Origin of the sequence: Nocardiopsis alborubida (genome assembly GCF_012396365.1) — a bacterium.
Classification (GTDB): Bacteria; Actinomycetota; Actinomycetes; order Streptosporangiales; family Streptosporangiaceae; genus Nocardiopsis; species Nocardiopsis alborubida.
Window position 1 is genome coordinate 1 of sequence record NZ_JAAXPG010000001.1, and the last position, 57,151, is coordinate 57,151.

Sequence of the window (57,151 nt, forward strand, 5' to 3'; positions counted from 1 at the left end):
TGCGGCGGGCGTCCACAGCCATCCGGATCGCTCGTTCGCGCAGCTCAGGCGGGTACTTCCTCGGTGCCGGCATGACTCTCATCCTTCCCAAGTTTGAGAGCCTCCATCACACCCGGAACGAGACAGATCGAGAGCTAATGCGCCCATCGGGGCGGCGGTAGCGACGCGGTCACCAGCGACAGCCTTCTCCGTGTCCGTGAGCGGCTGTCGGGGTGCCAGGCCGAGCAGGACACGTGAGGGGTCGGGCATGTCGAGCCCGTCGGCGATCCGCTCGATCAACCGCAGTGAACTGACCGTGCGCCTGCCGCTCAGGATCTCGCTCACCCGTCCCTGGGCGATGCCGGTCACTGACGCGATCCGTGTCTGGCTCGCACCGTGTGCCTGGGCGAGCCGGATCAGGCCGGCGATGTCGCGCTCACGCAGGACCCGCTGTGTCTCCTGACGCCCCCAGGCCCACGCCGGGATCGTGATCTGTTCCCAGGAACGACCAGGCATGGATCCCCTTCGGCCGACGCGCACACGGCCCCGATTATCTCCGAGGGGGATATCCATCAGGAATGGGAGGAGCGGTACCCGCAACGGAATCGTCGCCTGTGACACAACCTCCCCGCTCCATCGCGAGCGCCGTCACAGGAGCCTGCCCATGGACGTTCCCCCGATCCCCGAGCCCGTGCCGACCTACATCGGCAACGACACCACCCTGCGAGTGAAGATCCTCGACGCCTGCGGTATGACCTGTACCTTCTGCCACAACGAGGGCACACCGGTCGTGGTCGACAACCGCAACCGCGGCCCCGGACCTTTCACCACTTCCGGTACCTCGGGGCGGATGTCGATCTACGCAGCCACCAACGGAGCCGCCTTCCTGCCCGCCACCATTGCGCCCGATGAGAACTTTTCTCATGTCCTGCGGCAGCTACATCGGAGCATGGGGTTCACCGAACTCCACCTCACCGGAGGAGAACCCACGCTCCACCCGCGCCTGCCCGAGCTGGTTCGCCTCGCCACAGCCCAGGGCTACCAGGTGTGCATGACCTCCAACGGCGAGAACGGGGTCCGACAGATCTCCGCCTGCGCCGGGGCGGGGCTCGACCGTGTCAACTTCTCCGTCTTCGGCACCACCCCCCAAGAACTCGCCCAAGTCCAGCACGCCCGCTTCCGCGACCCGGCCAAGGCCGCCACCAAGATCGAGGCCCTGCACGCCTCCATTCAGGCCTGCGTCGACCACGGGGTCCGGGCCAGTGCCAACATCGTCGTCCTCGACCACACGCACATCGACCGCGTCCACCGGCTCCTGGACACCTACGCCCCCGAACTTTCCGTGCGCCTACTCAACTCCCTTGATCACGGCCAGGAGTCCATCGACGCCATCCACGAGCTCTTGGCCCAACGCGGTGCCGTCGCCGAGGCCCACCACCTCACCGCCGGAGCCTCCGGAGCACGCACCGCCTACCGCATCGACGGCGGGCAACGCCGTATCCACGTCAAGTGGATCCGTCCGGTACGCCTGCCCACCACCTGCCAGGGGTGCCGGTTCAACAACGACACCGACTGCCAGGAAGGCTTCTACGGCCTGCGCCTGTACCGCGACCGCCACGGGCGCTATCTGGTGGGTGTATGCCTGCAACGCATGGACCTGTGTCAGCCGATCGAGGACTTCCTCCGCTCCCCCGTCAAGAACGAGATCCTTCGCCTTCGCCAGACCGACCGTGACAGGCTGGAAGCCGCCCACCGGGCCCCCGCGTCCTTTCCCACTACGACACACAGCACGGAAGGAAACCCGACGCCATGAGCGCGATCGAGTACGAGGCCAAGGTTCTGGACATCGACGTCGACCAGGTGGCCCAGCGCATTCTCGACAAGGGCGGCGCGGACCTGGGCGAGGTACTCCAGCGCCGCTACGTCTACGACATCGAACCTGGCGACGCCTCCCGCTGGGTGCGCCTGCGCGACACCGGAAACCAGGTCACGCTCACGGTCAAGGAGATCGACTCCGACGCCATCGGCGGCACCCGCGAGACCGAGACCGAGGTCGGTGACTTCGCCACCGCCAACGCCCTGCTGGGCAAGCTCGGCTACACCCCCAAGGCCTACCAGGAGAACCGCCGCCACAGCTTCACCCTGGACGGCGCCCAGCTGGAGATCGACACCTGGCCTCGCATCCCCGCCTACCTGGAGATCGAGGCCGACAGCCGAGCCGAGGTGGTGCGAGTCGCGGCCCTGCTCGGCTACGCCGAAGCGGACCTGACGGGCGAGAACACCACCAAGGTCTACGCCCGCTACGGCATCGACCTGGCCACCATCATCGACTTGCGCTTCGGCGTGGAGTGAGTTCACGGCTGTGGTGTGCCTGAACTTCCGGGATGGGTGTCTCCACATAAAGGTGCGAGGGCATCGATCGCCATGAGGAGAGGTCTGAGGTCGGCGTCCGCGCGTGTGGCACGGCGACCGGGACCAGGCCCCGGAAAGCAGTTCGGCCAGGTGTTCGGAAAACCCCGAACGACCTGGCCGTCTGTGTGTCTGGAGCGGATGACGGGAATCGAACCCGCGTTATCAGCTTGGGAATTCGAGGCCGTGGAATCCGGCTGATCTGCGAACCCCTGACCTGCCACTTCGTGGACGGTTGCCGTCTGAGTGACCGTGAATCCCCGTCTGTCGCCATCCGAACGGGCACGCAACGGGCACGGGGTTTCGGTGGTTAGAGCTTCATGTGGTGGGCAGGCCCTGAGGTCTTTGGGGACCACCCGTGTGCGAGAGCGCTTCGTATGGCGGTGGAGACGACGCCCGGTGTCACGGCAACGGGAGGGGCGTCCGACAGCCAGGATCCGGGATGCGGGTGTTGGGTGGCGACTACGAGGGTCTGCCCTGGCTCCTCCGCCAGTTCCACGGCGAAGGTCATGGGGAACTCGCAGAGGGCCTGTGCGTAGGTCGGCCTACGTCGTACGCGCCACCGGTAGTTGGTGCCGTCCACGGTGATGTGGCGGGACCCTTTGCGAACCAGTGCCATACGCGTCGCCTCCTGCGGTTGGAAGGGAATCGTACCCACTGCGAGGTAGAGCGTTCGCGCGCTCGGGGCGCTGCCCTGAGTAACCACAACAGTGGGTTGCGATTCAGCCGGTCCGAGGTGCCCGGTAGCGCTGGTGTCAGCCACCCAAGACAGTCGCATTCCGCTACCGGGTGCCTCGGGATCTGAGCACGTCAGAAGCCGATTTCTCTCGAACGGCAACCGTTCGTCCCTGGGTCGCGTCATGATGCCAAGTAGTACGGCCATCGGCCGCGCTCGGGACCGGGCGGCAGCCCGCAGCCCGAGCAGTGGCCGGAGGCCGCTGCGACGGCGCTTGCGCCGTCGCCTTGATTTCATACAGCATAGTTCGGCAATTTTATGGGATGGTGTGTCTGTGGCTGAGGCAGGAAAAGCGGAGCCTTGGGGGGATGGGGTAAATGCTGAATTTGAAGTCAACATTTCCTTGATTAAAGGATGGGGTCTTGCTGAGGCTAGAAAAATTCTGATAGGCAGGGCTGTTGATTCCTATTGGAAAAAACCCCCGGGGGTTGAAAATTACCAGGTGGCGCTTGCTGAAGGTGAGCCTCTGGCGACTTTGGTATTTTCCGAGTATTTGGTTGACCCTGTTTCGGGGCTGACGGGATCAGCATTTGTGGACTTTACTGCGGACGCGCATGGTTTCTTGCTTGTGATGGCTATCCCGCTGCCTCGGAAAACTTCATATGAAGAGGTAGAGGAGAGGCTGGTGGACCTGGCGAGGAGCTTTGACTTTGAGGTCCTGAATATTCGTCGAACGAGGGGCGTTCTCGGTGACCATGATAATGGATTCGAGATAAAATTTTATGCTCCGATTTTGGGTGCAACCTTGGAAGGAGTTGCAAGTAAGGCTAAGCAAATTTTCACCATGGCGATCTCTTACGATGGCTCGATTCCAAATATTGCTGCAATAATGCGTCTTTTTCGCAATAATTCTCCTGATGTATTTTTGGGCATGTCTGAGAGTGAGTACCTGGAATTCAAGGGGCCCCCGTATGAGCTCCGGAAAGATTCGCCATGGAAGCATCTTTTGTGTGACGATATAGCTAGGTTTGCAAATTCAGAGCATGGTGGCTTGATTGCTATTGGGTTCGCTACAAAGAAAATATCTGGAACTGATGTTGCGATCAAGGTGGCCCCAGTTCCCGTCAATGCGAAGCGCCATCAATCCTATCAGCAGGTCGCCGACCAGTATATTTACCCACCAGTTGAGGGTTTGAGGTTTGAATCATTTTCAGTGAGTGATGGGGAAGTCTGCTGCATAATTGTCCCAACTCAAAGGGAAATGAATAAGCCTTACATGGTCCAAGGTGCCCTGGCTGATGGTGAGTATCGAGGTGGAATGATAAGTATTCCGCGTAGAAGGGGTGAGGATTCTATACCAATCACGGCCAGGGAGATACATCGAATGATTTCTGCTGGAAGAAGTTTTCTGATGAATTCATCGTTTTCTGGCTTTGAGGACACGGGCGGCTAGATGTCCCGACTGTGCTTAACTTCCACCCCGATGCTCCATGTCGATTCAAAGCTTTTTTGATAGATGGAGTACATGTCTCCCGGTGGCAACCTCTCTACTTCTAATGCGGGGGCTTGGGAGGCGGGGATTCCATAAATATGGTGATTAACAATTAACTTTTTTTCCGTTAGGTAGATGGAGTTGTACAGGATGGTCGAATGCGTCCGGATCTCGACGCCATCGACATCCAAGAATGTTCGGAAGAGCAGCAGGGCGTTATTTGTCCTGGCTGCCAGGGTCTCTCCGATCTGCTCATCTTGACCGCGCTGCTTCACCTGTTCGGACTCCGGGTCTCCCAGGAGAATGCGAATTTTTATGCCCTCCCTGGCTCGTGTGCCAAGGAGTTGCAGGATTCCCGTGTCATCGGCGAGGAAGAGGCCGCTGTAGACCAGAATGCCGATCTCCTGCTCCGCTGAGCTGAACAGGTCCCACCACACTTCCCGAGGCACCTGCCAGCGATGTGCGTAGACACGTTGAACGTGCTCGGATACGGGAGCATGTGCTTCGGTCTTCTGGCTGTTCTGTGGCCAAAGGGTGTCCTCCTCGACCTGGAGGAGATCAGCCAATGCCCAGCGATGCCGGGGGTAGGGCCGTTGGCCGGAGAGCCAGCGGCGGACGGTCTTAGGGTCTACGCCGAGGTGTGCGGCCACGTCGATCTCGGTGAGTCGGGACGCGGCCAGTGCCTTGCGCAGTGCAGCGTTCACGTCGGTGCCCTCCGGGGTGCGGGGAACCGACGATAACAGAAGACGTCCCTAGACGTCCCTCAAGTTGTCCGATACGTGGTACACATGTCCGCTCACGCAGAGCATCGTTTCCGCATGTAAGAGGACTCCGGCGCTTCCCGCCGTCTCGCCGTGAGTCTCACCCGAACTCACCAGGGGTGACCATGCGGAACCTGATCCCACACCTTCGGACACGCGGACCCACACGGCCCCGGGCAGCCAAGCCTTCGCCGTGCGCGAGACTTCCGTTCACTCCGCCACCTCCGGCGCATCCGGTTGCGCCGCTGGCGAGACTGGTCCGTCCCTACGTCGTGGACGGCACTAGGCATCGTCCGGTGGAGCTGCCCGACCGGTCCCAACTCGGCCTGGAACTGCTCCTGGAGATCTCCCAGTTGGAGGCTGTCGCCGCATGAGGACCGGGGATGTCCCGAACACGCTCCTCCATGTCCTGCAACGCCACTACGCGCAGCAGTGGTCGATCCGCCGCCACGGGGGCCTGTGGATCGCTACCGCCACCCGACAGCAGATCACGCACGCGCCAACGCTGATCGAGGAGGACGTGGAGGTCTTCGTTCACCAGTTGGAGTATCCACCTCCCGGGATCGGCAACTCCGAGCTGTCCAGTGAACGCCTCCGCACAAGCGAGTCCTGTGCCGAGACTGGCTTGCAGCAGAGATAAAAGCCGACCGTAGGCCGGTGCCACCGCCTTCGTTGGTTGGCGCTGGCTCTGCGGTTGGGGCGTCTGCTGGTGCCGACCGGGGGGAAGACTCTCGGGTCGGGTCGGCACCGGCGGGCGCCTGTTTTGGCTTCGGCTAGCAAAGTTAACTTGCTAGCTTGCTGACAAGATCTGGTCAGATCTGAAGGTCCGCTTTGGCGTAAGAGATGCTGGAGGAAGCTGCTTGAGTCCGCGCACCCCGTGGGGGACGTACCACCAGATCGCGGAGGCCCTGCGTTCGCGGATCACTGCGGGGGATCCCGCGCCGGGTGACGAGCTTCCCTCCGAGGCGGCCTTGCGCCAGGAGTTCAGCGTCTCCCGCACCACCGTGCGCCGTGCCCTGGCCGAACTGGAAGCAGAGCGGCTGATCAAGGCTCTTCCGGGGACCGGCCGTGTCGTGTGCACCGTTGAGGAACGCGAGAGTGCACCTGCGGACGGAACACCTCCTGCCCAGTACCGGCGCATCGCCGCCGAACTGCGAGAACGCATCACCAGCGGGGACCTCGCCCCCGGTGACGCCCTGCCCAGTGAGGCCGCGTTGGTCCGCCAGTACTCGGTGTCGCGTGGGACGGCTCGCCAGGCTCTCTCGGAGTTGGAGGGGACCGGGCTCGTCGTCGCCGTCCACGGCAAGGGCCGGTTCGTCAAAGGGGCCGAAACGACTGCGGGTTAGCCTGGTACATGTGGGACATGTTCACTGGGCGCGGGATCTCGCGCGAGAACTGCTCGAACAGCCGCTTCCCCGACGCTGGGCGCATTCCCAGGGGGTAGCCGAACAGGCGCGGTCCCTGCGAGGCGTGCTCGGCGCACATGCCGATCTGGTGGAAGCCTCCGCCTGGCTGCACGACATCGGGTACTCCCCGGACCTGGCGACCACGGGCTTCCATCCCCTCGACGGAGCCCGGTACCTGCGCGAGGTACAGAAGGCTGACGAGGCTCTGGTCTCCCTGGTGGCCTACCACTCCTGCGCCGTGGTGGAGGCCGAGGAACGGGGCCTGCTCGCTCCACTCAAGGACGAGTTCGACGCCCCGCCGGACGACCTGCTGGACGCGCTCACCTACGCGGACATGACCACCGGCCCGGACGGGACACACCTGCCCGTGGAACGACGGCTGTCAGAGATCCTGGAGCGCTACGCCCCCGAGGACCTGGTCCACCGCTCCATCACCCGTTCCTCGCCGTTGCTGACGGCGTCGGTGCGGGCCGTGGAACGCCGCCTGGCCGAGGCTGGCTGACCGTTCACCCGATGTGGGTGGGGCCTCCGCTGAGGAACTGGTCCACGCGCATGCGCATGGACCGGTCCATCCGGTACCCGGCCAACTCGGCCTTGGGCACCCAGACGACTTCCTTAGACTCGTCGCTCGGGGTCGGCTCACCCGCCAGCGGCCTGGCGGAGAAGACCAACGAGAACTCCTGCCGGGCCTCGCCGTCGCTGGTGTAGTAGATGATGTGCCTCGGGTCGCTGTAGATGCCCACGACCCCGGTGATCTCGCACGTCACGCCGGTCTCTTCCAGCGTCTCGCGAACTGCGGCCTGGGGGGCGGACTCGCCCAGGTCCACCGCGCCCCCGGGCACGGCCCAGTTGTCGTTGTCGGTGCGGCGGATCATCAACACTTCGTCGCGGTGGTTGACCACGAACACGTTCACGGACGGGACGAGGCTGTTCGCGGTCGGGGCCCCGGGGTCGTCGTAGTAGTCAATTCGCTTGCCCATGAGCCTTCTCTCCGGTGTGGTTCTCGTGATCGTCCAGTGCTCGGTGTACCTGCTGAGTGACGGCCTCGGGAAGAACGCCGAGGCTGCGCAGTGTGCGGGCCGCTGAGTTGCGGTCATCACGGAGCAAGCCGAGTAGCAGGTGCTCCGTCCCGATGTAGCTGTGCTGCCGCTGGGTGGACGCTTCGAGGGCGTTCTCAAGGGTTGCCCTGGCGTCCGGGCTGAGGGGCGGCTTTCGGCGGAAGGACCACCGTCCCTCACCTACTGTCCTGACCACTTCGTTGAGAACCATGTCGTGGTCGATCTGAAGGGAACCCAGGACACGGGCGGCGATGCCCTCACCCTCATAGAGCAAACCGAGCAAGAGGTGTTCGGGGGCGACACGCTTGTGCCTGAGCAGCTTCGATTCCTCGATCGCCACACCCATCACGTACCGAGCCCGCTCGGTGAACAGCTCGAACATGGTCGTCACTCCTGGGTCAGTCGAGCGGGGTCGCCTCGATCCAGACCTTCTCGTAGCTCTCCAGGTAGGTGCCGACCAGGGTCCCGCCCGGGATCTTGCGCAGGTGGAAGACGGGGGCCTCCGAGGCCATAGCGCCGTACACGTGCGTGTTCACGATCAACTGGTCGTCGGCGCGGTAGATCGAGTTGTACAGCGTCGTCCCGTGGAGACGGAACTCCACCCCCGGCACCTGGCGCAACGACCGGTACAGCACGATGACGTTGCGGATCTTCGCGGCGAACAGCTCGTTCAAGCCCTCGTCCCGGCCGCGCTGGGCAACCGCCTCGCTGTCGGGGTCTCCCAGCAGGACGCGCACGCGGACCCCGGCCTTGGCCTTGTCCGCCAGCAGCTTGATCATGCTCGGGTCGTCGGCCAGGAAGAACCCGCTGAAGACCAGGATTGAGATCTCCTGCTGCGCGCTCTCGAAGACGCGGCGCCACAGCTCGGTCGGCACGCTCCACCGGTGCGGGTAGATCTCCACGATCTCGCTCTGTGAGGCGGCCTGGCTCTGCTCGGGGGACAGGGCCTTGGGCCAGAGGTAGGTCTCCTCCACACCGAGGTAGGCCGCTGCCGCGAAGCGGTGACGGCGGTAGGGGGTGCGCCCCTGGGTGATCCAGCGCTCCACGCTCTTGGCGTCCACGCCGATCTCCTCGGCCAGATCGGCCGGGGTGGCCCCGCGCTGGAGCAGCGCGGCTCGCAACCTCTCGTTCGGCATGTACCTCGGGGGTTCGCTGGATGTCTGGGGACGCGCTCACATTATCGAGACGTCCTGAACACGTCCAGCCATGTAGTGATCCCGTCCTGCTCCTGCCAGGGATGGTGGAACCCTCGCCGACACCCGAGAGCAGCGGCGGACACAAGAACGACGAACAGGAGCGTGCGGCTACCGCTGGTCGCTAGCTTCGATACATGCTATACATGTATCGATTCTCGGCTGAGGCGATCGCTTGTCGGTCGTGCCGAGGGTCGTGAACAGGACGAACAACGAGAAGAGGACTGCCCTATGGCTATTCAGGGTGCGTTGCCGGTGGCGTTCGGGACGGTGTTCCCGCACGGTGCGTTCGCGTTGGGGGTGGAGGCGATCACCGACTTCGAGACCAAGCGGCCTCAGCTCGACAAGGACAGCGGGTTGCCGTTGTGGGCGGTGGACGTGATCGACGCCGACCCCGAAGCGCGGGGCAAGGCCAAGTCGGTCAAGGTCAAGGTCGCCGCCGAGGTGTGCCCGACTCTGCCGGACGAGGTCCCGGGGCTGCCGTTCCGGCCGATCGAGTTCGAGGCGATGGCGGTCATGCCCTACGTGGACGACTCCGGCCGTCGTCCCCGGGTGGCGTACTCGCTGCGCGCCCGTGGCGTGAAGGCTCCTGGTGCTGGTGGTCGCCGTGCCCCGGCTGCGAAGGATGCCGCCTGACCCCCATGTAAGCGGGGCGGCCTGGTGCTGGAACACCTCGGCCGCCCCTGAATCCCTCCTGCGACTGCGAAATCTCAGAAGAGGTGTCTTCAGTATGTCCGATTACCCCCGTGACCTGTCCGGGCACAGCGGCCCGGAACTGGTCCGTCTGCTGCTGGACGCGACCAACCCCCCGCCCACCACCGACACCGAGCGCGCGGAGTTCTTCGACTTCAAGGCCCGGGTGTTCGCCACCCTCGCCGACCGGGAGGAGAACCCCACCGCCGCGACCTTCGCCGCCCGCGCCCGCTCCGACCGTGACCGGCTCCTGGCCCAGATCGAGAAGCAGAAGCGGGGTGGCCAGCGATGATGCGCCAACCCAGGATCGGTTCCGCTCAGTCCTCCCCGACCCTGCCCACTCCGGCCCAGGGGGTGCGGTGGACGACGCCGATCGTGGAAACCCCCGGGATTGTCGTGCTGGCGTCCTGGATCTGGCGACTGGTCCGCTTCCTTCTCACGCTGCCGTTCCGGTTCCCGGTCATGGTCGCCTGCCTGGCCGCGTCGGCGGGGGCCTGGTGGTGGCTGGACTGGCCCGGCCTCGTCTGCCTGTGGGGCGCGGCTGCCGTGGTGTCCCTCATCTGGTGGCGGACCTGGCCCGACTCCTACCGCACCTGCGTCACCCTGCGTCTGCTGGCCTGGTGGCGGCACCTGTTCGTGTACAAGAGGCACTGGCAGCCGGTGTTGGTGATCTCGGGGCTGGCCGAGTCCTACCAGGAACGCCGCTACCTGCCCCGTATCCGCCGGGTCCGGTGCAACTCCTGGGCCGACTACGTCCGCGTCTCCCTGGTCGCCGGAACCTCCCCGGCCGACTTCGAACACCGCGTCACCGAGCTGGCGCACGGCTTCGCCGCACCCTCCTGCCGCGTGGTCGTCAACGGCCCGCGTGACATCACCTTGGAGTTCCCCCGCCACGACACCTTGGCCGAGGCGATCGACGCCTTCCCGATGACCCACCACGTGGACCTCGACGCCCTTCCCGTGGGACGACGCGAAGACGGCTCACCCTGGTTGCTGCGGTTGCACGGAACCCACGTGCTCGTGGTCGGGGTGACCGGGGCCGGCAAGGGATCGGTGATCTGGTCCACCATCCGCGCCATGCTCCCCGCCCTGGCCGATGGCACCGCGCAGGTGTGGGCGATCGACCCCAAGCGCATGGAGCTGGCCTACGGCCGCGACCTGTTCGCGCACTACGCCGACACCGGCGAATCCGCGGTGGCACTGCTGGAAAAGGCGGTGGCCTTGATGCAGGAACGCGCCGAACGCTACGCGGGCAAACAGCGCTCCCACGTCCCGACCACCGATGACCCGTTCGTGGTCGTGCTGCTCGATGAGGTGGCGTTCCTGACCGCCTACCACCCTGACCGGGACGTGCGCCGCCGCGCGGAGAACGCGATAGCCACGCTGACCTCGCAGGGGCGCTCGGTCGGCTTCGCGGTCCTGGCGGCGTTGCAGGACCCGCGCAAGGAAGTCATGAACCTGCGCAACCTCTTCCCGGACAAGGTCGCCCTGCGGCTGGACGAGGCATCCCAGGTGGACATGGTCCTCGGCGAGGGAGCGCGCGAACGGGGCGCGGAAGCCCACCTGATCGACCCCGCCCTTCCCGGTGTGGCCTACGTCCGTCTGGAAGGCTCCCCGGCCCCAGTGCGGGTGCGGGCCGCCTACGTCTCCGACACCGACATCACCGCCATGGCCGAGGGTTACGGGGCGGGTTCGTCTTCGGGTTCGGAGGTGGCCTGATGATCGTGCTCTTCGCTGTGGCGGCGTCGGTACTTCCCGATGATGAAGGGCAGCGCCACGGCGCTCAGGATGCCGCCCGACCACGAGGCCGCTCCCACGCCTTCCCAACCCTGGTGGTGGCTCAGGCTCACAGCGATGTCTGCGACCAACCACGCCAGGGCGAGAACACACAGGGCCGCGCCTACTGGAAGGGGAAGTTCCTGGGGGTTCCGGGCCATGGGGAATGCTCCTACCTGCGTCTGGGGGTGGGCTGATGCCGACGCCTACCGGTAAGTCCACCCGGGCCGAACGCCTCGCGCAACCGCTCGCGCGTGAGGTGGCCGAACAGGTCGCCGCCGACCACGGCGTGTGCATCCGCCCGGTGTCCCTTCGACGCACGAACCTCGCCACCGGTGCCACCGAGGTCATCGACGTTCCGTGCGGGTCCACCCTGGAGTCCCGGTGTCCGGCCTGTGCCAAGAGGAAGCGCAGCCTTCGCCGCTCCCAGTGTGAGGAGGGCTGGCACCTGGCCGCCGAACCCGTGGTGGAACCCGACCCGCCCACCGAACAGCAACGGGCCTGGGTGGAACAGCGCGCGATGGTCACCGCCGAACGGGACCGCCTTACCGCCACGGGATCGTCCTCGGATGAGGAACTGTCCGCGCTGGATGCGGCGATCGCGGACCTGGACGAGGAGATCACCGCCTCCGGCCTGCGAGGCTCTGTCACCCGCTCCGTAGACTCCTCGGGCTCGTCGGGGTCGCGTCGGGTGCGCTCGACCAAACGCCGTCAGGACGTGCCCGACCTGCCCAAGCGAACCATGACCCGCAAGACCGTGGGGCGGGCCTTCACCGACCCCAACACGGGCAAGGTGTTTCGACCCTCGCTGTTCATCACCCTGACGTTGGACTCCTACGGTCGGGTGCGCTCGGACGGAACCCCGGTCGATCCCTCAACGTACGACTACCGCCGTGCGGCTCGGGACACGCTCCATTTCTCCAAGCTCATCGACCGGTTCGTGCAGAACCTTCGCCGCGTGGCGGGGTTCGATGTCCAGTACTTCGCGGCCGTGGAACCCCAACGCCGCCTGGCCCCGCATCTGCACATGGCCACACGCGGCACCATTCCCCGGGCGGAGCTGCGCCAGATCGCCGCCGCGACCTACCACCAGGTGTGGTGGCCTGCCGCCGACACGGTCCGTTTCGATGGCGATCACCTGCCCGTGTGGGACGAGGACAACAACACCTACCTCGATCCCACCACCGGGGAAGTCCTGCCCACCTGGGATGAGGCGCTGGATGCTCTGGACGAGGAACCGGACGCGGAGCCTCATCACGTGGTGCGGTTCGGCCGACAGGTCGACGCCAAAGGGGTCGTGGCCGGGTCCGAGGACGCCGCCCGATGTGTGCGCTACCTGGCCAAGTACCTGACCAAGGACATCGCGGACTGTCACCAGGTGGAGACCACCCGGCAGGAACAGCACGTGGACCGGCTGTTGGAAGCGCTGCGCTTCGAGCCGTGCTCGCCCCGGTGCTCGAACTGGCTGCGCTACGGCATCCAACCCGACGACGCGAAAGCGGGGATGCGCCCCGGGTTCTGCCGGTCCAAGGCTCATCGTCGCGAACACCTGGGCTACGCGGGCCGCCGCGTCCTGGTCTCGCGCAAGTGGTCCGGCAAGACCCTCGCTGACCACAAGGCGGACCGCTTGGCCTGGGTCCTCAATGCCCTCGGCGTCGATCCGACCAACGGGGACCAGGGCGAGGAGGACAACCCGCGTCCCCCGGTGCTGTCCTCGGTCGCCTCGGGCTCCTTCGCATGGGAACTGGCCCGACCCACTGACCCCGACGTTGCCCCTCGGGAGCAACGCCTTCTCCGCGCGGTGGGCGAAGCACTCAAACGCCGCGCACAGCTCGACGCCGCTCGAACCCCCGTCCCCTCGGCAACGGAAAGGGCTGCCTGATGACCAGCAAGAAGACCCGTCCGACCGGCCGTCTCCTGACCGTCGCGCAGGCGGCCGAACGCCTCAACACCTCCGAGCGCTACCCCCGCCGCCTGATCGAGGAGCGGCGCATCACCTTCGTCAGGGTCGGTCGCCACGTGCGCATCCCGGAATCGGCGCTGGACGACTTCATCACCGCCGGTGTCGTGGAGCCGCTGAGGTCGCACACGAGGAGGGCCGCGTAGTGGCCGCGAAGAAGCGCCGGTTCGGCCGTATCCGCAGGCTCGCCTCCGGGCGCTACCAGGTCCGCTATCCGGGACCGGACGGGATCGACCACCCCGCCCCGCACACCTTCGCGACGAAGAAGGAGGCGGACCGCTGGTTGGCCCTGCGGGAGGCCGAGATCAACCGTGACGGCTGGTGGGACCCCAACGCGGGCGAAGACCTCTTCTCCGAGTACGCGGCGGAGTGGGTGGACAACCGCGAACTCACCCCCAAGAGCCGCCGGACCTATGAGGACCTGCTCCGCCTCCACCTCAACCCCACGTTCGGCAACATGGGCCTGAAGGACATCCAGGAGGCCGACATTCGCAAGTGGCGGGCGGCCAAGCGCAGGAAGGCCCGGGGGAGGGGGCAGGTCCCCAAGGCGTACCGGCTCATGCGGGCCGTGCTCAACACCGCCGTCAAGGACAAGCTGATCCGGGAGAACCCCTGCCAGATCGACGGCGCGGGCCAGGAGGACAGCGAGGAACGCCCGGTGCTGTCGGTGTCCCAGGTCTTCGAGCTGGCCGAGGCGATCAACCCCCGGTACCGGGCGCTGGTGCTGCTGGCGACGTTCGGCAGTCTGCGATGGGGCGAACTGGCGGGCCTGCGCCGCCGACACCTCGACCTGGACAGACGGACCGTGACCGTGCGGGAGACCGTCTACGACATCGGGACCCTGGAGAAGGGCAAACCCAAGTCCCGGGCGGGCGCCCGTACGGTGCGCCTCCCGTCGCTGATCCTCCCGGACCTGCGCTGCCACCTGGACGAGTACTCGGCTCCGGGGCCGAACGGGTTCGTGTTCGTCGGGGTGCGCGGCAACCAGCTCCGCCGGAGCAACTTCACGAAGTACTGGGCCGACGCCTGCGCGGCCGTGGGCCTGGAGGACGTCCACCTCCACGACCTTCGGCACACCGGCAACACCTACGCGGCCGAGGCCGGGGCGTCCCTGAGGGAGCTGATGAACCGGATGGGGCACTCCAGTCCCCGGGCGGCGATGGTCTACCTCCACGCGCGCGACGAACGCGCTCAGGAGTTGGCGGACCGACTGGGGGAGAGGGCCGCCGAGGAGCTGCGCCGGACCCGTGCGGGCGACGGTGAGGGCTCACTCTCTGCGGGAGCTCCGGTCCGAGCATCGGGCACGTAACGGGCACGCGGCCCGTACGGACCCCCAGAAACGCGTTAGGCCAGGTGTTCGGTTTTCACCGATCTACCTGGCCTTGCGCTGCGTGGAGCGGATGACGGGAATCGAACCCGCGTTATCAGCTTGGGAAGCTGAAGTTCTACCATTGAACTACATCCGCGCGGCGCCGCCGGAAAGTTCCGGCTGGCAACGGATGCCATCCTAGCCCAACTCCGGGCCGGGTGGGCAACTCGGCGCGGACCGCCACCCGGCCGGGGATCGCCGCTACGCTGCGTTGCCCCAGGCGGTAGGTTCGGACCGTGCTGCTCTCCGATCGCGATATCAGGTCCGAAATCGACGCCGGGCGGGTCAGGATCGACCCCTTCGACCCCGGCCTCGTCCAACCCTCCAGCATCGACGTCCGGCTGGACCGCTTCTTCCGGGTGTTCGAGAACCACAAGTACCCGCACATCGACCCCTCGGCCGAGCAACCGGACCTCACCCGGCTGGTCGAGACCGACGGCGAGGACGCGTTCATCCTGCACCCGGGTGAGTTCGTGCTGGCGTCCACCTACGAGGTCGTCAGCCTCCCGGACGACATCGCGAGCCGCCTGGAGGGCAAGAGCTCCCTGGGGCGCCTGGGGCTGCTCACCCACTCCACGGCCGGGTTCATCGATCCCGGCTTCTCCGGCCACGTCACGCTGGAGCTGTCCAACGTGGCCACCCTGCCGATCAAGCTCTACCCGGGCATGAAGATCGGCCAGCTGTGCATGTTCCGCCTGTCCTCCCCGGCCGAGCACCCCTACGGCTCCGCGGGCTACGGATCGCGCTACCAGGGGCAACGGGGGCCGACCCCGTCCAGGTCCCACCAGAACTTCGTCCGCACCCGGATCAGCCCCGAGGGCGTCTAGGCGGGCCGGGGGCAGACAGGGCGGTTCGTTTACGGTACGGTCATGGCCGGACACGGACTGTCGTTTGACCCATCTGTCACTAGTATGTGACTAAGGTCACTATTTTTCCCCGTGTGGCGTAAATCACAAAGGAGCGTTCTGGAGCTCCGGCATCCGCTGCCACAGGTCGGCGGACGGTTTTTATGGCGTTTAAACATGTTATTTGCTGGTTACTTAGCGCCTGAACTGTGCCTACACACCTCGGTAAGGTTGCGCCCCGACGTGAACCAGGTAGCGGTTCCGCCCTGATGAGGGGGCGCGCAAGAGGGCTCCGCGCAGGCCGGCTACCTGTGGGAACCGCGGGTCGGCGATGGGGTGCAGGTGTTGCCCCGGCACGCCTCGCGGTCAGGACAGCCCTCTAGAGGAGACCGTGCCAGCAGTACGCGCAGACCACTTGTACAAGGTGTTCGGCAGACAGTCCAGAGCCGCCGTCGAGCGGCTCTCGGACGGCAGCCACCGGGACACCATCGCCGACCTCGACGTGACGGCCGCCGTCATCGACGTGTCCTTCGAGGTCGAACCGGGCGAGATCTTCGTCGTCATGGGCCTGTCCGGATCGGGGAAGTCCACCCTGATCCGGATGCTCAACGGCCTCCTGGAACCCACCGCGGGGACGGTCGAGGTCGACGGCGTGGACATCACCGCGCTCAGCAGGAAGAGCCTCCTGAAGCTGCGGGGCGAGAAGATCAGCATGGTCTTCCAGCACTTCGCGCTCCTGCCGCACCGCACGGTCCTGGAGAACGCCGCCTACGGCCTGGAGCTGCGGGGCCTGTCCCGCGCGGAGCGGAGCCGGAAGGCGGGGGAGACCCTCGAACTCGTGGGGCTCGGCGGCTGGGAGGACAAGCTCCCGCACCAGCTCTCCGGAGGCATGCAGCAGCGTGTGGGCCTGGCCAGGGCACTGGCCGCCGACACCGACATCATCCTCATGGACGAGGCGTTCAGCGCCCTCGACCCGCTCATCCGGCGGGACATGCAGACCCAGCTCCTGGAACTCCAGAAGAGCCTGGGCAAGACCATCGTCTTCATCACGCACGACCTCAACGAGGCCATGCGCCTCGGTGACCGGATCTGCGTGCTGCGCGACGGCCGCGTCGCCCAGATCGGCAGCGCGCAGGAGATCCTCAGCGAGCCCGCCAACGACTACGTCGAGCGCTTCATCGAGGACGTCGACCGCACCCGCGTGCTCACCGCCGCGTCGGTGCTCGACCCGAGCGCCCCCGCGGCCGACTCCTCCGCGCCCGAGGTCGGCGCCGACACCCTGGTCGCCGACCTGTACGCCAGCGCGGCCGCCTCCGACCGCCTCCGCGTGGTCGACGAGGACGGCACCGTGCTCGGCACGGTGACGCGCAACTCCGTACTGGCCGCTCTCGCGGGCGGGAAGGAGACCCCGTGACACCCGTCGACTTCCCGCCGTCCCTGCCCATCGGCGACGGCTTCGAGGCCCTCAACGCCTGGCTCAAGAGCACCTTCGGCCTCTTCTTCGACGCCGTCGGCGAGTTCATCCGCTGGGCCGTGAGCGCCCTGGCCGGCTTCTTCACCGAACCGGCGGCCGGGCAGCTCGCCTTCGTCGCCGCCGTGATCATCGCCGTCCCGCTGCTGCGCCGCCGACGGCTGCCGCTGGCGGTGATCGTCGCCGCGGTCTCGCTGCTCTACGTCCTGCACGCGCAGTTCGCGTTCGGCAACACCGTCGTCAACAGCCTGCCGCCGCAGCTCTTCCTGTGGGCGATGAACCTGTTCGACCAGCAGTACGTGGACGCCTACTTCTGCATCTCGCTGGTCTTCCTGGTCGCCGTCACCGTCCTCGGTGTGCTCGACCGGGGGACCCGCGTGCGCACCGGCGTCGTCGCGGGCGGCTGGCTCGTGCTGGTCCTGCTCGGCTGGCTCGTGCTCCCGATGCTGGTGACCCGGCCCGGGGCGCTGCTGATGATCCTGCTGCTGAGCCTTCTGGCGCTCTCGGTGGCCGGGTGGCGCATGGGCCTGTTCGGCCTGGTCGCCCTCACCGTGGTGGCGTCGGTCGGCCAGTGGACCAACGCCATGGACACGCTCGGCCTCGTCCTCGTGGCCAGCGCCATCGCCGTGGTCATCGCGATCCCGATCGGCGTCGTGGCCGCCTACAACGACCTGGTCAGCAAGATCGTCAAGCCGGTCCTGGACCTGATGCAGACGCTGCCCGCGTTCGTGTACCTGATCCCGGCGATCTTCTTCTTCTCCATCGGTGCCGTGCCCGGCGTGGTCGCCACCATCGTGTTCGCGATGCCGCCCGGCGTCCGCCTGACCGAGCTGGGCATCCGCCAGATCGACAAGGAGCTGGTGGAGGCCGGCGAGTCCTTCGGCGCCTCCCGGCGCAAGGTCCTCACCGGCATCCAGCTGCCGCTGGCCCTGCCCACCATCATGGCCGGGGTCAACCAGGTCATCATGCTCGGCCTGTCGATGGTCGTCATCGCGGGCATGGTCGGTGCCGGCGGCCTGGGCAGCGAGGTCTACCAGGGCATCACCCGCAACGACGGCGCCCTCGGCTTCGAGGCCGGTATCGCCGTGGTCATCCTGGCGATCTTCCTCGACCGCCTGACCGCGGCCGTCACCCGCAACAGCCCGCGCGCGGCCGCCTCGGCCGCCTGAGCGGAGTGCCTATCCCGCCCCACCCAAGCCCCGCACACCGAATTCCCCGAGGGAAGGAACCCCACGATGTACAGCCGTAAGCGCATGACGGCCCTCTCCGCCGCCGGCATGAGCGCCGCGCTCCTCCTGACCGCCTGCGGCGGCGGCGGTGGTGAGAGCCTGACCGGCCCGGAGGACGGTGGCGGTGAGGACGCCAAGGAGATCAACATCGCGCTGATCGCCTGGGAGGAGGGCATCGCCGTCACGCACATGTGGCAGGCCATCCTGGAGGAGAAGGGCTACGACGTCACGATCACCGACGTGGACGTCGCCCCGATGTACCAGGGCGCGGCCAACGGCGACGTCGACCTGTTCCTCGACACCTGGCTGCCGGTGACGCACGCCGACTACTGGGAGGAGTACGGGGACCAGCTGGAGGACCTCGGCGCCTGGTACGACAACGCCAAGCTGACCATCACCGTGCCCTCCTACATGGAGGACGTGAACAGCATCCCCGACCTGGCCGACCACGCCGAGGACCTGGGCGGCCGGATCGTGGGCATCGACCCGGGCGCCGGGCTGACCCGCGTCACCCAGGAGGAGGCCATGCCGGGCTACGGCCTGGACGAGGACTTCGAGCTGGTCACGTCCTCCACGGCCGCGATGCTCGCCGAGCTGGACTCGGCGATCACCGAGGAGGAGCCCATCGTGGTGACCCTGTGGCGTCCCCACCCGGCCTACGCCCAGTACGACCTGAAGGACCTGGAGGACCCCGAGGGTCTGATGGGCGACGCGGAGACCGTCCACGCCGTCGGCCGTGACGGCTTCGGCGAGGAGTACCCCGAGCTCGCCGGCTGGCTGGAGGACTTCCAGCTCAGCGATGACGAGCTGGCCACCCTGGAGGTCCTGACCGTGTCCGAGGACGGTGGGTACAAGGACGACCCGGAGGCGGGCGCCCGCGTCTGGCTCTCGGAGAACCCCGAGTTCCTGGAGCGCACCCTGGGCGAGGACGCCGAGGGCCTGGAGTTCTGAGGTTCTTCTCGAGCCGGCCTTGGACCGTGGGGGTTTGGTTCGGGCGTCCGCGGGGTTCTGGAGGTGGCGGAGGCGGGTCTCCGTGGGAGAACTGCGCCGTGGGCGTCCGTTGAGGGTGGCGGCGGGCGACGGGTGGGCACGAGCGAACCCGCCGTAGGCGCCACTGGGCCTGCTGCGACCCGATTCCCGCTCTTTGGGCGCCCGAACACGGACCGAAGCGGAGCGGAGGTCCCGGGAAACACTCTCTAGGTGCGCGCGGGGCCGTGTCCCCGCGCGCACCGGTCCCGGACAGCCCTCCGGGACCCCCGTGCGTACGAGAACGGGCCGCCCCCCTCGGGGCGGCCCGTCCGCGTTCGTCCGCGCTCCCGGGGGCCGCGCACGGCCCCCGGGAACGCCGTCAGGGGGCGTAGTAGCCGCCCTGGGCGCCTCCGTAGCCCTGGTCGAGCTGCCTGCGGCGCTCCCGTCTGGGCAGCAGGTAGGCCGCGAGCATGCCGCCGACGAAGCCGAAGAGGTGCGCCTGCCACGAGACGCCGGGGTACTGGGGCAGGACCCCCCAGATCATCGTCCCGTAGAAGAGGATCACGCAGATCATGATGACGATGTCGATGGTCTTGCGCTCGACGATCCCGCGCAGGACCGTGTAGCCGAAGTAGCCGAAGACCAGGCCGCTGGCGCCCACGGTGAGGGAGAACGGTGAGCTGAACAGCCACACGCCCACACCGCTGACCAGGATGACGATCAGCGTGGTGAGCAGGAACCGTCCCAGGCCGCTGAACGCGACGAGCGTGCCCAGCACGAGGAACGGCAGCGAGTTGCCGATGAGGTGTTCCAGGTTCCCGTGCATGAACGGCGCGGTGAACACGGTCCAGGGCCCCTGGAGGTCCCAGGCGCGCAGACCGTACTGCTGGTCGAGCCGTCCGAGGAGCACGAAGCTGTCGAGGATCTCGAAGACCCACATGGCCGCGAGCATCCCCGCTACGGTCAGGATGGCGGTGATTCTGGACTGCTTCACCCCATCGAGAGTAGAGGACACGGCCTTGCGGCGGTATGTCCGTGCGGGGCGTGGTGGGTAATTGCCCGATGTGTCGGGATATGTCGCGGCAGTCTGCGCGAGTGGCGCCGCTCCGCGCGGAGGAGGGGTCCCGGGCCTCAGCAGGGGGGCGCTGTCCCCCGGAGGGGCGGCCGCGCGTTCCGGAGGAGGGGACGCGCTACTTCAGGAGGTCAGCGAACGCCCGCGCGGCGGGATGCCCGCCACCGCCATGAACGACTCGACCCGGGCCGGACTGGTCATCCCGGTCAGGGGCAGGTAGGCGCGCGAGGTGCGGCGGCTCTGGAGCGAGGGGAAGCGCTTGGGGCGCCCGGCGTTGTCGTACAGCCCCAGGGAGCGGATACGGCCCGGCAGCACGTAGTAGGAGCCGATGTCGTGGAAGGGCACGCGCACGATGTAGCGGCCCCGCTGGTAGCGGAACTCGCCGTCGGAGACCTCCAGGACGGGCGCCTTGATCATGTGGCCGTGCGCGGCCAGGGCGGCGCCCATGAGGGCCAGGAGGACACCGAGGGTGATGTTGGCCCAGTGTGAGACGTCGACCGCGATCGCCAGGGCGCCGAGAGCCACCAGACCGTAGCCGCCCCACAGCTCCACGTGCTTGCGGCCTACGGGGCAGACCAGGCGAACTGTTTCGGACACGGCAGAGGCCCCTCTCACTGGGCACCGCGGGTGGGATGACGGCGATCGCCGTTCGAAACCCTATCGGCTCCGGAGATGTGCGGACGGTGGTTTCGGACAACCGGAGCTGTGGATTTCCGTACCTGCATGGCGCGGTCTGTCCTCGTGTGGGGTGTTTCTGCTCCCATGTCTTATTAACGTCATATCATCCTATGTTTGGCGCATTCTGTTTCTGTTGCGAGTCGCCAGGGGGGTGGCAGGGGGAGTGGCGCGAGCATTCGGGATTATATGTGTGCTTTGGGGGCTTTTGTCCGTTTTTCTCTGTGTAATCATGCGGGACGTTCGAGTAGTTAAACGACGTTTACTTTACCTTGGTCGTTGTTGAGTGGCGTAACTGGCCCGCAATGTATTTCTGGCTTGTCCGAATCCGGGGAGTGGATGAGTGCCCTAGGATCGGGCTCTGACCTGCGGTGACATTCGTGTTTCCGGGAGGTGGGAACTGTGTGACCGCGGTTCGGGGCGATGGGCGCGAACCGGTTGCGGATGGGTCACGAATCCGGCAGTAGGGCTATACAGACATTTCGCTCAATGGTCTTCTGATCGACTAATCGCCTAGTTCTGCGGGGCGTGTGCGAACCACACAACCCCGAGGTTCGGCTCGTATTAGTGATCAAGGGTGTAACTGATGCACAAACGAAGGAAGACGCTCGCGCTCGCCGCGGCGGGCACCTCCGCTTTGATGGTGCTGACCGCCTGCGGCGGCGGTGGTGGCGAAGGCCAGCAGGAGAAGGAGGTCACATGGGTGATCAACAGCCTTCCCGCTGCCTGGGGAGCCATCAGCAGCGCGGGAGGCAGCGTCTACGTCATCCAGATGCTCTCCGGTGTCATCCCCCACACCGGGCAGTGGCAGCCCGACGCGACCTACGAGTACAACCTGGACGTCCTCGCCGAGGAACCCACCCTCATCAACGACAACCTCGACGAGGGCCCCTTCCAGTACAGCTTCACCCTCGCCGAGGACGCCGTGTGGAGCGACGGCACCCCGATGACCGGTGAGGACCTGCGGGTCACCATGATGATGTCCGCGTCCCCCGACGAGGGCTACTGCGACACCTGCGACTCCCGCGGCACCACGAACGCCGACATGGTCGAGGAGGTCGAGGTCGACGGCAAGACCGCGACCTTCACCCTCGAAGAGGGGCTCGCCGACCCCGAGTGGATGAGCGTGTTCGACGCGCACAGCGTGGCGGGCGGCTTCTACCCGGCGCACCTGGCCGAGGAGCAGGGCTGGGACGTCGACGACCCCGCGCAGCTGGGCGAGTACTACGCCTGGCTGCACGAGACGCGCCCCGAGTGGTCCGGCGGCCCGTACCAGATCGTGGACGGAGACCTGCAGAACCAGGTCGTCAAGGAGCCCAACCCCGAGTGGTTCGGTGAGACGCAGCCCGCGCTCGACCGCATCATCATGCCGTACAACACCGACGAGGGCACCTTCATCCCCGCCTTCCAGAACGGCGAGATCGACGGTGCCAACCCCGCCCAGTACAGCGAGGACATCATCACCCAGCTCCAGGAGATGGAGGGCACCACCCTCACCGTCGGGGAAGGCAACATCTGGGAGCACATCGACATGAACGTCGAGAACGAGTGGCTCTCCGACGTCGAGCTGCGCAGGGCCATCTTCACCGCGATCAACCGCGACGAGATCGCCAGCCGCAACTTCGAGGCCGGCTACCCCGAGTACGAGCTGAAGAACAACCACATCTTCGGCAGCGCGAGCGAGTACTTCGAGGACCACATCTCCGAGACCGGCCAGGGCAGCGGTGACGTCGAGGCCGCCACCGAGATCCTGGAGGCGGCCGGTTACGAGCTCGACGGGGACACCCTCATGCTCGACGGCGAGCAGGTCGGCCCGCTGCAGCTGCGCAGCACCGACACCGTCATCCGCAACAACTCCGTGCAGCTGATCCAGGCCCAGCTCGCCGAGATCGGCATCGAGACCACCATCTCGATGACCGACGACCTGGGCACCATGCTGGCCGAGCAGGACTACGACATCGTCCAGTTCGGCTGGAGCGGTGACCCGTACTTCGCCTCCAACGCCGAGCAGTTCTGGCACTCCGAGAGCACCAGCAACTTCGGCGGATTCTCCAACGACGAGGTGGACGAGCACGCCGAGGCCTCGGGTACGGCCCTCAGCCTGGACGAGGCGGCCGAGCACGCCAACGCCGCCGTGGCCGCCGTGGTCCAGGAGGCCTACTCCCTGCCGATCGTGGCCGAGCCCAACTACTTCTTCGTGAACGACCGGCTCGTCAACGTCGAGGACAACCTGCAGTCCAGCTACCGCGCCACCTACAACATCGGTGAGTGGGACCTCGCCGAGTAGTTCGCGGCACAAGGCCCGTGGCCCGGGTCCGGGACATCCTCCCGGGTCCGGGCCGGTCCTCGTCCACCCCTGAAGGATCACACTCATGCTCGTTTACACGGTGCGGCGCGTCCTGGGCGCGATACCCATCCTGATCCTCGCGTCCGTGCTCACCTTCGTCCTGATCGACGTCTCCGGTGATCCCCTGACCGAGCTCAGGATGCAGCAGCCTCCCCCGGACCCCTCGGTCATCCAGCTCCAGGAGGAAAGGCTCTACCTCGACCGGTCCATGCCCGAGCGCTACTGGCTCTGGATCACGGGGATCGGCGGCAACGGGGACATCGGACTCCTCCAGGGCGAGTTCGGCCCCTCCACGCAGAGCAACAGCTACGACATCGGCGCCAACATCGCCGAGCGGCTGGGCACCACCCTGCGCCTGGTGGCCGCGTCCATGGTCTTCGCGCTGGGCCTGGCCGTCCTGGCCGGCGTCGTCAGCGCCATGCGCCAGTACTCCAAGCTCGACTACACGCTCACGTTCGTCGGCTTCCTGGCCCTGTCGATGCCCGTCTTCTGGTTCGCGGGCATCATGCAGCAGGCCGGTGTCAGCTTCAACGACCTGGTGGGCGACCAGGTCCTCGCCACGATCGGCGACGGCGTCTACCAGGCACAGGGCGAGGACCTGTGGGGCAGGATCACCAACGCCTTCGCCTACATGACCCTGCCCACGATCGTGCTGATGCTGACCAGCTTCGCCTCGTGGAGCCGGTACCAGCGGACCTCCATGCTCGAGGTGCTCAACAGCGACTACGTCCGTCTGGCCCGCGCCAAGGGCCTGCCCAACCGCGTCGTCATCCGGCGCCACGCGCTGCGCACGGCCCTCATCCCGCTGACCACGGTGGTCGCCGTCGGCATCGCCGGGATCATCGACGGCGCGGTCCTGACCGAACGCGTCTTCCAGTGGCGCGGCCTGGGCGAGTTCTTCATCACCGCGGTCGAGAAGAACGACTCGTACGCGCTGATGGCGTGGCTGCTGCTCAGCGGTGTCATGGTCATCGTGGCCAACCTCATCGCCGACCTCCTGTACGGCGTGCTCGACCCGAGGATTCGCTATGAGTGAGAAGAGGGCGCCCCAGGCGCCGCGGAGCGCCGACGCCGAGAGCGTCGGAGGCGCCGAACGCACCCAGTTCCAGATGATCCTGTCCCGGTTCCTGCGCCACCGGGCCGCCATGATCAGTCTGGTCGTCCTGGTGGCCGTCGTGCTGGCCGCCTTCGCGGGCCCGCTCTTCTGGCGGTGGGACCACACCGTCCACCTGGAGATCCCGCCGAGCGTGCCGCCGGGCGCGGACCACCCGCTGGGCACCACCACCGCCGGGCACGACGTCCTGGGCCAGCTCATGCGCGGCGCCCAGCAGACGCTCAAGGTGGCGTTCACGGTGTCGGTCATGGGCACCGTCATCGGCTCCCTGTGGGGCGCCACGGCCGGTTACTACGGCGGTCGGATCGACGCGCTCATGATGCGCGTCGCCGACGTGTTCATGATCGTGCCGCTGCTGGTGATGGTCGCCGCGATCGCGGGCAACGCCCGTGCCGGGACCACCTGGTACGCGGTGGCCCTCATCATCGGCTTCTTCTCGTGGGCGCAGATCGCCCGCGTGGTGCGCAGCGTGGTCCTGTCCCTGCGCGAGCAGGAGTTCGTGGAGGCGGCCAGGGCCGCGGGGGCCTCGCCCGGGTGGATCATCGTCCGCCACCTGCTGCCCAACGCGGCCGGACCGATCATCGTCGCGGCCACCCTGCTGATCGCGGTGGCGATCCTGCTGGAGGCGGGCATGTCCTTCCTCCAGTTCGGCATCCAGCCCCCTGACATCTCGCTCGGCCAGATGATCAGTGACGCGCGCACGGCCGTCTCCACCAGGCCCTGGCTGTTCTATCCGCCGGGCCTGCTGCTGCTGGTGATCTGCCTGACGATCAACTTCATCGGCGACGGGCTGCGCGACGCCCTCGACCCACGACAGACCATGGTGCGGCGATGACCACGACTGACCAGATGAGCAACGAGGGGACCGCCCCGTCGGGAACCGGCGACGTGGTCCTGGAGGTCAGCGACCTCAGCGTCACCTTCCCCTCCGACGACGGGCCGCTGCCCGCCGTGCGCGAGGTGTCCTACGTCCTGCGCCGGGGCGAGGCGCTGGGGATCGTGGGCGAGTCCGGATCGGGCAAGTCCGTGACCTCGATGGCGATCATGGGTCTGCTGCCCAAGAACGCCCGCGTCGAGGGCTCGGCCAAGGTGCTGGGCCAGGAGGTCATCGGCCTCAAGGACGCGCAGATCAGCAAGGTCCGCGGCAACAAGATCGCGATGATCTTCCAGGACCCGCTGACCTCGCTGAACCCCGTCTACACCGTCGGCTACCAGATCGCCGAGGCCGTCCTGGCCCACCGCAAGGTGGGCAAGAAGGCGGCGATGGCACGGGCGCTGGAGCTGCTGGAGCTGGTGGGCATCCCCAGCCCCGAGCAGCGGATCAAGCAGTACCCGCACGAGCTGTCGGGCGGCATGCGCCAGCGCGTGGTGATCGCCATCGCGATGGCCAACGAGCCGGACGTCATCATCGCCGACGAGCCGACCACGGCCCTGGACGTGACCGTCCAGGCCCAGGTCCTGGAGGCGCTGGAGGCGGCCCGCAAGGAGACCGGCGCCGCCCTGGTGCTGATCACCCACGACCTCGGCGTGGTGGCCGGGCACGTCGACAGGGTCGGCGTGATGTACGGCGGCCGCCTCGTGGAGACGGGCCCCGTGGAGGAGGTCTTCTACCGCCCGCGGATGCCCTACGCCCTCGGCCTGCTGGGGTCGCTGCCCCGCCTGGACGAGGACCGCCACGAGCGGCTCACCCCCATCGTGGGCACCCCGCCCTCCCTGCTCTCCCTGCCCACCGGGTGCGCGTTCTCGCCGCGCTGCCCGATGGCCCGGGACCTGTGCCGCGAACAGGAGCCCCGCCTGCTGGCGGTCGGCGGGGACGGGGAGCGGGTGCGCGTGCCGGTGACGGACACCTCCGCGCACACGGCGGCCTGCCACTTCAGCGAGGAGCTGGAGGGCGCCGTGCCCACCGACCTGTTCCGGGGGACGGCGGTGGAGGCCGACACCGTCACGGAGGTGCGGGAGGCCGAGGAGCAGGCCAGGGAGGCGCGCGCCGAGATCGGCGCGGAGATCGCCGCCCCCGTGGACGGGGAACGCCGCGAGGCCATCCTGACCGTCACGGACCTGGTCAAGAACTTCCCCATCCGCTCCAAGGGCCTCCTGCGGCGCAGGATCGGCGAGGTGCAGGCGGTCTCCGGGGTCTCCCTGGAGCTGCGCGAGCACGAGACCCTCGCCCTGGTCGGCGAGTCCGGGTGCGGCAAGTCCACCACCGCCCGCCTCATGCTCCAGCTGATCAAGCAGACCTCGGGCGAGGTCAGCTACATGGGGCAGCCGCTGCACACGCTGTCCCCGCGGCAGATGCGGCCGCTGCGCCGCGACCTCCAGCTGGTCTTCCAGGACCCGTTCGCCTCCCTGGACCCGCGCATGACGGTCTCGGACATCGTCGCCGAGCCGCTGCGGATCCACGGCCAGGGCAACGGCACCGCCAAGAAGCGGGTCAGGGAGCTGCTGGACCTGGTGGGGCTCAACGCCGAGCACGGCTCGCGCTACCCGCACGAGTTCTCGGGCGGCCAGCGCCAGCGCATCGGCATCGCCCGCGCGCTGGCGCTCAACCCCAAGGTGCTCATCCTGGACGAGCCGGTCTCGGCGCTGGACGTGTCCATCCAGGCGGGCGTGATCAACCTGCTGGAGGACCTCCAGGACGACCTGGGCCTGTCGTACCTGTTCGTCTCGCACGACCTGTCGGTGGTCAAGCACATCGCCGACCGGGTGGCCGTGATGTACCTCGGCAAGATCGTGGAGACGGGGACGACGGAGGAGCTGTTCGGGGCGCCCTCGCACCCGTACACGCAGGCGCTGATCTCGGCGATCCCCCTGCCGGACCCGGTCAAGGAGCGGACCCGGGAGCGGATCGTCGTCACCGGCGACGTGCCCAGCCCGGCCGACCCGCCGTCGGGCTGCCGGTTCCGGACCCGGTGCCCGAAGTTCGCGAACGAGCTGTCGGAGGGCGAGCGCGCCAAGTGCGTGGAGGAGCCCCCGGAACTGTTGGACCGGGGGGCGGGTCACCTGGACGCCTGCCACTACTCCCGGGCCGTGGACCTGTTCTGACCGGGGCGCCGCCCGGGTGATCCGGGCGCGGCGGCCGTGACGGGCCGGTGCCGGGGGGAGTGCCCCCGGCACCGGCCCGTCCGCTGTGCGAGCCACCCGCCGGGGCCGGGGCGGGGCGGAGGAAGCCCCCGGGGGCTGCCGTTCACAGGGGGAGGGGACGCGGAGGGCGTGCTCCCGCGCGCCGTGTGCGAAGGAATTTCTCCGGTACCGGATTCGGGTGCACATCCGTCACCTGCGTCTAGGCGTTCCCACGCGCCACTCACGTGTTCGACCCGCGCCCGGGGTGCTGGTGCCGGGGATCCGCAGCGGGTTAGGGTGCGGTGCCCCTTGGTGTCCGTGACCGCTAGGAGACACACCGTTGAGAACCCCCACCACCCCCAGTGAACCCCCGGTCGGGAGGCGCCGTGCCCCGGCCCGGCGACGCGCTGCCTGGACCGCGGCCCTCGCGGCCGTCCCCGTGCTCGTCGCGGCGCCGCTGGGCGCGCTCCCCGCCCACGCCGACACGGCGACCGCCGAGGAGCGCCTGACCGACCTGCGCGCGGACATCGACGCCCTCCTGGCGGACCCGTCCCTGGAGGGAGGGGTGTCGGGAGTGACCGTCACCGACCCCGGCACCGGCGCGGTGCTGTACTCGCGCGACAGCGGGGAGCAGTTGGTGCCCGCGTCCAACATGAAGCTGTTCACCGCGGCGGCCGCCCTGGACGTCCTGGGCGCCGACCACACCTTCTCCACCGAGGTCGTGGCCGAGGGCCACAGGCACCGGCGCTCCGTGGAGGACCTGTACCTGGTGGGCGGCGGCGACCCCACACTGTCCGAGCAGGACCTGGACGCGCTGGCCGCCGACGTGGCCGCCTCCGGGATCAGGACCGTGCGGGGCGACGTCCTCGCCGACGACACCTGGTTCGACTCCGAGCGCCTCGTGGACGACTGGTGGCCCGAGGACGAGCCCTACGCCTACTCCGCGCAGATCTCGGCCCTCACCGTCGCACACGGGGATCGCTACGACACCGGCGTGACCGAGGTCGTGGTCACCCCCGGTGCGGCGGGCGCGCCCGCCGCCGTGGACCTGGGCGCCGCCGAGGGCTACGCCGAACTCGACAACCAGGCCGTGACCGGCCCTCCCGGCGGCACCAGCAGCGTGGTCGTCGACCGCCCCGTGGGGACCAACACCATCACGGTGACCGGCACGATCCCGGCGGACGCCGCACCCGTGACCGCACTGCGCACGGTGGACGAGCCCGCGGGCCTGGCCGGGCACCTCTTCGCGCAGGCCCTGGAGAGGCACGGCGTCACCGTCGAGGGCGGCGTGGAGTCCGGCGAGGCGCCCGAGCGCGGACGCCACGGCGCCCGGACGGTGGCCGACCACGAGTCTCCCGAGCTGACGGAGATCATGGTCCCCTTCATGAAGTTCAGCAACAACGGCCACGCCGAGATGCTCGTCAAGAGCATCGGCCAGGAGGTCGCGGGTGAGGGCAGCTGGGACGCCGGGCTCGCCGGCGTCGAGCGGTCGCTGTCCGGGCTGGGGGTGGACACCTCCGACCTCGTCCTCAACGACGGCTCGGGCCTGTCCCGGGGCAACCTGGTCACCTCCGACACGGTCGTGGACCTGCTCGTGAGCACGCGCGACGCGTCCTGGCACGGGATCTGGGCGGACTCGCTGCCGGTGGCGGGCGAGAGCGACCCGTTCACCGGAGGAACCCTGAGGTTCCGCATGGGCGGCACCGCCGCCGCCGGCGCCGTCTCCGCCAAGACCGGCACCATGACGGGCATCAGCGCGCTGTCCGGGTACGTGGCCGGCCAGGACGGCGGCGACGGGCTGGCGTTCAGCGTCGTCAACAACGGCTACAGCGGCCCGGCCCCCACACCGGTGCAGGACGCGATCGCCGTCCGGCTGGCCGAGTACCTGGGCCACCAGACGCCGGTGAGCATCCGGTCGCAGAGCGCGCAGACCCAGCCCAGCGGTGAGCTGGAGTGCTCCTGGGAGCTGACCTGCTGATCCGCTGACGGCCGGACCGGGCGGCGGATCCGCCGCCCGGTCCGCGCACCGCCCGCGCCTGAGGAGTAGGGACGCGCGGTCGGTGTGACCGCGTCCAAGGGCGTTCGCGCGTGAGGCGCGGGGAACCGGTCCGGAGGGCCACGGGGAGCCTCCCTGTGGCCCTCCGGGTTTTCCACAGGTGTGGACGCGCCACGCCGCTTCGGCTCCGGAGGTGGCATCTTTGGAGAGGACGGCGCCGCCCCCTCCCGCCACACGATCCGCGTCGCACCCCTGATCGCCTCCTCCGCACGCGCGGAGCCCCCCGAAAGAGAGCGTTCCGACCGTGTCCTACATCAGCGAGGGGATCGGCCAGATCCTGTCCCTGCTCGTGTTCGTCGGCCTGCTGGTCGGCCTGGGCGTGCTGGCCAGCCGGATGATGGGAGTCCCCTTCAGCGCACCGCGGCTGGTGCTCGCGGGCTCCCTCGGCATGGTGCTGGGCGGCGTCGCCACGGCGCTGCTGTACTACGGCTCCCTCCGGCGGCTGGCGGAGGTCGTGCCGGGGGAGTCGGCGCCGCCCGCGGGGTTCGGCCAGGTCGTGCTGCTGCTCTCGGCGGCCGCCGCCATGCTGGTCTTCGTCGCCCTGGAACTCGTCCTTCCCCGGGGCACCCGGCTGCGCCCGGTCCGCATGGTCCGCGCGGTCCTGGACTGGTCGGGGCGCATGCGCCGCTACCGGCAGATCACGTGGATCCTGGCCAGACACGGACTGTGGGGCTACGTCACCGGCCGCAGGGAGGGCGGTGAGGACGCCTCCGGCCAGCACCGCCTGGCCCGGTCCCTGGCCCGCTCCATGGAGGAGGCGGGGGTGGTCTTCGTCAAGCTCGGCCAGGTGCTGGCCACCCGGCGCGACCTGCTGCCCCCGGCGTTCGTGGTGGAGCTGGGGAGGCTGCACAGCGAGGCGGCCCCGGTGCCTGCGGACCGGATCCGCGCGACCGTGGAGAGCGAGCTGGGCCGTCCTCTGGACGAGGTGTTCGCGGACTTCTCCGAAGAGCCCCTCGCGGCCGCCTCCATCGCCCAGGCGCACACCGCACGGCTGCACGGCGGGGAGGAGGCGGTGGTCAAGGTGCAAAGACCCGGTATCGGCCCGGTCGTGCACCGCGACCTCGACATCATCCGCCGGCTGGCGCTGCGCTTCGAGGCCACCACCCGGTGGGGTCCGGCGATCGGTGTGGTCGACCTGGCCGACGGGTTCGCCGAGGCGCTCCGGGAGGAGCTGGACTTCGAGGTGGAGGCGGCCAACATCGCCGCGGTCTCCGAGGCCGCGCACGGGTCCCCGGTGCGCGTCCCCAGGGTGTACGAGCCCTACACCTCCAGACGCGTGCTGGTCATGGAGCGGCTGCGCGGAGCGCCCATCGGCACCGCGGACCTGTCCGAAGCCGACGGGCACGGGCTCGCCTCGACCCTGCTGGCCTGCCTGCTCGAACAGGTGATGCTCCACGGGATCTTCCACGCCGACCCCCATCCGGGCAACATCCTGCTGCTCGACGACGGCGGGGTGGGGCTGCTCGACTACGGCTCGGTGGGCCGCCTGGACGGGCGGACCCGCGAGTCGCTCCAGATGATGCTGCTGGCCCTGGACCGGTCGGACGCGGTGCTGCTCACCGACACGCTGCTGGACGTGGTCACCGATTCCTCGGAGGTGGACGAGGAGCGGCTGCGGCGCGCCCTGGGCCAGTTCATGGCGCGCTACCTTCACCGGGGGATGACCGCCAGCGTGCGGATGTTCACCGAGCTGCTGCTCATCGTCACCCGGTTCGGTCTGTCGCTGCCGGGCGAGCTGGCCGCGGTCTTCCGTGCGCTGGCCACCCTGGAGGGCACGCTGGTGCACCTGTCGCCGGGCTTCGACACGGTGACCGAGGCCCGGCGGTTCGCCGAGGCGCGCGCGTCGGAGCAGCTGAGCGGAGGCAGCCTGCACGACCTCGCGATGGGCGAGCTGGCGGCGATGCTGCCCACGCTGCGCCGCCTGCCGCGCAGGCTGGACCGGATCACCGACCAGCTGCACAAGGGCCGGTTCACCGTCCGGGTGCGGCCGTTCGCGCACCCGGAGGACCGTCACCTGGTCCAGACGATGGCGCACCGCGCCGTCCTCACCGTGCTGGCGGTGGCCACCGGACTGATGTCGGTGGGCCTGTTCAACGTCACCGACGGCCCCCAGGTGGACTGGGCGCAGATGTCCGCGCGGGCGCAGGCGCTCAACGCCGTCGCCTGGCTGCTGCTGGCGGTGGCCGGGCTGTTGATCCTGCGGCTGCTGGTGGGCGTCTCCCGAGACGGTGTCCGGGGGAGGGGATAGGAGGGGGAGCGGTACGCGGTGTCGGGACGGTCCTCCGGGCGAAGGCGTCCGGGGCCGCTACCAGGCGCGGCGGCCGACGAAGGCCAGGAACCGGGTCTGGGCGTCGGCGCCCTCGGGCGGGGTGAGCTCGGGTCCGCAGACACCGTTCCCGCGCAGGTGCTCCCCGAAGGGGGCGGTGGCCTCGTGCGCCCACCGGACGTCGTCGGGGTCCAGACGCTCGTCCTGGCCGGTGGCCCGGGCCAGGTCCCAGCGGTGCACCACGAGGTCGAAGCTGAGGAACCGGTCCACCGCCGCGGCGAAGGTGGTGCGGCCGAAGAACCCGTCGAACCCGGTGTTGGCGCGCTCGGGGTCGTCCAGATCGCCCTGGACCACCGCGCGGGCGGCATCCCAGGCGGAGCGGGGGTCCTCGTCCACGGAGGGGATGTCCCCCAGTTCGCGGCCGACCAGCCCGAGGAACATGCCCTGGGTGTCCACCACGTGGCGGACCACGTCGCGGGCGTCCCACCCCTCGCAGGGGGACGCCGACGACCAGCGGTCGGCGGGGACGGCCTCCACCGTCCCGGCGAAGTCCTCGGACAGGCGGGCGTAGCGCTCGGAGATGTCGCTCATGATCGGTGTTCCCCTCGGGTCTCTCGGTGCCCGCCATCCTCGCCCCCTCGACCGGGTTCCGTCTTGAACAAACGCGACGAATCGAACGTGTGTTCGAGTTCGGAGGGCTATCCTGGAACCGTGAGACCGTACTCCGTGGGGGTGGAGGAGGACGCGCGCGGCATCCTCCACCCGGCCGCCGGGCTGACCCGGTTCCGCCTGGACCGGCACGCGCCCTCGGCGCGGGTGGCCCGCTTCGTGGACCGCTACTGGCTGGCCTCGTGGAACCTGACCGGCCGTGAGCCCCACACCCAGCGGGTCCTGGCCCACCCCGTCGTGAACCTGGTGTTCACGGGCGGGACCGCGACGGTGCACGGCCCCACCACCGAGGTGACCGAACGCCGCCTGGAGGGCGAGGGATGGGCGCTCGGGGTGATGTTCCGGCCCGCGGGGTTCCGTCCGTTCCTCGGCAGGCCCCTGAACACGATCGTGGACGCCAGCCTCCCCGCGTCGGAGGTGTTCGGCGCCCTCGGTGCGGGCGGGGTCCTCGGTGCTTCCGGGGCTCCCGGTGCGGGTGGGGTGCTCGGTGTTGGCGGGATTCCCGCTGTGGGCGGGGTTCTCGGGGCCGACGGGGGCCCCGACCTCAACGGGAGCGGGGCCCTCGACGGGAGCGGGGCCCTCGGCGGCGCGGTGCCGCCCGATCCCCTCGCACTCATGGCCGGGGTCGACCGCGCCCTGGCCGCGCTGCTCCCCGCGGACCGCCACCCCGCGGAGGACGTCCGCGACGTCGTGGAGCGGGTGGCCGCCGACCCCTCGGTGGTCAACGTGTCCGGGCTCGCCCGGCGGGAGGGGATGGGCGTGCGGCTGCTCCAGCGCCGTTTCGCCGACCACGTCGGCCTCGGCCCCAAGACCGTCATCCGCAGGTACCGGCTCTACGAGGCCGCCGAGCGGGCCCGGAAGGGCGCGGTGCCCGACTGGGGGAGCCTGGCCGCCGAACTCGGCTTCAGCGACCAGTCCCACCTGACCAGGGAGTTCACCGCCGTTCTGGGGGCCCCTCCCGCGCGCTACGCGGCACGCGCGACACCAGGCGGCTGAGCGTGCGGTACACGTCCTCGGCCGTCAGGTCCGGGTCGGCGCACGCCCGGGCGAAGAGGCCGTCGACGGCGGCGCCCACGCCCGCGCGGTCCTCCGGGTGGGGGAGGTGGGGCGCCAGGAAGGCGTCCACGGCACGGTTCCAGCGCTCGGTCTGCGGGCGCAGGGCCGGGCGGCGCGCGGCGAGCAGGAACAGTTCGCACTCGGCCATCACGTGGGCCCGTTCGGGGCCCGAGCCCGCCGCGATCATCCCGGCGAGGGTGCGCAGGGCCGCGTCCGCGTCGTCGGGCACGATGGCCAGGGCGGCCACGTAGGCGTCGTTGACCCGGGTGAGGGTGTCCACGAGCAGGTCGTCGACGGTCGAGTGGTAGTAGGTGACGGTGCTGGGCGGCACCCCGGCCTCGGCGGCCACGCGCCGCTGGCTGACCGCCGCCACGCCGTCGCGTTCGATGACGCGCATGGTGGCGTCCAGGAGCTGCCGGCGGCGCCGCTCGCCCTTGCGTCTGCGCCCGTCGGCGATGTCCTCGCCGACGGGCGCCGTGCCGCGGCCGTTCAGTGCCGCCCGCCCAGTTCCAGGGCCATGACCCCCGCGATGATCAGCGCGATCCCGCCGACCTGGACCCAGGTGAGCGACTCGCCGAAGAGCAGGGTGCCGATCACCGCGACCAGCGCGATGCCCGCGGCCGCCCACACGCCGTAGGCCACGCCGAGGTTCATGCCCCGGGTGAGGGACTGGCTGAGCATGAGGAAGGCCCCGACGTACCCGACCACGACGACGACTGAGGGAAGCGGGCGGCTGAAGCCCTCGGAGAGCTTGAGTGAGGTGGTGGCGATCACCTCGGCGATGATCGCTCCGGCCAGCCAGAGCCACGGCACGGCGTTCCTCCCGACAGGGAACCGGGCGTTTGGCCAGGTTCCTCCGGAGAAGAAACCTGAGCGTTCGGACAAGATCCTAGGACGAGGGCCGACCCGGTGTCCAAGGCCGGTTATGGATGGCCGTAACCTCATACCCGTAGGGAATCGAGGTGTACCCCCGGGGTGTATCGTCTTCGGTTCCGGCTTCCCCCACGCTCCACGCCCCAGATAACCGCTCTATACCGATGCATGAGACTTCAGAACCTTTTCGGTGGGTGCGCGTCTTACTTGCGTGGATGGCGTTTCAGGCATGACATGGAGGTAACCAGACGTGACGGGCAAGACACCTCCGGCGGTGGCGCGTCGTTTCGGTATCGGACTGGCGGCGCTGGCGCTGGCCGCCACGGCCTGCACGTCAGGTGAGGCCGAGACCCAGAGCGGTGGCACCGAGGCGGCCGGGGCCGACCCCGCGGAACTGGTGATCACCCCCGAGAACGGTGCCGAGGAGGTCGCGCCCAACTCCCCCGTCCGGGTCACCGCCGAGAGCGGCGTCATCACGGACGTCCAGGTGGAGCAGGTCGTCACCACCGAGGCGGCGGTGGAGGGCGGGAGCGAGTCGGAGGACCCCGACCTCTACGCGATGACCGGCACCCTCAACGGAGACGCGACCGAGTGGGTCAGCGACTGGAACCTGCGTCCCGGCGCGGAGATCGTCGTCACCGCGACCGCCGAGAACGACGCCGGCGAGGAGACCGAGGTCGTCCAGGAGTTCACCACCCTGGAGGCGGTCGCCGGGCAGCGCCTGGAACTGGCGTCCAACTACCCCGTCTCCGGTGACACCGTCGGCGTGGGCATGCCGATCGTCATCAACTTCGACCTGCCGGTGACCAACAAGGCGCAGGTCGAGAACTCCATGGAGGTCGTCTCCGAGCAGGAGATCCAGGGCGCCTGGAACTGGACCAACGACTCGACCGCGGTCTTCCGCCCCGAGGAGTACTGGGAGCCCTACCAGGCCGTCAGCGTCGACCTCCACCTCGCGGGCGTGGAGGCCTCCGAGGGCGTCTACGGGGTGAGCAACCACCGCATCGACTTCGAGATCGGCCGTGAGCTGATCGCGACCATGCACGTGCCCGACCACGAGATGGTGATCACCGTCGACGGCGAGCACGAGCGCACCATCGAGGTGAGCAACGGCAAGGCCAACCGCCGCTTCGACACCACGAGCAGCGGCACCCACGTGCTCATGGAGCGCTACGAGCAGATCACCATGGACTCCTCCACCGTGGGCATCCCCGAGGACTCCCCCGGCGCCTACAACGTGGACGTCCAGTACGCCGTCCGCACCTCCAACAGCGGCGAGTTCGTGCACGAGGCCTCCTACAACGGCAGCATCGGCAGCGCCAACACCTCCAACGGCTGCACCAACCTGCGCATGGACGACGCCCGGTGGTTTTTCGAGAACACCCTCATGGGCGACATCCTGGACACCACCGGTACCGACCGCGAGTTCGAGTGGGACAACGGCTGGGGCTTCTGGCAGAAGTCCTGGGACGAGTGGCTGGCCGAGAGCGCGACCGGCGAGCCGCAGGTGACCGACGGTTCGGGCACCCCCGGCTCCGTCCACGGCGAGCAGTAACCGCACGGAGAACGCCGGAGGGGCGCCGGAACCACACGGTTCCGGCGCCCCTTCTGGCGTTCTCCGACCCTTTTCGGGGCGCGGCCGTCCCGCCCGTCCCCGTGCGCCGCGCCCACCGGACGCGGGACCGGCCCGGACGCTCCCGTGGAGGTCAGTCCTGCCGGGACAGCCGGGCCACCACGGAGTCGATCACCAGCTCGGTGACGGCGGCCATGTCCACGGCCCCCGGGTCGAGGAGCCACTGCACCTGGAGCCCGTCCATCACGGCGATGACCGCCGACGCCGCGGCCTCCGCCGGGGTGTGCCCGTCCGGCCCCGGCGTGTTCGCGGCCTCCCGGTGCCCCGGTCCCAGCCGGTCCAGCACGGCGTCCCCGATCTCCCGGCGCAGCACCGTGTAGCGGTCCCGGAACCACTCCTGCGCCGGGTGCTCGTCGGTGGCGCTCTCCGCCGACAGCACCGCGTACAGCTGCGTGGTCCCCGGTCGCTCCGCGTTGCGCTCGGCGGTCGCCACCAGGTGGTCCAGCATCCTGCTGCCCTCCGGCGCGGGGTCGGTGTCGTCGCGCAGCTCCAGGACCGCGGTGAGCAGGTCGGTCTTGGAACCGAAGTGGTGCAGGACCCCCGCCGGGGTGATGCTGAGCGTCGCCGCGATGTCGGCCAGCGAGGTGTTGTGGAAGCCCTGCGAGGCGAACACGTCGGCTGCCGTGCGCAGGATCTGCTCGCGCCGGTTCACCCGCCTCCGCGGCGTCGGCGCCTCGGCGCCGGAGGGGGCGCGGGTGTCCGGCGCCGGGGTCGTCTCGCTCATCCTGGTCTCTCCACTTCCTGCACCCCGTCGGGTACTCCGGGCCCATGCGGGGGGTCGGGGCCCGTCGTCCACGGTATCCAGCTTTCCCCTCCCCTCTTGATTACTGAATGTTAAGTAAGTTGAGCCCCCGTTGAAAAGACGTACGACACGGGGTCGGGACCCATGGCCTCAGACCTCCACGCCCGCGTCGCAGCGGAGAACCGGGACGCCTGCGGAGGTCGGGTGGGACCGCCGCCCCGCGGGGCGGGGCGCCGACCGGGGAAACAGGAACCAGCGGACACCGAGAGGCGTACCGCGCCCACAACCGCGAGGCGGTGGGGATCCTCGGGTCCATCCCGAGGAGGACGTCGAAACGCGCTGGTACTCGTCGTGCGGCCCAGGGCGATCCCGCGCGGGCTGTACGAGTCAGCGCGTGTCGACGGCGCCGGACCCCAGGCCGCTCCGGGCCGCCCGGCACGTCCGGCCTCTGCTGGTCCGCCGCGCCGCCTCCGTCACGGACGCCGGACCGGGCGGACCTCGTACCCCACGGCGGGCGGCGGGGTCTCGACCGGCTCGCCCGGGCCGCAGGGCGCCGTGCCGAACGGCGTGGACAGCGGGGGGACCCGGTCGGACGCGGGCGTCGGGAACTCGGCGAACAGGCGCGCCATCGACCGCTCCGTGGCCGATCCGGGTTCGGGGCAGTACGTCATGACCCGCTGGTCGGTGTCGGGCACGTGGAGCAGTTGGCACTCGAACTCCAGGCGTCCCACCAGCGGGTGGTCCACCCTCTTGCGGAACCCGCGTCGCCTGCGCACCTCGCGCGACTCCCACATCCGGGCGAACCTCGGCGAGGTGCCCAGCAGGGTGGTGACCAGGCGGGTGATGTCCGGGTCGCCCGGGTAGCGGGCGTAGGCGGCGCGCAGGTCCGCCACCGAGTGCTGGGTGAAGCAGACGTTGTTCGGCTCGTCCCAGTGCGGGTCGTCCTCCGGTTGGGAGAACATCCACTCGATGATGTTGCGCCGCCCCTCGGGCAGCGCCGCCATGTCCCCGATGAAGTGGGTGGCCATCCGGTTCCACGCGAGCACCTCGTACTTGGCGTCCAGCACGTAGGCGGGGGTGGTGGTCAGGCCGTCCAGCAGGTACCGCACCGCGGTGGAGACCTCGCGGCTGGGACCGCGGGTGACGGGGGGCTCGGTCCCGGCCGTGTGGAAGAGGTAGGCGCGCTCGTCCGCGTTCAGCATCAGGGCGCGCGACAGCGCCGACAGCACCTGCCGTGAGGGATTGGGGCCGCGCGCCTGCTCCAGCCGTACGTAGTACTCCACCGACATCCCGGCGAGCTGGGCCACCTCCTGACGGCGCAGGCCCGGGGTGCGGCGGCGCCCGGTGTCGGGCAGGCCGACGTCGCCGGGGACGATCCTGCCGCGCCGGTCGCGCAGGAACGCCGCGAGTTCCCCACGGTCCACCATCGCACGCCTCCTCGTTGTGCTCTCCCCTCCCAGGGTGCCCCAGGAACGCCTTCCTGACAGTGGTACCGCAGATACCAGCCTCGACGGTTCCTTCCCCGCGTTCACGGGCTCCTCCACGGTGGGACCCATGACGAAGACACGCAGGATCGCCCTCGTGACGGGGGCGAACAAGGGAATCGGCTTCCAGACCGCGCGACTGCTGGGGCTGGAGGGAATGACGGTGCTGGCCGGGTCCCGGGACGCGCGACGCGGCGCCGAGGCGGAGGAGGCCCTGCGCGAGGAGGGCGTGGACGTCCGCGCGCTGATGCTGGACGTCACCGACGCCGGGAGCGTCCAAGCCGCCGCCGCGAGGGCGGAGGAGGAGTTCGGGCGGCTGGACGTGCTGGTCAACAACGCGGGCGTGGCCCTGGGCCGGGGTGGGATCGGGGAGGCCGATCCCACCGAGCTCCGGCGGACGCTGGAGGTGAACGTGGTGGGCACGGTGACGGTCACCGACGCGTTCCTGGGCCTGCTGCGCCGCTCGGAGGCCGCGCGGGTGGTCAACGTGTCCAGCGAGATCGGCTCGATCGGGACGATGACCGATCCGGACAGCCCGTTCTTCGCGATGGAGGGAAACGCGGGCTACCCCGCCTCCAAGGCGGCGGTGAACATGGTGACGGCGCTGTACGCCAAGGCCCTCGCACCCCTGGGAGCCAAGGTGAACGCGGCCAACCCCGGGTACTGCGGGACCGACCTCAACGGCAACACGGGCACACGTACGGCGGAGCAGGGCGCGCGGGTGAGCCTGCACCTGGCGACCCTGCCCGGGGACGGGCCCAGCGGGGTGCTCTGGGGCCACCTGGCATCAGCTGGGGACCCGGAGAGCTACGGGGTCCTGCCCTGGTAGCGGTGGCACCGGGGCCGGGCGGATCCGCTCCGCCCGGCCGGGCCTCACCAGGCCCGGACGCCGCCGACGGGAGCGGGCAGGCGCTCGCTCAGCCAGGTCCACGTGCCGTCGTTCTCGGTGAAGCGGCGCTGGACGCGCTCCACCTCCGTGATCGGGTTCGAGAACACCTCGGTCCACGCCCCGGCGGTGCGCTCCTCCAGGTAGAGGCTGCGTGCGTCGGTACGCATGCGCACCGCCTGGAGCGTGTGGTTGGAGCCGTCGCGCAACTGGATGCGGTAATAGGCCATGGGAAGTCCCTGGAGTGTGGTTCGTCCTGGATGGAAGAAGGACGGTGCGTTCCCGGACCGCGCGCGGCACCGGCGGGTGCGCGTGGGGGAACCGGTCTCCCGGAGCGTGCGGCGGGCGTACGTGGTCGTGCCGCGTGAGCGTCTGACGGGTGGCGGCGGGAACGCCGAGACCCGGAGTGCTCCGGGGAACGGGTGCGGGTGCCGGAAGCACCATGCTGTCCGCGGTCTGGACTCTACTCCTGCCGTGGGCACGCCGGAGCCGTAACCACAGGTACGGCGGATGAAATCCGGGTGATCCGACGGTGATCACCGCATGCGATTCGGAAAAATGGGCCTATAGCGACACATCAGGCGCGATACGTCTGGTCCGGTCCGCTTGCGGGCCCGGTGGCGGTCCGCGGGTCCTGGGGAGTGGGAGGCCCGGGCCGCGCCCCTCGGTGCCTGGGGAGGTCGTGACGTGCGGGGCTCCATTACCCTCGTAGGGCACCTTTGCTCCGTGTGCCCTTCCCTTCACACCACCCCGCCCCGAATGAGCGAGGTTCCCCTCCGTGTCCACAGGCTCCCTCACCGTGCTCCTGCCCACGACCGTCGCCGACCTGGCCCCGGACGACCCGGTCCGGATCGGGCGCTACCGGCTGCTCAAACGACTGGGCGCGGGCGGGATGGGGCTCGTGTACGCGGCGCGGGACGAGGGCGGCGGGCTCGTGGCCGTCAAGCTGATCCACCCCGAGTACGCGTCGGCCGCCGACTTCCGGGCCCGCTTCGCGCGCGAGGTGGACCTGCTGGGCCGCGTGGGCGGTGCCTGCGCAGTGCCGCTGCTCGACGCCGACACCGAGGCGGCACGGCCCTGGCTGGCGACACCGCTCGTGCGCGGCATGACCCTGAGCGACTACCTCCGCAGGCACGGTCCGCTGGGCGAGGAGCTGCTGCGCGGCCTGGCGGTGGGGGTGGCCGAGGCGCTGGCCCAGATCCACGAGGCGGGGATCGCGCACCGCGACCTCAAGCCCTCCAACGTCGTTCTCTCACCGGAGGGCCCGCGCGTCCTGGACTTCGGCGTGGCGCGGGCGATCGACCAGACGGCCATCACCCGTACCGGGATGCTCAGCGGTTCGCCCGGGTGGATCAGCCCGGAGCACTACCGCGGCGAGCCGGTCTCCACCTCCGACGACGTGTTCGCCTGGGGTGCGCTGGTGGCGTACGCGGCCACGGGACGCCCGCCCTTCGGTACGGGGAACGCGGCCGCGGTGGCCCACCGGGTGCTCGACTCACCGCCCGACACCGACGGCTTCTCCGGTCCCCTGGCCGACCTGGCGCTGCGCGCGCTGGGCAAGCACGCGGCGGACCGCCCCACCGCGTTGGAGCTGGTGCACGGTGTGGTCCAGACGGACTCCCCTGACCGGGCCATCGCGCCGATCCGCGACGCGGGGACCGCGGCCGCGGCCGCCGCCGGGGTGCTGGACCGCGACTGGCACGGTGTGCGGACGGGGGCCGAGCGCGAGTACGAGATCCCCGCGACCGGTGGGGGCCGGGGCGGGAGGCGGGCCCTGGCCCTCACCGGGGCCGCCCTCGGCGCCCTGGTACTGCTGGCGGGACTCGTCGCGGGCGGGGCGGCCCTGGGCGGTAACTGGGAGAACCTGCCCATGGCCGCGTGGTTCTCGGGCGAGGAGGAGCAGCCGGAGACGGTCGCGCAGGAGCCCTCGGAGGAGGAGCGCGTCCCAGGACCGGTCTCCCGCGAGGAGCCCACCGAGGAGCCCTCGGAGGAGCCGTCCGGGGAACCCGGCCAGAAACCGTCGGAGGAGCCCGAGGAGCCCGAGGAGACGGAGGAGCCCGAGCCGGAGGAGGAGCCCGAGCCGGAGGCCCCCGCGCCGCCGCCGGCGGTGCCGCTGACCGTGTTCAACGCCGAGGGCCCCTGCCAGGCCTCGCGCGCGCCGGAGTGCGCTCTGAGACTGGTCCACGACCCCCACGCCCCCTACTCCGACCCCGGGAACCGGGCGGGCCAGGTGTGGCACGGCGACGTCGTCCAGACGTCGTGCCTGGTCCCGAACGGCGTCACCGTCACGGACGAGAGCGGGACGAGCACCAGCACCATGTACCGGGTGACCGCCGGCGCCACCACCGGCTGGCTTCCGGGGGCGCGCACGCGCGACAACCCCCAGGTCCCGGTCTGCTAGTGCCGTTCCCCCTCCACCGTGATCTTGTACCCATAGCGCGCCTCGACGGTCCAACCTCGCTATAAGTACAAGATCACCGCAGGTCAGGGCCCTTGCGTCACACCAGTGACACCCCTGGCCGAAACCCGTCCCGCCTGGTCCGGGCGCTGGTCCGGCGGGGGCCGGACCCGGCGTCACGGGGCCGCCGCGAGGCGGGCCCGGGTCTCCATCAGGGCGAACCCCAGCAGGTTGAGGCCGCGCCAGCGCTCGGGGACCCGCGCGTCGTCGTTCTTCGCGCCCAGTCCGATGCCCCACACCCGGTCCCGGGGGCTGGCCTCCACCAGCACCCGTCGACCGGTGCCGAGCAGGAACTCGCGCAGCTCCGGGTTCTGGCCGAACTTGGCGACGCCGCCCTCGACCACGATCCCGAAGCGGGCCGCCTCCCACGCGCGCTCGTCGAAGCCGCGCACCTGGCGGCCGATCACCTTGGCGTCCCGGGGGTGGCCCGCCGCGAGGATCCGCTCCTCCGCCTCGGCGTCATCGAACAGGCGCGCCTTGGCGGCCATCATGTAGTGCTCCGCGGTGCGGTAGCCGACCCCCTCCACCGTGAAGTCGGCGGGCCACCACTGCGACAAGCAGCTCGCCGACACGCCTCCGGAGGCGGGCGGCTGGTGGCCCCAGAAGCACAGGTACTTGGCCCCGCCCTCCGAGGCCAGCAGCTCCTCGACAGTGCGCGCGTCGGCGGGATCACGTGTGTCCGTCATGGGGGAAGTGTCCCAGGCGGTACCGACACGCGCGGCGCCGTGCGTGTGCGCGAAGGCCGTTACCGGGGCCCCGGGCGGGTGCGGGCGTAACCGGGGCGGCGTATGTGACTCCGTAGTAGCGTTGCGGGGAACCCCCGGAAGCCGTAGTTCAGAGGGCCCCCGCCCGTCGCGGCGCCGACGGTGGGAGGGAAGCGTTCTCCCAGCGCGCCGACACCGCGAGGACCGCGCCCGGGCGGGTGGCGCCAGGGCCGGTCGGCCGTCTGGCGGGTCCGCCCGGTGCCGTCCGCAGCGTCGGCGCCCCGTGGCGGAGGCGCGGGGTCGGCACGCGCGTCGGCCGCCGCGCCGCTGCGGTCCTCCGGTGGCTGGGGGATGGGATATTTGACCAAATCACAGTTGAACTCTCAAGTTACTCCTGGGGGCACGGGCCCGATGGCCGAGACGCGGTGGCTCGACGAGGGCGAGCAGCAGACGTGGCGGGCCTTCCTGGCCGCCACCCACCTGCTGGAGGGGGCGCTGGACCGGCAGCTCAGGCAGGACTCCGGCATGTCCCACGCCTATTACCAGATCCTCGTGAAGCTGTCCGAGGCGCCCGAGCGCGTGATGACGATGACCGACCTGGCCAGGCGGCTGCGCTCCTCGCCCAGCCGCCTCTCCCACGCGGTCGCCCGCCTGGAGGAGGACGACCTGGTCCGCAGGTCCAAGCGCCCGGGCGACCGGCGCACCACCCTGGCCGAACTCACCCCGGGGGGTATGGCCGTGCTGCGCCGGGCGGCACCGGGTCACGTGCACGAGGTCCGGCGCGTGCTCTTCGACGCGCTCACCGACGACCAGGTCAAGCAGCTGCGGGGGATCGCCGAGTCCATGCTCGACGTGCTCGACCCCGCGGGTGAGGAGCCGAGGTACGCGGGGCCGACCGGTACGGTGCGCCAGGACTGAGCCGCGTTCTGTTGTCCGCTCTCACCAGGGCGGACGCCGAGGGGGAGAAATATCCCTCATTGGCACTCTATGTGTCCGGGCGGATGCGTACTATCATCTGCTTTCCCAGGAAAAGGTTGTAGTCTCAAGCAACGGTGCGAGGCCACGACCTCCTCCTGGGTTACCCGCTCACAGAGACAGGAACCGCTATGACCGAGAATCCGCTCGTGTCCCGTCTGGGGGACGTCACCGCGCTGCTCGCCAGAGCCGTGGTCGGCGTCGTCTTCATCGCGCACGGCTGGCCGAAGATGTCCAGCCTCGAAGGCACCGCCCAGGGCTTCGCGTCCATGGGGATACCCTTCCCGCAGTTCGCCGCGCTCCTGGGCGCGAGCATCGAGGTGGGCGCCGGGCTGGCCCTCATCATCGGGTTCGCCCTGCCGCTGGCCGGACTCCTCCTGGCCCTCATGATGGCCGGTGCCTACTTCTTCGCCCACGTCGGAGACCCGCTGGTCGGCGGCTTCGAACTCGTGCTGGTCCTCGGCGCCGCAGCCCTGGCCCTCGGGTTCGCGGGCGGCCGCCTCTCCGTGGACCGCCTCATGCCGTGGGGACGCCCCCGCCGCCGGACCCCTGAACCGGTACCGGCCTCCTGACCAGTGCGTCCGGGCCGCCCGCCGCCGGAGGCGGACGGCCCGGGTGCCGCGCACCCCTTTTTCTTAACTTGTTTATCCAAATTCACTTTCCCCTCATAAAGAACAACCAACTCTTTCGCTCTCCTTCGCGACAACGGATCTTCATGAACGACAGGTAGAATTCGGTGCACCCGAAACACTGAGCGGGACCGTGCTCGGGCCCGCCCCGTGTGCCCCGCCCGCCGAACGGGAGCGCCGTGTCCCACCTGGCCCCCCGCCCCCTCGCCCCCGACTGGCAGTTGCGCGTCACCGACCGCGGCGGCACGGCCCTGCACGGAGCCGCGGTACTGGTCGCACCCGGATACGCGATCACCTGCGCGCACGTCGTCAGTGAGGCCGTCGCCGGGTCCGGCGCCCCCGCCGGGCCCGGCAGCGCCGTACGCCTGGACGCCCCGCGCGGCCTCCCGGGCTGGGAGGCCGCCGCCACGGTCGCCGCGGACGGCTGGTGGTGGGAGGGCTCCGCGCCCTGGGACGCGGCGGTGCTGCGCCTGGACCGGCCCGCACCGGCCCCTCCCGCCGCCCCCGGGCGCTACCGCGTCGGCGACCGGGTCCGCGTCCTCGGCTTCCCCCGCGCCGAGAACGGACTCTGGGTGACCGGGCGGACCACCGGAACCGGGGGCAGCCGATTCGGCTACGTCCAGATCGACGTCGACTCCCGGGCGGGGTTCACCGTCCTGCCGGGCTTCAGCGGCAGCGGTGTCCGAGAGGAGAGGGGGAACGCCCTCCTCGGCCTGCTCTGCGAGGCGACCGGCAGCGGCAGGGCGGGCTGGATGATTCCGATGGAGGCGATCCCCCGGGTGTGGCCGACCGAGCGGACCGCCGCGGACGCGGCGGCGAACGGCGGGCGGGAGGCGCTCACGCGTACCGCCCAGGCGATGACCGACCTGCGCACGCTGCTCCTGCCCGACCTGCGCCTGGACCTGTACGTCGCGCTCGACCCCCGGCTGCGCCGCAGGCTCCGCGCCGACCAGGACCTGCTCTCCTTCGCCACTCAGCTGGTCTCCCTCGCCCACGGTGAGTACGGACTCCTCGACGAGGTGCTCGCCCTCCTCGACGCGAGGGAGGACGGGGGAGCGGGGATGCTCCGGGTCCGCGAGGCCGCGGCCCCGCTCCTGGGGAGTCCGCCCGGGTGAGCGAGACGACGGCCACGGCTGGGGACCAGGCCCCGACCGGGGGACGACCGCCACCGGACGGCGGCCGGTTCCTCCCGGAGGACGCCGGACGGCCGGTCCCGGCCGACGGCGGGGTGGAGGAACTGGTCGACGCCCTGTGCGCGCTCAGGTGCGTCCTCCTCCCGGACGCCCGCGAGCAGCTGGCCTACCAGCTGCCGACCCGGGTCCGCCGAAACCTGCGGCTGGAGGGCTCGGCGGTCGAGTTCGCCCGCCACCTGGTCCACCTCTGCCGGGAGCAGGTGCGCCTGGGCTGCCTCGTGCGCTGGATCCTCTACCTGGAGGAGCACGGCCGCAGCTCGCTGGCGGCGGCCCGGGCCGCGGAGCCGCTGGTCCACGCCGAGGAGTGGGAGCAGCTGTGCCGCCTCCTGCCCGAGGGGACCACCGACGCCGACGTCGGCCTCGTCCGCCGGGAACTGGGGGAACACCCCCCGGAACTGGTCGCGGAGGCCTTCGAGGCAGCCCGGACCGACCGGCTCGCCCCGGCCGAGGCGCCGCCGCACACGGCCTGGGACCGGCTCGTGGACCTGGCCGAGATGACCGTGCCCGAGGGCGCCGAACTCCCGCTGCGGGTGTTCTGCGCCCTGTTGCCCTGCGCCGTCCCGCTGCGCGACTGCGCCGACCTGCTCCTGCTCTGGGGCGGCGGGCGGCGGGAGGGCGCGGCCGCCCCGCCGGGGCCGCGCGCGCCCGCCCGGCTCGTCGTGCACGTCACCCAGGGCGAGAGCAGGGACCGCTACGACGTCGAGTACTGGACGGTGCTCAGCGAGAGGCGGGGCAGGGCCCCGGACTTCTGCGGCCACGGACACACCCCCCACATGGAGGCCGAACGCATCGGCGCCCACGTCGGGGGCCTGCTCACCCTGTTGGAGGTGGACCACCGCACGGGGTACCACGAGGGCGTGCGGGTCGAGCTGGTCGGACGGCTGGACCTGCTCCGCCGCCTGGAGGCCGAGCGCTGGCAGGAGGCCGGGGAGGGTGACCGCAGGCTCGGCTCCCGGGCCCAGGTGGTCTACCGGGCGGAGGAACTGGTGGACTCCGCGCGCGGCGACACCGCGCAGGCCCGGCGGACCTGCGCCCGCCGGTGGGAGGGGCTCGCGAGCGCGTGCGAGGTGCTGCACCTGGACACCGCGCACGAGGCCGGGAAGAGGAGGCGCAGGGGCGGGCGGACCTACCGCGAGCCCCTGGCCGAACGGCTCCAGGACGACAGGATCGTCGTCCTCTCCGTTCCCTCACATCTAGACGAATGCCACATGTCGGTCTGGTCGGCGCTCATGATCGGAGTTCCGGTCGTGGTTTGGCGTTCCGCCGATAATGGTCCGGGGGCAAGTCCGTGGCTCAATCTGGGAAAGGTGGGGCGGGAGGTGGCAGTGTCACCTGAAAGAATACGGGAGCTTCCCAAGGCGCTCCACCAATCGCGTTCCGGATGCGTTTCCCCGGACGATACCGGGTACATCGAAGAAAGCTTCGAGGTCGCCGTCTTCTACCACGACACCCTTCCGGTTCTGCCCGCTCCCAGACCGATGACCCCCCCACAGCATCCGACAGCCCCCCTTGGGCGCGGCTCGAAGGGCCTGCCATGACCACACCAGCCGAACCCGGACCGACCAGCTCCGCGCCGGAGTGGTGGGTCTTCCACGGCACAGGTCAGCCCCGCCCGCACCTGGACCTCGCCGCCCAGCTCCCCCCGCCTCCCCGGTGGCGCGCCTACGGCGGCGGGCAGGACCCCACCGGAAGCGGCGCGGACCCCCCGCTCTACGACCCGGGGCCGCGGGCCGCCGAGCCCGCCGCCGAGAGCGAGCGCCACCTGGGTCCCGTCCGTCCCTGGAACTTCCCCGTTCCCCTGGGACCGCACCGCCGCCAGCTGCTGGACAAGGTCAACGCGGCCATCTGCCTGCGCCGACCGCTGCTGCTGGTGGGCCCGCCCGGGGTCGGCAAGTCCAGCCTCGCCCACCAGATCTCCCGTGAGCTGGGCCTGGGCCGCGTCCTGCGCTGGGCCGTCACCAGCCGCAGCACCGTGCGCGACGGCCTGTACGCCTACGACCCCCTCACCCAGATCCACGACCTCAACCTGGAGAACGCCCGCAACCGGGCCCGGGGCGCCCGGGACCGCCGCTACGCGAGCGCCGGCGGCACCGAGGCCGACGCCCACCTGCGCAGCAGCGCCGAGTCGATCGGCCGCTACCTCACCCTGGGGCCCCTGGGCACCGCCTTCCTGCCCACCCGGCTGCCCCGGGTGCTCCTGGTCGACGACTTCGACCTGGGCGACTTCGACCTGCCCGGCGACCTGCTCGACCTGTTCGAGAACGGCGGCTACACCGTCCCCGAACTGGGCAGGCTCGCCAACGTGGCCGGGGCGATCCCGGTGGCCACCGACGACCCCGGCCGCACGGCGGTGGTCGAACGCGGCGAGGTCCTGTGCTCGGCCTTCCCCGTCACGGTGGTGACCTGCAACGACGACCGGGACCTGCCGCCCGCCTTCCTGCGCCGCTGCATCCCGGTGCGGATGGGGCTGCCGGACGAGGACGAGCTGGTGGCCGCCGTGGCCGGGCACTTCGACGGCGACCCGCCCACCGGTACGCGGACCCTGGTCACCGAGTTCCTGCGCAGGAGCGCCGAGGGCCACGGACTCGCCGTGGACCAGCTGCTCAACGCCGTGCACCTGGTCGGCGCCATGGGACAGGGCGAGCCCGGTCCCGAACAGGTCCGCCACCTCTGCGACCTGCTCTGGCACCGCCTCACGGAAACCCCGGGATGAGCCCCGCGCACCAGCCGGGGGACGACCGCCCCCGGGGCTCCGGCGACCGGTCGGGCGGTTCCCCGGGGGGCCTCACCCCCACGGAGTGGGCGGACGCGCTCCACCTGGCGGCTCTCCAGGCGCGTGCCGAGGCCGCGCGCCGCGAACGGCCGGTCTTCCCCGCGCCGCCCGCCGACGGGCGGCCGCCCGGGGAGGCCTCCGCCTCCGGCACGCCCCCGGGGGAGGCCGGGCTCCGCGCGGACGCGCCGGGGAGCGCGGAACCCTGCCCGCCGCCCGGCACGGACACCGGTACCGCCCGGCCCCCGGGGCTCCCCGACGGCGGGGCCGCGGCCGCCGGCAGCGGCCCCGCCACCGGGCACGACCCGCGTGAGCGGCCCCCGGACCCGCCACCCGGCCGGGAGCGGACACCTCCGCGGGAGCGCCGGGACCCGGGAGACGGCAGGCCGCCGACGGAGCCCCACGGGTTCGTCCAGCCGGTCCTGCACCGGCGCCAGGAGCTGGTCGCGGCGCTGGGGCCCTTCCACCTCACCGAGCCCCGGGGGCGGCCGGACGGCATCGACCCGGAGGGCACCGCGCGCAACTACGCGCGCGCTCTCCTGGACAGCCTCCACTGGCCCGAGGACGAGCGCGAGGACGTCGGCGTCCCGGTGGTGCCGCGGCCGCGAGCGCGTCGTGAGCGGGTGGCGGACCTCACCCTCCTCGTCGACGACGGCGTCACCATGGCCTTCCAGCGCGGCCTGGCCGCCGAGTTCGTCCGGCTCGCGCGCTCCGGCGGGATCTTCCGCGAGGTCGCCTCCCTGTACTTCGACTCCGGGCGCACCGGCAGCCCCAGGCTGCGCGACGGGCACGGACGCCCCGGCCGCCTCGGCGGGGGCCGCGCGCACGTGGTCCTGTTCCTCACCGACGGGCTCGGCGGCGCCTGGCGCGACCGCGGGTTCCAGGACTGGGTCGCCGCGGCCGCGGGCCGCGGCGCGGTCGCGATCCTCCACCTGCTCCAGCCCCGCCTGTGGCGGCGCGGCGGCATCGCCACCGCCCCCATGGAGCTGGGCGCGCCCGGGGCCGCCGGCCCCTGTGCCGCGAACACGCGGTACGCGCGGGAGCGCACGCTGACCGATCCGGAGGAGGAGGGGCGCGCGCAGGGGGCGCTCGTGCCCGTGCTGCCGCTGGACCCCCGAACGATCCGGGACTGGGCGGTCTTCGCGATGGGACGGGGCCGCGGGCGCCTGTGGGCGCACACCGCGCGGTTCCCCGCGGGGGAGGACCCCGCCCCCGCCGAGGCGCCGGACGCGTGGGATCCCGGGTTCGACGCCGAACGGGAGGCGCGGCGCTTCCGGCAGCTGGCCAGTCCCGAGGCGTTCGACCTGGCGGTGGCCCTGGCCGCCGTGCCGCTGGACCCGCGCCTGGTGGAGGCGGTCTGCGAGGACGTGCTCGGCCGCGCCACGCCCTCGGAGCTGACGGAGGTCTTCTTCAGCGGGCTGGTGCGCGGGGCCGGCGGCCGGGAGGAGGACGGGCCGGTCGGGTGGGACTTCCGCCCGGGGGTCCGGCGGGCCCTGCTGTCACTGGGCGGCCGGGTCTCCGACATCCGCCGGGTGCTCGGCCTGGCGGCGGAGCGCCTGCGGTGGGTGGACCCCTGGTTCGACGCCCTGCGCCTCATGCTGCGGGGCAGGCACGACGACCTCCCGAAAAGGACGCGGGTGTCCCACCACTGGGCCAATTCCATGCTCCCCGCGGTGGAGAGCGCGGCCCTCACCCGGCGTTACGCCGAACCGATCAGGGAATACGCCGACATCTCCGGGACGGGTGCGACCCGCGGTGCGCAGGAAACGCAGGAGGCGGGTACGCCGTCGCCCGCTGGTCTAGTATTACCGAAGGTTTCCGGATCTGCGCGTGTGGGCGGGAACAACGGCTGGAAGGCGCGGAACAGAACACCCTTTTCTGAACGGTCGGGGAAAGAAACTCATATGGCCACAAAACTGTCAAATGAGGATATTATGCAAGAATCTGGCGACCAGTCCAGCGGTCGTACGTCCCGATCGTCCACGAGTGGCCGACCGCTCAACGCGGTCTGGGTCCAGGTTCCGCGCCGCAACAGCGCCTTCACCGGGCGCGAGGAACTCCTCTCCGCGCTGCGGGGACAGCTCCTCAAGGGAAGGCGCCAGGTCATCACCGCCCTGAACGGGATGTCGGGGGTCGGCAAGACCGAGCTCGCCAAGGAGTACCTGTACCGGTACGCGTCCGACTACGACCTCATCTGCTGGATCCCCGCGGCCCACAGCAACCAGCTGCGGGAGAGCTTCTCCGTCCTCGCGTCCAGGCTCAGGCTGGACAGCGCGGGCGCGGGCAGCGGACACGTCCTGGAGAACGTCCTGGAGGCGCTGCGCCAGGGTGTGGAATACCCGCGCTGGCTCCTCGTCTTCGACAACGCGCAGGCCCGGTCCGAACTGGATCAGTATCTTCCTGTCGGGGGCGAGGGCCACGTGATCATCACTTCTCGGGACTCCAGCTGGACGGTGCGGGGCGGCGACGCCTACCTCTCCGTCCGCGAGTTCGACCGGGCCGAGAGCATCGAGCTGCTGAAACGGCGCGGACCCGCGTCGCTGTCCGACGAGGAGGCCGACCAGCTGGCGCACGAGCTGGGCGACCTGCCGCTGGCCCTCAACCAGGCCGCCGTGTGGCTGCACGAGAGCGGGATGGCCACCGAGGAGTACCTGCGCCAGTTCGCGGAGAAGAGCCAGGAGATGCTCGACCTCCTGCGCCCGGTGGACAGCGCCTACCCGGTGGCCGTCGCCGCCGCCTGGAACGTGTCCCTGGACCGGCTGGCCACCACCAACCCGGCGGCGCTCCAGCTGCTCCAGCTCTGCTCCTTCATGGCGACGGCACCCATCCCCCGGACGCTGTTCAACTTCGCCCGGGGCATCGAGGGCCCCGCGGAGCTGCGCGGAGCCCTGGAGGACCCGGCCAGGCTCGGCATGGCGATCCGCGACATCGGGCGCAACAGCCTCGCCCACATCGACCACCAGCGCAACACCGTCTCCCTGCACCGGCTGGTGCAGCGCGCCGTACAGGCGCCGATGAGCGACGAGGAGCGCGAGGAGATGCGCCACTGCGCCCACCAGCTGCTGGGCCGCAACGACCTCCAGGTGGTGGACGTGGACGCCTCGCAGCGCTACACCGAACTGCTGCCGCACGTGTGGGCCTCCGAGCTGTGGAACTGCACCGACCCCTGGGCGCGCAACCTGGTGGTGCAGACGTGCCGGGTCGCGACGCTGCGCCAGGAGTTCGACGACGCCCGCCGCCTGGGCGAGACCGCCCACGAGTGGTGGCGCCTGCAACTGGGCGAGAACCACCCCTCCACCCTGGGCATGGCGATCCAGATCTCCACGGCGATGCGCGGGCAGGGCTACCTGGAGCAGGCGCTCGCGCTGTGCGAGTCCACCCTGGGCACCCTGCGCGAGACACAGAACCCCGAGGACCCCGAGACCCTGGAGGCGGAGATCGAGCACATCCGCACCCTGCGCTTCCTGGGCCGGTTCCGCGACTCGCTGACGGCGGCGGCCGACGCCTACCACCGCCGGGTGCGCCTCTTCGGAGAGGACGACCCGCACACCCTGGTCACCGCCCACTTCCGCGCCTTCAACCTCCTGCTCAGCGGTGACCCGGAAGCCGCCACCGACCAGTACCGCGACACGCTGGCACGGCTGGAGGCCGTCTTCGGCCCGGACCACCCGCGCACCCTCGGCACCAACAACGGCTACGCCGAGGCGCTGATGGAGAAGGGCCGCTACCGGGAGGCCGAGGAGATCCAGGCCCACCAGGTCGAGCGGGCCATCGGCCTGATCGGGGAGGACGACAACCGCGTCCTGCGCAACCAGCGGACGCTGGCCGTCATGCGCCGGCGCGTCGGCCACCACCGGGAGGCGCTCGTCCTGTCGGAGCGCGCCTGGCAGCGATTCCGGGTCAAGCACGGCGTGGACGACAACGAGACCATGTACGCCGCTCTGGTGCACTCGATGTCCCTGAGCGCGGTCAACCAGCACGACGAGGCGCTGGAGCTGGCCCAGACCACCGGGGAGCGCTACGTCAAGCTCCTGGGCGAACGCCACCCCTACGTGGGCGCGGCCGACGTCAACCGGGCGATCATCCTGCGCCGCCTGGGCAGGGCTGCCGAGGCCCGCCAGTTGGACGAGCGCTCGCTGGAGCTGTTCCTGGACCGGCTCGGCACCCATCACCCCAGCACCCTGGCCTGCCTGGTGAACCTGGCCAACGACCACTTCCTCATGGGCGACGCGGCCGGCGCCCGGGAACGGGACGAGGAGGCGCTGCGCGGCTGCGAGGAGGCGCTGGGGGCCGCGCATCCGCTGACCCTGCTGGCCCGCCGCAACCTGCTCGTGGACCGCAGGGCCCAGGGCGAGGACGTCGACGCCGGGTTCGTCGCCGTGGAGGACGGCTACCGCGAGGTGATGGGGTCGGACCACCCCGCCACGCTCAGTCTCCGCAGGACCGTGCGCGGGGACGCCGACATCTACCTCGCCCAGATGTGACCGGTCGCGGTCCGGGGCGCACTCCCCGGACCGTTCGCGCCGTTCGCGCCGTTCAGCGGTGCCCGGCGAGCCGGAGCAGCGCGACCCACTGGTGCGCGGGCAGGGCGAGCGCCGCGTGGGCGGGGTGCGCGGAGTCGCGTAGGCCGACCTTCCTCGGCGGGTCCAGGACGGCCTCGACGCAGTCGCCGTTGCCGCCACCGCTGTAGCTCGACTTCCGCCACCGACCGGGTTCGTGTCCCAGCCCTCTCACGGGCACTCCCGTCCGCTCTGTCCCCGCTGGTTGTCGCTACGCACGCGGCGGCCTCGATTCTCTCAGTTCCACCATTGGTCGCTCCTGTTTCCCGAGCAGTTCTGAAAGTGCGATCGGGTCCGACTCCGGTTCAGTTATGTATTCGGTTGGTGACAGGGGCCGACTTGTACATGCCCACTGGAGTGGTATTCATGTTGTCCGGGCGCGGCCGTTCTCCGGATAGTCCGTAAAAAGAAGCGAATGATACGCCGGGAAGCGGTTCCGCTTCGGTTGGGGCGCGCCGGACCCGTGCTGTGCCCGGCGGGGGAGGCGCCAGCGCGGTCCCCTCTCGGTCCGGCGCGCGCAAAGCCTGTGCCCGCAAGGGATGCGGGGTCGGTGCCGTTCGGTGCGCGGGGGCGGTCTCCTCCCGGGAAGCGCCGTTGGGCGCGCCCGCCGGGGAGGGGCCGTGGGGCGAGGGGGCGATTACCGTGACTCCCCGGTCCGGGAAAAGCGCGTGCGGGAAAAGGGTGTCCGCGGTTGGCCCGTGACCCCGATCCCTTTTCGTTCCCGTTGCGGCTCGGGGTCCGGGTGTTGCGCCCGGGGCGGCCCGATTTGCGTTCGCCGTGTGCGCTCCAGGGGAAGCGGGTGCCCCGGTGCGGACGCCATTTCGACCGAGGTGTTATGGCCGCGGGAATGGTGGCCGGACCCCGGGCCGCCCGGATCCCCGCGCCGCCGACGGGCGGCGAACGCCCCCCGCAGGGGAGGGATGAACGGTGCCCGGTGCCGGGGCGCGTTCCGGCGGAGTGCCGTGACCGGGGCGAACACTGCCTAACATGCTGGACATGCGCATTCTCGTGGTCGAGGACGACGACCGGGTCGCCCGTGGACTGGTGACCGCCCTGCGGGCGGCGTCCTTCGACGTCCAGAGGGTCGCCACCGCCGAACGGGCCCTGAGCGCCCCGCCCGCCGACGTCGTCCTCCTCGACCTCGGCCTTCCCGACGCCGACGGCATCGACCTGCTCCGCAAGCTCCGGGACCGCCCGCAGACCGCCATCATCGCCGTCACGGCCCGCGGCGAGGAGCGCGACCGGGTGCGCGGCCTGCGGGCCGGCGCCGACGACTACGTGGTCAAGCCCTTCGGCGTCGCCGAACTCCTCGCCCGCATCGACGCGGTCCTGCGCCGCACCCGCGCCGCGCGGGCCGAGGCCGAGGAGGAGGAGCCCGCGCTCAGGATCGGCGAGCTCACCGTCGACCCGGGCTCCCGCGCGGCCAGCGTCGGCGGCGCGGAGCTCCAGCTGACCCGCAAGGAGTTCGACCTGCTCGCCCTCCTGGCCTCCCGTTCCCCGTCGGTGGTCGCCCGCGACCAGATCCTCGACCAGGTCTGGGGCACGGCCTGGGAGACCTCCTCCAGGACCCTGGACACCCACATCGGCTCGCTGCGGGCCAAGCTCGGCCACGCCGTGCAGATCCGCACCGTGCGCGGTGTCGGCTACCTCCTCGACCGGTTCTGAACCCGTGCTCCGCAGACTGCTCACCATCCTGCTCCCCGCCGCGTTCGTCCTGGTCGCCTCGGCGGTCATCCCCCTGGGGACGGTCATCGCCCAGCAGCTCACCCAGGAGGTCTACGTCGACCGCCTGGGGGACGCGGGACGCTTCGCCGCCCTGGCCCGCACCGCCCTGGAGGCCGACCGCCCGGAGGCGCTCCTCCAGGAGATGGGCCGCTACGAGGCGCTCTACGGCATCCCGGTGGTCGTGGTCGCCACCGACGGCGGGATCATCGCCGGGTCGGGCAGCGCGGCGCACCAGCGCGACGTGCTCGCGGAACTGGGCTCACCGGAGACCCTCACCATCGCCCTGGCCGGGGAGCGCCCCGCCCCTCCGACCACCGTCTGGCCCTGGGAGCCCGACCCCCTCGTGGTCGCCGAGCCCATCGGACGCGACAGCGAGGTGACCGGTGCGGTCATCGTCGCCGCCCCCACCGACCAGCTCGGCGCCGACATCCTCGGTTCCTGGGGATGGCTCGCCCTGCTCAGCCTGGTGCCCCTGGCGCTCCTGGTGGCGGCCTCGCTGCCGCTGTCGCGCTGGGTCCTGCGCCCCATCGGCCGGCTCGACGCCGCGACCACCGCCGTCGCCTCGGGGGACCTGGACGTGCGGGTGGACGCCGAGCAGGGCCCTCCGGAGCTGCGCCGCCTCACCGAGTCCTTCAACACGATGGTCGACGTGGTGCGCAGGGCCCTGGAACGCCAGCGCTCCTTCGTCTCCGACGCCTCCCACCAGCTGCGCAACCCCCTGGCGAGCCTGCGCCTGGCGGTGGAGAACCTCGCTCCCTACCTGAGTTCGGAGGAGGCCCGGGAGGCGCACGCCGTGGCCGTGGACGAGACCACGGTCATGCACCGGATGCTCAACTCCCTGCTGGCCGCGACGCGCCTGGAGAGCGTCACGGGCACCGAGGCCGTGGACGTCCCCGAGCTGCTGCAGACCCGGGTGGAGCGCTGGCGCGCCCTGGGAGACGCCCGGGGGATCACCGTGACCGTGGACGTCCCCGCCGGGCTGCGGGTGTACGCCCCGGCCGGGGGGCTGGGCAGCATCCTCGACGAACTGGTGAGCAACGCCCTGCGCCTGTCCGGGGGGACCCGGGTACAGGTGCGGGGCTCCGCGGGCGACCCCGCGCGGATCAGCGTGCTCGACGACGGGGAGGGGCTCCCGGAGGAGGAGCGCGGCGCCGCCCTGGACCGCTTCTGGCGCTCGTCCCGCCAGCAGAACACCGAGGGGACCGGTATGGGGCTGGCGATCGTCTCCGACCTGGTCCGCGAGGCCGGAGGGACGCTGGCGCTGGGCGAGGGCCTGCCCGGCGAGCGGCCCGGCTTCGGCGTGACCATCACGCTGCCGCCCGCGGAATGAGCCTCACGAGGGCTTGTTGTCCCGGTACCAGCGCGCGGCCCCGGGGTGGAGGGGGACCACGCCGGTCGAGATGCCGGTGCGCACGTTGATCTGCGCCGCCTCGGGGCGGGATTCGGCGATCCGCGCGGCGCCGGTGTAGACGGTGTCGGCGACGACGTGGGCCAGGTCGTCCGGCAGGTCGGCCGCGCACAGCAGCAGGTTCGGGATGGACATGGTGGGGCAGGCGGGCACGCCCTCGTAGGTGGTCGCCGGGACGGTGGCGGGGAAGTACCTCTCGGGGTGGGCCTCGGCCATGGCCGACGCGACGTCCCCGAGGTCGACCAGTCGCGTCGCGTGCTCGCGGGCCAGGTCGGCGACCGCGGGCGTGGGCAGCCCCGTCAGGGAGAACATCGCGTCGATCTCCCCGCGTCCCAGGGCGTCGGCGGAGGCCGCCTGGTCCAGGCGCACGTCCTCCATCGCCAGCCCGGTCTCCTCGATGATCCGCGCCACGGTGAACTCGGTGCCGGAGTTGACCGCGCCCACCGAGACGCGGCGGCCCTCCAGGTCGGACAGGGAGCGCACGGGGGAGGCGTCCAGGACCGCCAGGTGCAGGAAGCTGTCGTAGAGGCGACCGATCGCGCGGAAGGGGCCGGCGTCGGCCACCTCGTCGCCCAGGACCGCGTCGAGGCTGGTCAGGCCCAGGTGGGCCTCGCCCGCGTCGATGAGCAGCAGGTTGTCGTGCGAGGCGCCGGTCTCGACGGTCCCCACCCGGGTGCCGGGGAGCCGGGCGTCCAGCAGGGCCGCGATCTCCGCGCCGATCTCCCGGTAGACGGCCCCGGCCGGGCCCGTGGCCACGACGAGCGACTCCGGGGCGGGAGAGGGATCGCGCCACGCGCAACCGCCCAGCGCGACCGCGGCGAGCGCGCCCGCGGCCCCCCTCAGGGCGGTGCGCCGGTTCGGTCCATGCATACCCGCAGCTTAGGCCAGGAGAGCGGCGGTCCAGGCCCGCCGGTCACACCTCGCGGATGCTCACTGTGTGCCCCCGTGGGCCCACTCACGGTTCCGAAATGTCAGAGGATTCTCAAATCTTCGTTGAGACTTTGAGCACGCGCGAGAGAGACCCACACCATCGCTGTATCAATTCGGGGTAATCGGGGAGAAACCCGACGGTAAGACCAGTGTCACTCCCCGGTGGCCCACAACAGGAGGAACCCATGGCGTCCGAGAAGGGTGTCGACGCGCCCGACACCGCATCCCCCACCCAGGACGGCAGAACCGCCAGAGGCAGTTCGCCCTCGCGCGTCATCGGGTTGATCGCGGGCCCGCTGGTCGGGCTGCTGGTCTACTTCCTCATGCCGGACATGCCGATGCCCCTCGCCGACGGCGAGGACGGCGAGACGGTCCTGTCGGCCAACGGCCGCGCGGTGGCCGCGGTGACCGCGTTCATCGCCATCTGGTGGGCCACCGAGGCGATCCCGATCCCGATCGCCTCGCTGCTGCCGCTGGTGCTCTTCCCCGTCCTGATGGAGGGCACCCCCGTCGGGGACGTCGCCTCGTCCTACGGGTCGGACACCATCTTCCTGTTCATGGGCGGCTTCATGCTCGCCCTG

Annotated in this window: 52 protein-coding genes and 1 tRNA gene (1 of these 53 cut by a window edge); 36 read left to right on the forward strand and 17 right to left on the reverse strand. The window is 70.3% G+C overall.

From position 1 onward, the window contains the following. Positions 1–78: 78 nt before the first annotated feature. Complete coding sequence (locus HGB44_RS00005; protein WP_210751019.1) at positions 79–495, reverse strand: helix-turn-helix domain-containing protein; 417 nt, start codon at positions 493–495, stop codon at positions 79–81. A gap of 148 nt (positions 496–643) precedes the next feature. Here HGB44_RS00005 and HGB44_RS00010 point away from each other — a divergent pair, with 148 nt between their 5' ends. The 3 genes from HGB44_RS00010 (at position 644) to HGB44_RS00020 (ending at position 4,517) form a co-directional block, all read left to right on the forward strand. Continuing rightward, positions 644–1,792 carry a radical SAM protein gene (locus tag HGB44_RS00010; protein ID WP_061081017.1) on the forward strand — a complete coding sequence of 383 codons (1,149 nt, stop codon included), beginning with the start codon at positions 644–646 and terminating at the stop codon, positions 1,790–1,792. Further along, positions 1,789–2,331, forward strand: coding sequence for a class IV adenylate cyclase (locus HGB44_RS00015; protein ID WP_061081018.1), 543 nt, complete (start codon positions 1,789–1,791; stop codon positions 2,329–2,331). Before HGB44_RS00010 ends, HGB44_RS00015 begins: the two co-directional genes overlap by 4 nt. 1,067 nt (positions 2,332–3,398) lie before the next feature. Continuing rightward, positions 3,399–4,517 (forward strand): AlbA family DNA-binding domain-containing protein, encoded by a 1,119-nt coding sequence (locus tag HGB44_RS00020; protein WP_168443863.1) that lies wholly within the window; start codon positions 3,399–3,401, stop codon positions 4,515–4,517. Here HGB44_RS00020 and HGB44_RS00025 read toward each other — a convergent pair. Next, the gene (locus HGB44_RS00025; RefSeq protein ID WP_168443864.1) at positions 4,514–5,260 is read right to left on the reverse strand and encodes an XRE family transcriptional regulator; all 747 of its coding nucleotides are present in this window, start codon (positions 5,258–5,260) and stop codon (positions 4,514–4,516) included. The two genes, HGB44_RS00020 and HGB44_RS00025, sit on opposite strands and share 4 nt — an antisense overlap. 427 nt (positions 5,261–5,687) lie before the next feature. On the opposite strand from HGB44_RS00025, the gene HGB44_RS00035 reads away from it, so the two are divergent. The 3 genes from HGB44_RS00035 to HGB44_RS00045 all read left to right on the forward strand — a co-directional run bounded on the left by HGB44_RS00035 (position 5,688) and on the right by HGB44_RS00045 (position 7,225). After that, positions 5,688–5,957: a hypothetical protein gene (locus HGB44_RS00035; RefSeq protein ID WP_061081019.1), complete on the forward strand. Its 270-nt coding sequence runs from the start codon at positions 5,688–5,690 to the stop codon at positions 5,955–5,957. A 220-nt stretch (positions 5,958–6,177) separates the two neighbouring features. Beyond that, positions 6,178–6,663, forward strand: coding sequence for a GntR family transcriptional regulator (locus tag HGB44_RS00040; RefSeq protein ID WP_061081020.1), 486 nt, complete (start codon positions 6,178–6,180; stop codon positions 6,661–6,663). Between the two features lie 49 nt (positions 6,664–6,712). Further along, positions 6,713–7,225 (forward strand): HD domain-containing protein, encoded by a 513-nt coding sequence (locus tag HGB44_RS00045; RefSeq protein WP_082768403.1) that lies wholly within the window; start codon positions 6,713–6,715, stop codon positions 7,223–7,225. A gap of 4 nt (positions 7,226–7,229) precedes the next feature. Here HGB44_RS00045 and HGB44_RS00050 read toward each other — a convergent pair whose 3' ends face one another. From HGB44_RS00050 to HGB44_RS00060, 3 genes are read right to left on the reverse strand one after another with little or no spacing between them, the layout of a single operon-like run. After that, a complete protein-coding gene (locus tag HGB44_RS00050) occupies positions 7,230–7,703 on the reverse strand; it encodes an NUDIX hydrolase (RefSeq protein ID WP_061081022.1) in 474 nt (157 codons plus the stop codon). Next, positions 7,687–8,163, reverse strand: coding sequence for a Clp protease N-terminal domain-containing protein (locus HGB44_RS00055; RefSeq protein WP_061081023.1), 477 nt, complete (start codon positions 8,161–8,163; stop codon positions 7,687–7,689). The genes HGB44_RS00050 and HGB44_RS00055 overlap by 17 nt, the downstream gene beginning before the upstream one ends. Before the next feature lie 16 nt (positions 8,164–8,179). After that, entirely contained in the window at positions 8,180–8,917 is a 738-nt protein-coding gene (locus HGB44_RS00060; RefSeq protein WP_061081024.1) for a DUF5919 domain-containing protein, read from the reverse strand. A gap of 288 nt (positions 8,918–9,205) precedes the next feature. Here HGB44_RS00060 and HGB44_RS00065 point away from each other — a divergent pair, with 288 nt between their 5' ends. The 7 genes from HGB44_RS00065 to HGB44_RS00095 all read left to right on the forward strand — a co-directional run bounded on the left by HGB44_RS00065 (position 9,206) and on the right by HGB44_RS00095 (position 14,712). Beyond that, entirely contained in the window at positions 9,206–9,610 is a 405-nt protein-coding gene (locus HGB44_RS00065; protein ID WP_017568166.1) for a hypothetical protein, read from the forward strand. Positions 9,611–9,704: 94 nt separating this feature from the next. Further along, positions 9,705–9,959: a hypothetical protein gene (locus HGB44_RS00070; RefSeq protein ID WP_061081025.1), complete on the forward strand. Its 255-nt coding sequence runs from the start codon at positions 9,705–9,707 to the stop codon at positions 9,957–9,959. Beyond that, a complete protein-coding gene (locus HGB44_RS00075) occupies positions 9,956–11,386 on the forward strand; it encodes an FtsK/SpoIIIE domain-containing protein (protein WP_061081026.1) in 1,431 nt (476 codons plus the stop codon). The genes HGB44_RS00070 and HGB44_RS00075 overlap by 4 nt, the downstream gene beginning before the upstream one ends. Continuing rightward, positions 11,386–11,640 carry a hypothetical protein gene (locus HGB44_RS00080; RefSeq protein WP_168443866.1) on the forward strand — a complete coding sequence of 85 codons (255 nt, stop codon included), beginning with the start codon at positions 11,386–11,388 and terminating at the stop codon, positions 11,638–11,640. Before HGB44_RS00075 ends, HGB44_RS00080 begins: the two co-directional genes overlap by 1 nt. Further along, positions 11,640–13,325, forward strand: coding sequence for a replication initiator (locus HGB44_RS00085; RefSeq protein WP_061081027.1), 1,686 nt, complete (start codon positions 11,640–11,642; stop codon positions 13,323–13,325). Before HGB44_RS00080 ends, HGB44_RS00085 begins: the two co-directional genes overlap by 1 nt. Continuing rightward, positions 13,325–13,549, forward strand: coding sequence for a helix-turn-helix domain-containing protein (locus tag HGB44_RS00090; RefSeq protein WP_061081028.1), 225 nt, complete (start codon positions 13,325–13,327; stop codon positions 13,547–13,549). The genes HGB44_RS00085 and HGB44_RS00090 overlap by 1 nt, the downstream gene beginning before the upstream one ends. Beyond that, positions 13,549–14,712 (forward strand): tyrosine-type recombinase/integrase, encoded by a 1,164-nt coding sequence (locus HGB44_RS00095; protein ID WP_061081029.1) that lies wholly within the window; start codon positions 13,549–13,551, stop codon positions 14,710–14,712. The genes HGB44_RS00090 and HGB44_RS00095 overlap by 1 nt, the downstream gene beginning before the upstream one ends. 83 nt (positions 14,713–14,795) lie before the next feature. Here HGB44_RS00095 and HGB44_RS00100 read toward each other — a convergent pair. After that, a tRNA-Gly gene (locus HGB44_RS00100) sits at positions 14,796–14,869 on the reverse strand. Positions 14,870–15,008: 139 nt separating this feature from the next. Here HGB44_RS00100 and dcd point away from each other — a divergent pair. From dcd to HGB44_RS00120, 4 genes are all read left to right on the forward strand, one after another. Continuing rightward, positions 15,009–15,599: a dCTP deaminase gene (gene dcd, locus HGB44_RS00105; protein WP_061081030.1), complete on the forward strand. Its 591-nt coding sequence runs from the start codon at positions 15,009–15,011 to the stop codon at positions 15,597–15,599. 433 nt (positions 15,600–16,032) lie between these two features. Continuing rightward, positions 16,033–17,031, forward strand: a complete 999-nt coding sequence (locus HGB44_RS00110) for a quaternary amine ABC transporter ATP-binding protein (RefSeq protein WP_061081031.1) — start codon at positions 16,033–16,035, stop codon at positions 17,029–17,031. Further along, a complete protein-coding gene (locus HGB44_RS00115) occupies positions 17,028–18,257 on the forward strand; it encodes an ABC transporter permease (protein WP_061081032.1) in 1,230 nt (409 codons plus the stop codon). Before HGB44_RS00110 ends, HGB44_RS00115 begins: the two co-directional genes overlap by 4 nt. Before the next feature lie 66 nt (positions 18,258–18,323). Then, positions 18,324–19,268, forward strand: coding sequence for a glycine betaine ABC transporter substrate-binding protein (locus HGB44_RS00120; protein ID WP_061081033.1), 945 nt, complete (start codon positions 18,324–18,326; stop codon positions 19,266–19,268). A 397-nt stretch (positions 19,269–19,665) separates the two neighbouring features. Here the strand turns inward: HGB44_RS00120 and HGB44_RS00125 are convergent, their stop codons facing one another. Both HGB44_RS00125 and HGB44_RS00130 read right to left on the reverse strand, forming a co-directional pair. Beyond that, positions 19,666–20,280 carry a rhomboid family intramembrane serine protease gene (locus tag HGB44_RS00125; RefSeq protein ID WP_061081034.1) on the reverse strand — a complete coding sequence of 205 codons (615 nt, stop codon included), beginning with the start codon at positions 20,278–20,280 and terminating at the stop codon, positions 19,666–19,668. A gap of 201 nt (positions 20,281–20,481) precedes the next feature. After that, positions 20,482–20,955 carry a hypothetical protein gene (locus HGB44_RS00130; protein ID WP_026114622.1) on the reverse strand — a complete coding sequence of 158 codons (474 nt, stop codon included), beginning with the start codon at positions 20,953–20,955 and terminating at the stop codon, positions 20,482–20,484. A 664-nt stretch (positions 20,956–21,619) separates the two neighbouring features. Here HGB44_RS00130 and HGB44_RS00135 point away from each other — a divergent pair. The 6 genes from HGB44_RS00135 to HGB44_RS00160 all read left to right on the forward strand — a co-directional run bounded on the left by HGB44_RS00135 (position 21,620) and on the right by HGB44_RS00160 (position 31,858). Next, a complete protein-coding gene (locus HGB44_RS00135; protein ID WP_061081035.1) occupies positions 21,620–23,320 on the forward strand; it encodes an ABC transporter family substrate-binding protein in 1,701 nt (566 codons plus the stop codon). Positions 23,321–23,405: 85 nt separating this feature from the next. Beyond that, entirely contained in the window at positions 23,406–24,416 is a 1,011-nt protein-coding gene (locus HGB44_RS00140) for an ABC transporter permease (RefSeq protein WP_061081036.1), read from the forward strand. Next, on the forward strand, positions 24,409–25,329 hold the full coding sequence (locus HGB44_RS00145; protein ID WP_061081037.1) for an ABC transporter permease: 921 nt from the start codon (positions 24,409–24,411) through the stop codon (positions 25,327–25,329). Before HGB44_RS00140 ends, HGB44_RS00145 begins: the two co-directional genes overlap by 8 nt. Next, positions 25,326–27,536: an ABC transporter ATP-binding protein gene (locus HGB44_RS00150; RefSeq protein WP_061081038.1), complete on the forward strand. Its 2,211-nt coding sequence runs from the start codon at positions 25,326–25,328 to the stop codon at positions 27,534–27,536. Before HGB44_RS00145 ends, HGB44_RS00150 begins: the two co-directional genes overlap by 4 nt. A gap of 358 nt (positions 27,537–27,894) precedes the next feature. Further along, positions 27,895–29,532 carry a D-alanyl-D-alanine carboxypeptidase/D-alanyl-D-alanine endopeptidase gene (dacB, locus tag HGB44_RS00155; RefSeq protein WP_449289533.1) on the forward strand — a complete coding sequence of 546 codons (1,638 nt, stop codon included), beginning with the start codon at positions 27,895–27,897 and terminating at the stop codon, positions 29,530–29,532. Between the two features lie 322 nt (positions 29,533–29,854). Next, positions 29,855–31,858, forward strand: coding sequence for an ABC1 kinase family protein (locus HGB44_RS00160; RefSeq protein ID WP_061081040.1), 2,004 nt, complete (start codon positions 29,855–29,857; stop codon positions 31,856–31,858). 57 nt (positions 31,859–31,915) lie between these two features. Here the strand turns inward: HGB44_RS00160 and HGB44_RS00165 are convergent, their stop codons facing one another. Next, positions 31,916–32,467: a TIGR03086 family metal-binding protein gene (locus HGB44_RS00165; RefSeq protein ID WP_061081041.1), complete on the reverse strand. Its 552-nt coding sequence runs from the start codon at positions 32,465–32,467 to the stop codon at positions 31,916–31,918. 120 nt (positions 32,468–32,587) lie between these two features. Between HGB44_RS00165 and HGB44_RS00170 the strand changes: the two genes are divergently transcribed. Beyond that, positions 32,588–33,541: a helix-turn-helix transcriptional regulator gene (locus tag HGB44_RS00170; RefSeq protein WP_231972470.1), complete on the forward strand. Its 954-nt coding sequence runs from the start codon at positions 32,588–32,590 to the stop codon at positions 33,539–33,541. Here the strand turns inward: HGB44_RS00170 and HGB44_RS00175 are convergent. Next, entirely contained in the window at positions 33,480–34,058 is a 579-nt protein-coding gene (locus tag HGB44_RS00175; RefSeq protein ID WP_269458466.1) for a TetR/AcrR family transcriptional regulator, read from the reverse strand. The genes HGB44_RS00170 and HGB44_RS00175 overlap by 62 nt on opposite strands. Before the next feature lie 32 nt (positions 34,059–34,090). Next, a complete protein-coding gene (locus tag HGB44_RS00180) occupies positions 34,091–34,414 on the reverse strand; it encodes a DMT family transporter (protein ID WP_061081043.1) in 324 nt (107 codons plus the stop codon). 310 nt (positions 34,415–34,724) lie between these two features. Here HGB44_RS00180 and HGB44_RS00185 point away from each other — a divergent pair, with 310 nt between their 5' ends. Next, positions 34,725–36,029: a L,D-transpeptidase gene (locus tag HGB44_RS00185; protein ID WP_061081044.1), complete on the forward strand. Its 1,305-nt coding sequence runs from the start codon at positions 34,725–34,727 to the stop codon at positions 36,027–36,029. A gap of 151 nt (positions 36,030–36,180) precedes the next feature. On the opposite strand, the gene HGB44_RS00190 is transcribed toward HGB44_RS00185, so the two are convergent. Both HGB44_RS00190 and HGB44_RS00195 read right to left on the reverse strand, forming a co-directional pair. Continuing rightward, positions 36,181–36,831, reverse strand: a complete 651-nt coding sequence (locus tag HGB44_RS00190) for a TetR/AcrR family transcriptional regulator (protein ID WP_061081045.1) — start codon at positions 36,829–36,831, stop codon at positions 36,181–36,183. Between the two features lie 491 nt (positions 36,832–37,322). Further along, positions 37,323–38,276 (reverse strand): helix-turn-helix transcriptional regulator, encoded by a 954-nt coding sequence (locus HGB44_RS00195; protein WP_082768400.1) that lies wholly within the window; start codon positions 38,274–38,276, stop codon positions 37,323–37,325. 127 nt (positions 38,277–38,403) lie between these two features. On the opposite strand from HGB44_RS00195, the gene HGB44_RS00200 reads away from it, so the two are divergent. Next, a complete protein-coding gene (locus tag HGB44_RS00200) occupies positions 38,404–39,162 on the forward strand; it encodes an SDR family NAD(P)-dependent oxidoreductase (protein ID WP_061081046.1) in 759 nt (252 codons plus the stop codon). Between the two features lie 44 nt (positions 39,163–39,206). On the opposite strand, the gene HGB44_RS00205 is transcribed toward HGB44_RS00200, so the two are convergent. After that, positions 39,207–39,449, reverse strand: coding sequence for a hypothetical protein (locus HGB44_RS00205; protein WP_013155518.1), 243 nt, complete (start codon positions 39,447–39,449; stop codon positions 39,207–39,209). 548 nt (positions 39,450–39,997) lie between these two features. On the opposite strand from HGB44_RS00205, the gene HGB44_RS00210 reads away from it, so the two are divergent. Continuing rightward, positions 39,998–41,620: a serine/threonine-protein kinase gene (locus HGB44_RS00210; protein ID WP_061081047.1), complete on the forward strand. Its 1,623-nt coding sequence runs from the start codon at positions 39,998–40,000 to the stop codon at positions 41,618–41,620. 173 nt (positions 41,621–41,793) lie between these two features. Here HGB44_RS00210 and HGB44_RS00215 read toward each other — a convergent pair whose 3' ends face one another. Further along, on the reverse strand, positions 41,794–42,363 hold the full coding sequence (locus HGB44_RS00215; protein ID WP_061081048.1) for an NADAR family protein: 570 nt from the start codon (positions 42,361–42,363) through the stop codon (positions 41,794–41,796). A 429-nt stretch (positions 42,364–42,792) separates the two neighbouring features. Here HGB44_RS00215 and HGB44_RS00220 point away from each other — a divergent pair, with 429 nt between their 5' ends. The 6 genes from HGB44_RS00220 (at position 42,793) to fxsT (ending at position 52,432) form a co-directional block, all read left to right on the forward strand. Further along, on the forward strand, positions 42,793–43,299 hold the full coding sequence (locus HGB44_RS00220; RefSeq protein ID WP_061081049.1) for a MarR family winged helix-turn-helix transcriptional regulator: 507 nt from the start codon (positions 42,793–42,795) through the stop codon (positions 43,297–43,299). 188 nt (positions 43,300–43,487) lie between these two features. Continuing rightward, the gene (locus tag HGB44_RS00225) at positions 43,488–43,928 is read left to right on the forward strand and encodes a DoxX family protein (RefSeq protein WP_061081050.1); all 441 of its coding nucleotides are present in this window, start codon (positions 43,488–43,490) and stop codon (positions 43,926–43,928) included. Between the two features lie 236 nt (positions 43,929–44,164). After that, on the forward strand, positions 44,165–45,100 hold the full coding sequence (locus HGB44_RS00230; RefSeq protein ID WP_061081051.1) for a trypsin-like peptidase domain-containing protein: 936 nt from the start codon (positions 44,165–44,167) through the stop codon (positions 45,098–45,100). After that, complete coding sequence (locus tag HGB44_RS00235; protein ID WP_231972471.1) at positions 45,097–46,716, forward strand: hypothetical protein; 1,620 nt, start codon at positions 45,097–45,099, stop codon at positions 46,714–46,716. Before HGB44_RS00230 ends, HGB44_RS00235 begins: the two co-directional genes overlap by 4 nt. Continuing rightward, positions 46,713–47,891: an AAA family ATPase gene (locus HGB44_RS00240; protein ID WP_061081052.1), complete on the forward strand. Its 1,179-nt coding sequence runs from the start codon at positions 46,713–46,715 to the stop codon at positions 47,889–47,891. The genes HGB44_RS00235 and HGB44_RS00240 overlap by 4 nt, the downstream gene beginning before the upstream one ends. Beyond that, entirely contained in the window at positions 47,888–52,432 is a 4,545-nt protein-coding gene (gene fxsT / locus HGB44_RS00245; RefSeq protein ID WP_061081053.1) for an FxSxx-COOH system tetratricopeptide repeat protein, read from the forward strand. Before HGB44_RS00240 ends, fxsT begins: the two co-directional genes overlap by 4 nt. A 52-nt stretch (positions 52,433–52,484) precedes the next feature. Here the strand turns inward: fxsT and HGB44_RS00250 are convergent, their stop codons facing one another. Next, a complete protein-coding gene (locus tag HGB44_RS00250) occupies positions 52,485–52,682 on the reverse strand; it encodes a DUF397 domain-containing protein (protein ID WP_061081054.1) in 198 nt (65 codons plus the stop codon). 812 nt (positions 52,683–53,494) lie between these two features. On the opposite strand from HGB44_RS00250, the gene HGB44_RS00255 reads away from it, so the two are divergent. Both HGB44_RS00255 and HGB44_RS00260 read left to right on the forward strand, forming a co-directional pair. Then, positions 53,495–54,172, forward strand: a complete 678-nt coding sequence (locus HGB44_RS00255) for a response regulator transcription factor (protein WP_061081055.1) — start codon at positions 53,495–53,497, stop codon at positions 54,170–54,172. A 4-nt stretch (positions 54,173–54,176) separates the two neighbouring features. Beyond that, positions 54,177–55,562 (forward strand): sensor histidine kinase, encoded by a 1,386-nt coding sequence (locus HGB44_RS00260; protein WP_061081056.1) that lies wholly within the window; start codon positions 54,177–54,179, stop codon positions 55,560–55,562. A 3-nt stretch (positions 55,563–55,565) separates the two neighbouring features. Here HGB44_RS00260 and HGB44_RS00265 read toward each other — a convergent pair whose 3' ends face one another. After that, a complete protein-coding gene (locus HGB44_RS00265) occupies positions 55,566–56,510 on the reverse strand; it encodes a TAXI family TRAP transporter solute-binding subunit (protein WP_061081057.1) in 945 nt (314 codons plus the stop codon). A 245-nt stretch (positions 56,511–56,755) separates the two neighbouring features. Between HGB44_RS00265 and HGB44_RS00270 the strand changes: the two genes are divergently transcribed. Continuing rightward, positions 56,756–57,151 carry the 5' portion of an SLC13 family permease gene (locus tag HGB44_RS00270; RefSeq protein WP_061081058.1) on the forward strand. It continues 1,155 nt past the right edge of the window, so 396 of the gene's 1,551 nt are visible here — the first part of the coding sequence; the start codon lies at positions 56,756–56,758; its stop codon lies beyond the right edge, outside the window.

Coding starts and splice junctions, on each gene's coding strand:
- HGB44_RS00005 (WP_210751019.1), bottom strand. CDS start 495: ATGCCTGGTCGTTCCTGGGAACAGATCACGATCCCGGCGTGGGCCTGG.
- HGB44_RS00010 (WP_061081017.1), top strand. CDS start 644: ATGGACGTTCCCCCGATCCCCGAGCCCGTGCCGACCTACATCGGCAAC.
- HGB44_RS00015 (WP_061081018.1), top strand. CDS start 1,789: ATGAGCGCGATCGAGTACGAGGCCAAGGTTCTGGACATCGACGTCGAC.
- HGB44_RS00035 (WP_061081019.1), top strand. CDS start 5,688: ATGAGGACCGGGGATGTCCCGAACACGCTCCTCCATGTCCTGCAACGC.
- HGB44_RS00050 (WP_061081022.1), bottom strand. CDS start 7,703: ATGGGCAAGCGAATTGACTACTACGACGACCCCGGGGCCCCGACCGCG.
- HGB44_RS00055 (WP_061081023.1), bottom strand. CDS start 8,163: ATGTTCGAGCTGTTCACCGAGCGGGCTCGGTACGTGATGGGTGTGGCG.
- HGB44_RS00060 (WP_061081024.1), bottom strand. CDS start 8,917: ATGCCGAACGAGAGGTTGCGAGCCGCGCTGCTCCAGCGCGGGGCCACC.
- HGB44_RS00065 (WP_017568166.1), top strand. CDS start 9,206: ATGGCTATTCAGGGTGCGTTGCCGGTGGCGTTCGGGACGGTGTTCCCG.
- HGB44_RS00070 (WP_061081025.1), top strand. CDS start 9,705: ATGTCCGATTACCCCCGTGACCTGTCCGGGCACAGCGGCCCGGAACTG.
- HGB44_RS00075 (WP_061081026.1), top strand. CDS start 9,956: ATGATGCGCCAACCCAGGATCGGTTCCGCTCAGTCCTCCCCGACCCTG.
- HGB44_RS00080 (WP_168443866.1), top strand. CDS start 11,386: ATGATCGTGCTCTTCGCTGTGGCGGCGTCGGTACTTCCCGATGATGAA.
- HGB44_RS00085 (WP_061081027.1), top strand. CDS start 11,640: ATGCCGACGCCTACCGGTAAGTCCACCCGGGCCGAACGCCTCGCGCAA.
- HGB44_RS00090 (WP_061081028.1), top strand. CDS start 13,325: ATGACCAGCAAGAAGACCCGTCCGACCGGCCGTCTCCTGACCGTCGCG.
- HGB44_RS00120 (WP_061081033.1), top strand. CDS start 18,324: ATGTACAGCCGTAAGCGCATGACGGCCCTCTCCGCCGCCGGCATGAGC.
- HGB44_RS00135 (WP_061081035.1), top strand. CDS start 21,620: ATGCACAAACGAAGGAAGACGCTCGCGCTCGCCGCGGCGGGCACCTCC.
- HGB44_RS00140 (WP_061081036.1), top strand. CDS start 23,406: ATGCTCGTTTACACGGTGCGGCGCGTCCTGGGCGCGATACCCATCCTG.
- HGB44_RS00145 (WP_061081037.1), top strand. CDS start 24,409: ATGAGTGAGAAGAGGGCGCCCCAGGCGCCGCGGAGCGCCGACGCCGAG.
- HGB44_RS00150 (WP_061081038.1), top strand. CDS start 25,326: ATGACCACGACTGACCAGATGAGCAACGAGGGGACCGCCCCGTCGGGA.
- HGB44_RS00165 (WP_061081041.1), bottom strand. CDS start 32,467: ATGAGCGACATCTCCGAGCGCTACGCCCGCCTGTCCGAGGACTTCGCC.
- HGB44_RS00190 (WP_061081045.1), bottom strand. CDS start 36,831: ATGAGCGAGACGACCCCGGCGCCGGACACCCGCGCCCCCTCCGGCGCC.
- HGB44_RS00195 (WP_082768400.1), bottom strand. CDS start 38,276: ATGGTGGACCGTGGGGAACTCGCGGCGTTCCTGCGCGACCGGCGCGGC.
- HGB44_RS00200 (WP_061081046.1), top strand. CDS start 38,404: ATGACGAAGACACGCAGGATCGCCCTCGTGACGGGGGCGAACAAGGGA.
- HGB44_RS00205 (WP_013155518.1), bottom strand. CDS start 39,449: ATGGCCTATTACCGCATCCAGTTGCGCGACGGCTCCAACCACACGCTC.
- HGB44_RS00215 (WP_061081048.1), bottom strand. CDS start 42,363: ATGACGGACACACGTGATCCCGCCGACGCGCGCACTGTCGAGGAGCTG.
- HGB44_RS00220 (WP_061081049.1), top strand. CDS start 42,793: ATGGCCGAGACGCGGTGGCTCGACGAGGGCGAGCAGCAGACGTGGCGG.
- HGB44_RS00225 (WP_061081050.1), top strand. CDS start 43,488: ATGACCGAGAATCCGCTCGTGTCCCGTCTGGGGGACGTCACCGCGCTG.
- HGB44_RS00240 (WP_061081052.1), top strand. CDS start 46,713: ATGACCACACCAGCCGAACCCGGACCGACCAGCTCCGCGCCGGAGTGG.
- fxsT (WP_061081053.1), top strand. CDS start 47,888: ATGAGCCCCGCGCACCAGCCGGGGGACGACCGCCCCCGGGGCTCCGGC.
- HGB44_RS00255 (WP_061081055.1), top strand. CDS start 53,495: ATGCTGGACATGCGCATTCTCGTGGTCGAGGACGACGACCGGGTCGCC.
- HGB44_RS00265 (WP_061081057.1), bottom strand. CDS start 56,510: ATGCATGGACCGAACCGGCGCACCGCCCTGAGGGGGGCCGCGGGCGCG.